Below are 57,671 nucleotides of genomic sequence, written 5' to 3'. Positions count from 1 at the left end.
GCTACCGCGATCTGCGCCCCGCCCGAGTGCATACCGACGCTCCCGCCGATGATCTGCTGCTCGCGCTGACCGTCGACGCCACCGATGACGGCCTGCTGGCCCGATTCGACTATGCGGCAGCGGTCTTCGCCGCCGACGAGGTGAAGACCTTCGCCGAGCACTGGATCCGGGCGCTCGGCGGGCTGGCCGAGCACGGTCTGCGCCCCGACGCGGGTGGGTTCACACCGTCGGATTTCCCGCTGGTCTCGATGCGGCAGGACGATATCGACCGTTTCGCCCGCGACTATCCGCGGCTGTCGGATGCCTGGCCGGTGACGCCGCTGCAATCGGGCATGCTGTTCCACGCATTGCTGGCCGATGCTTCCGTCGACGTCTACACCACCCAGTTCGTCCTCGATCTCGGTGGCACCGTCGATCCCGCGCGGATGCGGGCGGCCGCGCAGGCACTGCTGGACCGGCACGCCAATCTGCGCGTCGCCTTCGCCGATGACGCCGCCGGTGCTCCGGTGCAGATCGTGCAGGACGGGATCGAGGTCCCGTGGCGGATGATCGATCTCTCCCATCTGGATCCCGCCGCCGCCGCGGCCGAGGCCGAACGGATCAAGACCGCCGATCTGGCCGACCATTTCGATATGCGGACGGCGCCGCTGCTGCGTTTCGCGCTGATCCGCACCAGCGCCGCCGGAATCGGCGCCGAGAGCGCCTATCAGCTGCTTGTCACCAGCCATCACATCCTGATCGACGGCTGGTCCATGCCGCTGCTGATGAAGGATCTGCTCACCCTCTACGCCCTCGGCGGCAACTCGCGGCATCTGCCGCAGGTTCCGTCGTACCGGGACTACCTGTCCTGGTTGATCGCCCAGGACGCCGATGCCGCGCGGCAGGCGTGGCGCACCGCGCTGGCCGGGATCACCGAGCCGACACCGCTGGCGCCGGTGGATCCGGGCCGGGAGATCTCGGCCGGGGTCGGCGAGGTCGGATTCGAACTGTCCCAGGCCGATACGACCGCGCTGACCCGGCTGGCCGCCCATCTCGGCGTCACGGTGAACACGGTGGTCCAGGCCGCGTGGGGCGTGCTGATCGGGCGCAGCGTGGACCGCGACGACGTCGTGTTCGGTGCGACAGTGTCCGGTCGCCCGCCGCAACTGGACGGCGTGGAAGCCATGGTCGGCCTGTTCCTCAACGCCATCCCCGTGCGGGTGCGCCTCGGCGCCACCGACACCCTCGGTGGGCTGCTGCGCCAGTTGCAGGCCGAACAGGCCGATCTGCTCGACTACCACTACCTGGGTCTGAGCGATATCCAGGACGCCGTCGGTGTGGAGGGTCTGTTCGACTCGCTTGTGGTGTTCGAGTCCTTCCCGGTGGACCGTGAGGGGCTGGCCGAGGCCGGTGCCATCGACGGGATGAACATCACCGGTGTGGGTGCGGTGAACGGTACGCACTACCCGGTAACGGTCATGGTGGTGCTCGACCATCAGCTGCGGGTATCGGTGAAGTATCTGCGCGATCTGTTCGACGCCGAGGCCGCCGATGCGCTGGCCCGCCGGCTGGAAGCCATCATCGGCCGGTTCGTCACCGAACCGCAGGCCAGGGTGGCCGATATCGATGTGCTGCTGGCCGCCGAGGCCGCCGAACTGGCCGCGCGCAATGCGACCGACGTGCCGCAGCTGCTCGACGACGCCACGTTGATGTCGCTGTTCGACGCGCAGGTGGCCCGCACCCCGGACGCGCCCGCCGTCCGCTACGGCGCGCGGTTGCTCAGCTACCGCGAACTCGATGCCCGCTCCCGTGCGCTGGCCGCCGAACTGGCCAACTTCGGTGTCGTCCCTGGCACCCTGGTCGGCGTCGCCATGCGGCGCGGGATCGACCTGGTCGTCTCGATCTACGCGGTACTGCGCGCGGGCGCGGGTTATGTGCCGATCGACCCGGATCATCCGGCCGAGCGCAGCGAATACGTGCTCGCCGGCGCCGCGCCGATCTGCGTGCTCACCACCACCGCCGACGGATTCGGCACCGATACCGGTGTGCCGGTGGTCGCCGTCGACACGCTGTACCTGGCGCCCGCCAACCGTTTCGACCGCGCCACCACGCGGCCCGACGACATCGCCTACGTCATCTACACCTCCGGCTCCACCGGCCGCCCCAAGGGTGTGATGATCACCCACCGGCAGATGGCCAACCAGTTCCGTTGGGCGCAGCGCACCTACCCGCACGACATCTCGGATGTGGTGCTGCACAAGACGCCGATCACCTTCGACATCTCCACCTGGGAGCTGTTCTGGCCGCTGCACACCGGCGCGACCATCGTGATCGCCGAACCCGACGGTCACCGCGATCCGGCCTATCTGTCCCGCACGATCGGCGAATACGGCGTCACCACCGTGCATTTCGTGCCGTCCATGCTCGACGCGTTCCTCGATCCGGTGGTCAGCGGCGCCGCCGCGGCCTATCACCCGTCCCTGCGCCGGGTGTTCGCCGCCGGTGAGGCGCTGTCCGGGGAAACCGCCGCGACCTTCCGCGCGGCGCTTCCCGGCACCGAACTGATCAACTGGTACGGCCCGGCCGAGGCCACCGTCGTCACCGCCCATCCGGTCACCGATACCGCGGTCACCGCGATCCCGATCGGTACGCCGGTGGCCAACACCAGGGTGCTGGTGCTGGATCGGCAGCTGCGTCCGGTGCCGCCCGGCGCCGCCGGTGAGCTGTATGTCGCGGGCGTGCAAGTGGCGCGCGGCTACCACGACCGTCCCGCGCTGACGGCCGAGCGCTTCGTCGCGGGCGAGGGTGGCAGCAGGCTCTACCGCACCGGCGATGTGGTCCGCTGGAGCGGCGACGGTCCGGCCGCCGCGCTGGAATACCTGGGCCGCAGTGACTTCCAGGTGAAGTTGCGCGGTCAGCGGGTGGAACTCGGCGAGATCGAGACGGTGCTGCTCGGCCATGAATCGGTACGCCACGCCGCGGTCTCGCTGGTGCGCGCGGCCACCGGCGAGCGGCTGGTCGGCTATGTGGTCGCCGCACCGGGCCGCACCGTCGACGAGCGCGAACTGCTCGGCCACGCCCGCTCCGCCTTGCCGTCCTATATGGTGCCCTCGGCGATCGTGGTGCTCGAGCGGATGCCGTTGAATGCCAGCGGCAAACTCGATCGCAGGGCGCTGCCGGTGCCGGAGCTGGCCGGACGCCCGTTCCGCGCGCCGACCACCCCACTGGAACGCACCATCACCGAGGTGTTCGCCGAAGTGCTGGGTGTCGAGCGGGTGGGCCTGGACGACGATTTCTTCGACCTCGGTGGCAACTCGCTCATCGCGACCCGCGCGGTGAGCAGGCTGCGCACCCGCACCGGCGCCGAGATCCGGGTGCAGTGGTTCTTCACCGAGTCCACCCCGGCCGATATCGCCGCCAGGATCCTGGCCGTGCTGGCCGGTGAGCACGATTACGATCTGGACTCCAATGCCGCGCTCGGCGTGGTGCTGCCGATCCGTACCAGGGTGCCGCACGACACCGACGCCGCCGACCCGGTGTTCTGCATCCACCCGATGTACGGATTGTCCTGGTGCTATGCCGGATTCGCCAGATACCTGCCCGCCGAGTACCCGATCTACGGTTTGCAGTCGCCCGCGCTGTCGGAGGACCGCTATCTGCCCGGCTCGCTGACCGAAATGGCGCGCCGGTACGCCACCGAGATCCGCGCCGTCCAACCCGAGGGTCCCTACCGGCTGCTCGGCTGGTCGCTCGGCGGTGTGATCGCGCACGCGATCGCCACCGAATTGCAGACCGCGGGCCACGAGGTGAGCCTGCTGGCGATGCTGGACAGCCATCCGGCCATCGACGTCACCGATTTCCGCGCCGCCATCCGCGACGCGCTCGCCGAACTCGGCATCGGTGACGCCCAGCTGCCCGACGGCGATATCCACGACCTGTCCGAGGAGGCGCTCGCCGCACTGCACGCCACCATCCCGGCGGATATGGCGGTTCTCACTCCCGAGCGGGTGCGCCGCATCTACCGCAGCGCCGTCCGCTCGGCCGAGCTGATCGCCGAACACCGACCCGGCGTGTTCCGCGGCCGGCTGGACTACTTCAGCGCCGCGGGCCACGAAACGGCGGCCGGCAACTGGGGCGCCTACGTCGACGGCACCATCGCCGACCATCCGGTCGCCGCCGATCACGATCAGATGACATCACCGGAGGCGCTCGGCGACATCGGACCGGTACTGGCCGACCGGCTGGATCCGGCCCGAACGGCGGGTCGATCATGATCAGATATGAGCGGTTCCGGCATGATGGTGGCAACGGTGTGGTAACGATGCCCTGTGTCGTCACGACTACATAGACCGTATGGTCGGGCGTGACGCGGCGGCGTCTGTCCGGCTCGACCCGGTAGCCCGCCGACAACAGTCGTCATGGGAATGCCCGATGAAATCTCGAGAAGAAGCGAAGGTGCGAAATTGACACGTCGACTCACCCGGCGCGGCGGCACTCGTGCCGCGGCGATGATCGCGGCAACGGCAGTTCTCGCGGGAGTCATGTCCGGACTCGGCGCATCCCCGGCGGCGGCAGCTGACCCGATCATCGACAACCGGAGTCTGCTCGCCGACCCGACAGCGCCCGACGGGTCCCGCATCGTCAAGGCCGAGTACAAGGACGACCGCAATATCCGGTTGCACGTGTACTCCGCCGCGATGGACGAGAACGTCCAGATCGACGTGCAGCGTCCGGCCGACGCCTCGGTGCCCCGCCCCACCCTGTACCTGCTCAACGGTGCGGGTGGCGGCGAGGACGACGCCTCGTGGCAGGTGAAGACCGACGCCCTCGACTTCCTGTCGGACAAGAACGTCAATGTCGTGCAGCCGGTCGGCGGTAAGTGGAGCTACTACACCGACTGGATCGCCGACGATCCGGTGCTCGGCCGCAACAAGTGGAAGACCTTCTTCACCGAGGAGCTGCCCCCGCTGGTCGACGGTGCGCTCGGCACCAACGGCACCAACGCCATCGCGGGCCTGTCCACCTCCGGCACCACCGTGCTCGCACTGCCCATCGCCAAGCCCGGCCTGTACAAGGCCGCCGCCGCCTATAGCGGCTGCGCCCAGACCAGTGACCCGGTGGGCTCGGAGTTCGTGAAACTGACCGTCGAGACCTGGGGCGGCGGCGACACCATGAACATGTGGGGTCCGGTCGGCTCGGAGGAGTGGGTGAAGAACGACCCGTACGTCAATGCCGAGCAGCTGCGCGGCCTCGACCTCTACATCTCCACCGGCAACGGCCTGCCCGGCCAGTACGACACGCTGAACGGTCCCTACGCGCTGCCCGGCGCCTACGGCCTGGCCAACCAGATCGTCATCGGTGGTGTCATCGAGGCGGGCACCAACTTCTGCACGAACAATCTGAAGGGCAAGCTCGACTCGCTCGGCATCCCGGCCACCTACAACTTCCGTAACTCCGGTACCCACTCGTGGGGTTACTGGCGTGACGAGTTCCAGCGCTCCTGGCCGGTGCTGGCCAAGGGCCTCGGGATCTGATCCCTTCCGGCATACGACGGCCGCCCCGGTAGCTACCGGGGCGGCCGTCGCCGTTTCGCTAGACCCAGTTCTCGATCCAGTACCGCCACAGGACCGGTGCGTAGGCCTCCAGCGGTGGCACCGCGATACCGCTACCGGCCAGCGCGGCGGTGGTGTGGCGGCAGTCGAACCAGCAGCTGAACTCGCTGTGTTCGAGGATGTCGAGCGGAACGCCGACGCGGGGGAGTGCCCGCTGAGCGCCGGGCAGGCGCAGCATCATGTCGAGGGTGCGCTTGGGCATGATCTCCACCAGATGCGGTGCGCCCGCCTCGTCGGCGAACAGATTCAACGCCGTCACCGCATCGCGGCGCCGCGGATCGACCAGATGGAAGGTCTGCCCGGCCGGTCCGGGCAGATGGGCGAGATGAGCCAGCGCCTGGGCGGCGAAATCGACCGGGACCATATTGGTCTCGCCCAGCTTCGGCACCAGCACCGGCAGCAGCCGCGGTAGCTGCGCGGCCATCCGCAACAGCCGGAAGAAGTAGTAGGGGCCATCCACGCGGTCGTTCACCCCGGTCACCGAATGCCCGACCACGATCGACGGCCGGTAGATGCGCCAGTTCAACCCGGATTCGCGCACGGCCTGCTCGGCAGCGAAGGCGGCGCGCTGCGCCGGTGTGACGCGCGACTGACCGACGTCGAACATGTCCTCGGCGAACAGCCCCTCGAAGCGACCGGCGACTTCGACCGTGGACAGATGGTGCAGCGTCGAGGCCCGCAGATCGGCCGCCAGCTCGACGACATTGCCGGTACCACTGGCCGCCTGGCGACCGGTCCGGTCCGGCGGCCGATCGTCCTCGGTCCGGTACCGGTGTTCGTCGTAGCCGACGCCCAGATGGAAGACGTGGTCGATGCGCCCGCGATGCTCGGCCAGCCACATCGGATCGATGCCGAGACACGGTGCGCCGAGATCACCCGGCACCGGCCGCACCCGCTCACCCGCCGACCATTCCCTGGCGCAGTAGTCGAAGCGTGCGACCGAATTCGGCCCCGGTCGCACGACCACATGGATGTCATCGGCCCGTTTGAGTAGTTCGGGGATGAGAAACCGACCGATGAACCCAGTCGCCCCGATAACCAGGTAAGTCATAGCCGGACAACATAGTCGCTGGCCTTCGGGGTGGAGCGACCGGTGCGTGCTAACCGGAGAAAACGGCCTTGCGCTTACCGAGCATGGCGGCCGCACCCTCCCGGAAATCGGCCGAGTCCAGCAGTTCCACCTGACCGGTCTTCTCGGCGGCGAGCACCTCGTCCAACGCGGCGAGGGTGGCGAGATTGAGTGCCTTCTTGGTGAGTTCGAGCGCACGGCGCGGGCCCGCCGCGATCGTGCTCACCGCCGCCTCGACGGCACCGTCGAGTTCGTCGACCGGAAGCGCCGCGGTGAGCAGACCGGCATCTTTCGCCGCCGTGGCGGGCAGTCGCTTGCCGAGCAGCGCCATCTCGTTGGCCAGTGCGCGTCCGGCGGCCGCCGCGACCAGGGCCGCCGCGCCGCCGTCGGGCATCAGGCCGATATTGATGAAGGCGAGCAGCAGATAGGAGTCGTCGGCCGCGTAGACGAGGTCGGCGGCCAGGGCGATACCGACGCCGATACCGGCCGCGGCGCCGCGCAGACGGGCGATGACCGGCACCGGGGCGTCGACGATCGCGCGCACCAGGCGGTTGGCGGCGTCCATCGTCATCTCGGGGGTGATGCCGTCGGTGTCGGCGGCCAGGTCCGCGCCGGTGCAGAAGTCTCCGCCCTCGCCGGTCAGCAGGACCACCCGCACGGTCGGGTCGTCGGCGAGCGCGCGGAAGGTATCACCGAGCGCGACCATCGTCTGATAAGAGATGGCGTTCTTGCGACCGGGGTTGCTGAGGGTGATCCGGAGAATCCGGCTTTCGCGCACCGCGGTGAACCCGGCGGCCGCAGATGATGAATCGTGGCTGACCATTTCCGCTCCCTGTACGGCGATTCGGCGGACACCGGCCGTGAATCGTGGTTAACTTTGCGAATTGTGGTTAACTTAGGATGATTTGTCCGGCGCTGTCAACCGGTGGTGCCGCCGCAGAACGGAGAGCAACATGGTCGCCGATCGCAGCGAGGTCGACCTCGTGCGCACGCGGTCGGCGGGCGGTCGGACCGTGCGCCGCAGGCCCAAGGATCGCAAGGTCCAGATCATCCGGGCGGCGGCTCGCGCATTCAGCGAACGCGGGTACTACCCGGTCGGGGTGGACGAGATCGCCGCCGAGGTCGGCATCTCCGGTCCGGCGCTGTACCGCCATTTCGCCAACAAATACGCACTGCTGGTCGCCGCCGCGGAAGAGGGGGCCCGCCAGCTGCTCGAGGTCGCCACCGCCGCCGATGATCCCGGCCTCGACCCGGCCGAGCGCCTGGACGCGCTGATCCGCGCCGTCGCCGATCACACCATCGATATCCGGCGCGAGGCCGGTCTCTACCGCTGGGAGCGGCGCTACCTGGAAAAGGACGACCGCGCCCGGATCAGAACCCTCTACGACGGGCTCAACGCCACCTTCGCCGCACCGATCACCCAACTGCGCCCGGATGCCCCGCCGGACGACGTGGCCTTGCTGGCCGCCGGTGTGCTCAGCACCATCGGCAGCATCTCCGCCCATCGCACCGCCCTGTCCACTGCCCGGCTGCTGCCGCTGCTCCAGGACATGTCCACCGCGATCGTGCGCGCCGAACTGCCGCCCGCGCCGAGCACCGCCGATCCGGCGCCGCAGCCACGCGGACTGCCGGTCACCTCCAAACGCGAACAGCTGCTCACCGAGGCCATCCGCATCTTCGGCAGACAGGGCTATCACGAGGCGAGCATCGAGGAGATCGGCTCGGCGGTCGGGATCAACGCCTCCAGCGTCTACCGCTATTTCAGCAGCAAATCCGATCTGCTGGCGGCGGCCTTCCACCGCACCGGCGACCGCCTCGCCATCGCCATCAGTGAGGCGCTGGCGGAGGCCACCGGACGCGCCGACGCCGTCGACCGCATCGCCGATCGGTACGCGCGGCTCAGTTTCGCGATGCCGGAGATCATGCCCGTCTACTACGCCGAGTTCAGCAATCTGCCGCAGGCCGAACAGCACAAGCTGCGCGCCATCCAGCGGCAGAACGTGCTGGAGTGGGCCAATCTGCTCGACGGCGATCCCATCGAGGCCCGGTTCCGGGTGCACGCGGCGATCGGTCAGGTCATCGATGTGGGCAGGCTCGTCCGCTTCGACGCACGCACCGAGCACATCGCGCGCGTACACGCGCTGATGATGGCGGTGCTGCTCGGCTCGTCACGCTGACCTCGCTTCGGTATCCGCGCCGCATACGGCGGCGCTGTTCGGTCGGCCCGGTCGGGCGTCGGTTCAGCGCCCGTGCCGCAGCTGGAAAATCGTGCGGGCCAAGCGCAGCTGGCGCGGATTGCGTTCGAAGGTGGTGAGTTTCAGCGGCGCCCGATATTTGGTGCGTGCGATGGCGAGGGTTCGGGTGAACTCGAGCAGGCCGAGTTCACCATGGCTGTGGCCCTGGCCGTATTCGCCGACCCCGCCGAACGGCAGGGCCGGAATCCCGGTACACGCGGTCGCGGAGTTGATCGTCACCACGCCCACCCGCAGACGTTCGGCGAAGGCTTCCACACTGGCGATATCGCGGGTGAACACCGATACCGAGAGCCCGCCGCCCACGGCGTTCACCCGCCGCACCGCCTCGTCCATATCGGCGACCTTGTTCACCACCAGTACCGGGCCGATGGCCTCACCGCTGACGACCGAACTCTCCTCCGGCACATCGGCCAGCACGATCGGTTCGACATACGGTTCGCGGATCGAATCGAGCCCGCCGACCACCGCGCGCCCGCCGCGGGCCAGGGCATCGCGCACCTGCCTGCGGACCACATCGGTCTGCTCCTCGAGGATCATCGGGCCGTAGGAGGCGTGTTTGGCCGCGCCGGGCCGTAACCGCCGCGCATGTTCCACCACCAGCTCGAGGAAATGGTCGTACACCGACTCCGCGACGTAGGCGCGCTGCACACCGGCGGCGTTCTGGCCCGCGTTCGCCATCGCGCCGAACACGGCGGCCTCGGCGGCGTCGTCGAGTTTCGCGTCCACCTGCACCACCATGGCGCCCTTACCGCTGTACTCGACCACGACCGGCGTCAGGGTCTGCGCGCACATCTCGATCACCCTGCGGCCCTCGGCTTCCGGGCCCGCGTAAGCGATCTTGTCCACCCCGGACCGGCACAGCGCGGCCGTGGTGGAACCGTCGCCGGTGATCGCCTGGAGCACCGGCTGATCGGGGGCCAGGTCCAGCCAGGTCTGCGCCAGCCACACCCCGACACCGGTGGTCAGTTCATGCGGTTTGAACACCACGGCGTTCCCGGCGGCCATCGCGTAGGCGATCGAACCCATCGGTGTGAAGACGGGGTTGTGCCAGGCCCCGATCACTCCGATCACTCCGAGCGGCAGATAGCCGACCGAAGCCCGCTGATTGCGAGTCAGCCAGGTGGAGTCGATGACGCGTCTGCCGAGCGTGCGGCCCGCATTGCGGGCGGCCCAGTCGAGGTTCTCGATGGCGAGCATCACCTCGATGGCGGCATCGGCCTCGGGTTTACCGGTTTCCACGCGCACGAGGTCGATCAGTTCCCCCGCGCGCCGGGAGATACTGCGTTTCCAATCCAGCAGCCAACGTTTGCGGGCGCCGAAACTCAGTTGCGCCCACCATTTTTCGGCGGCACGGGCCGCGCGAATGGCGCGTTTCAGTTCACTGGAACCCTGGACGGCATAGCTGCCGACCGTCTCTCCGGTGCGTGGGTCGTAGGACGTAAGCACGCTCGGTCGGCCCGATCCTCCCGAACGCGCCGCCACATCTGGCTGCGCGGACTCGGCCATGGACCCAAGAGTATGGGCGCGGTCACCGGCCGACAAGGTACCTGCGCTGCCATACCACTGCCGAATACCCGCCGTACCTGCGCCTATTCGACGCACTGCGGATAGTGTGAGTAAGCGCACAGCCGCAAGGGTCGGTGTCCGGTGCGGCCGGACCGGTCCGAGGGATATGCCAGGGCCGGTAACATCGCGCCCGGCGGTACGGATCACCAAGCGGGACGTCGCTGCGTGCGCTCCGACAACCTGCCCCTGCCCGGCCGATAGTGGAGAGTTGATGCCGAGTTCGAATCAAGTCGAGTCGCCCGCGAGCGAACCCGCGGTCCAGGTCACGGACGTGCGGAAGTCGTTCGGTGAGGTGCACGCGCTGCAAGGCATCAGCTTCACCGCCGAGCGGGCCAGCGTGCTCGGCGTCCTCGGCCCGAACGGGGCGGGTAAGACCACCACCGTCAAGATCCTGTCGACGCTGTTGCGTCCGGATTCGGGCACCGCGATCGTCGCCGGACACGATGTGCAGAAGGATCCGGCCGGTGTGCGCCGGTCCATCATGATGACCGGCCAGTACGCCGCACTGGACGAGAACCTGTCCGGCCGGGAGAACCTGGAGCTGTTCGGCAGGCTCATGGGCCTGACCAAATCGGCCGCCCGCAACCGCGCCGATACGCTGCTCGAGGAATTCGACCTGGTGAGCGCGGGCCGTCGCGCTGTGCGCAACTACTCCGGCGGTATGCGCAGGCGCGTCGATATCGCCTGCGGTCTGGTGGTGCGGCCCGAGGTGGTGTTCCTCGACGAGCCGACCACCGGTCTGGATCCGCGCAGCCGTCAGGGCGTCTGGGATCTGGTCAACGCGCTCAAGGCCCAGGGCATCACCGTCCTGCTGACCACGCAGTACCTCGAAGAGGCCGATGTGCTCAGCGACAACATCATCGTCATCGACAAGGGCACCGTCATCGCCGAGGGCACCGCCGACGAACTCAAGGAGAAGACCGGCGGCAGCTACTGCGAGGTCGTCCCGCTCGACCCGTCGGATCTGGCCGGGGCCGCCACCGCACTCGGTGATCTGGTGCCCGCGGCGGTATCGGCGGAACTCGACGGCGGCGACCGGTTGTCCATCCCGGCGCCGGAAGGGGCGACGACCCTGGCCGAGGCGCTGCGCAGGCTGGACGCGGCCGGGATCGAACTGGCCGATATCGCCCTGCGCCGGCCCTCGCTCGACGATGTGTTCCTCTCCATCACCGGCCATTCGGGCGGCCACGCGTGACCGCTGCTGCCACCACCGAGGCGGGCGGCACACAACTGTTCGCCGAACTGCCCGTCGCCAAACTGTCCTCCTTCGCCCAATGGCGCGCGCTGACCGGCCGCATCATCTGGACCATGGCCACCAAGGGTGAGCTGATCGTCGCGATCATCACCCCGCTGGTGTTCACCCTCGGCTTCTACCTGCCGCTGCGCTATGTGATGGGGTTCCAGGGCCTCGATTACGCGCAGTTCGTGATGCCGATCATCGTGTTGCAGACGATGGCGTTCACGATGATGTCGAACGCGCAGCTGTCGGCGTTCGAAGCGCTGACCGGGCTCAGCACCCGTTTGCAGACCATGCCGATCGGTGCGGTCGTACCGTTGTCGGCGCGGATCTCGGCCGGGTTGGTCCGTTCGGTGTGTTCGCTCACCGCGGCCTTGATCTACGGCCACATCATCGGGTTCCGATTCGAGGCGGGCTGGGGACAGTCGATTCTGTTCTGTGTGTTCTCGCTGGCCGTCAGCATCGTGTTGTCACTCGGTGCCGATGCGCTCGGCTCGTTGACCAAGAGCCCCGAATCGCTGAGCCAGGCGCTGACCCTGCCGACGCTCATCTTCGGCATGCTGTCGTGCGGGTTCGTGCCCGAATCGGGATTCCCGGAGTGGATCCGGCCGTTCGTGCGCAATCAGCCGATCTCCCAGCTGTCGTTCGCGCTGCGCGATATGGCCGCCGACGGCGTCACCTGGCAGGTGTTGTGGGTGCCGCTGGTGTGGTTGATCGGCGCCGCGGTGGTCTTCGCGCCGCTGGCGGTCTGGGCGAGTGTGAGGCGGTCATGAGTTCGGTCGAGACAACAGCGGCGGTCCAGCCGTCGCAGGCGCCGGAGACGGGCTGGAACACCCCGCTGCCGACCGTGCAGGCGCGATCGGAGAGTTCGTTCGGTAACTGGGCCGCCCACAGCCTGATCCAGTGCAAACGGTTGCTGCTGGTGTGGGCCCGCGATCCGGCCACCACCATCCAGACCATCCTGTACCCGGCGCTGACGCTGCTGATGTTCTGGATCGTGCTCGGTGATTCGATCACCGCGGCCACCGGTAAACCGAGCGTCTACGGCACCGTCCCGATGATCACCCTGGTCGCCGCCATGGCGGGCGCGGTGGTCAGCGCCCTCGGCTTCAAGACCGAGAAGGCCACCGGGCTGCTCGGCCGGTTCTGGACCATGCCCGTGCACCGGGCGGCGGGCCTGACCGGGCGACTGTTCGCCGAGGCCATCCGCGTGCTGGTCACCACCGTGTTCGTGATCGCGGTCGGCTACACCATCGGCTTCCGGTTCGATCAGGGTCCGTTGGCCGCGCTCGCGCTGATCGGCATTCCTGTGCTGTTCGGCGTCGGGTTCGCGGTGTTCGTGACCGCGCTCGCCACGCTCACCGAGGGCGTCATGCTGGTCAATGTCATCGGCATCATCAACACCCTGCTGATGTTCTTCAACTCCGGTTTCGTCCCGGTGTACGCCTATCCGGTCTGGTTGCAGGGCATCGTCGCCAACCAACCGATGAGCTGCGCCATCGACGCCATGCGCGGACTGTCCTACGGCGGCCCGGTGGCCGAACCGATGGTGAAGACCCTGCTGTGGACCGTCGGTATCGTGGCCGTCTTCGGCTATCCGGCGGTGCGCGGTTACCGGCGCGCGGCCGAGTCCGGGGCCTGATCTGCTCGGCTCAGCCGATGCGCCGGGGTTCGCGGGTGGGCGCGGGTTCGTACTCGTAGCCCACCCAGCGGTTGCGGTTGGTCCAGCCGACCAGGTCGTAGCGCCACCGGAACGGCCAGGTATGGGCGACGGTATTGACCAGGACGGCGCCGAGCGCGGCGTAATCGTCATGGGCCGACAGCAGTGCGCGCTGGCCGCGGGGTGAGGCGGTGAAGAACGCCTCGAACATGGCGATCGACTGCTCGGTCGTCAACCGTCCCAGCCCCCACAGCCCGCGCATTCGCATCCAGTAGACGAACCGGGCCCGCGGTGTCCACAGCGCGGCGACCGGATCGCGACCCTGCCGAATCGCGTCGACCGCGGTGTCGACCAGGGCCAGCGAGTCCGCGACGCTGTAGCCGGTGCACGGGTGCATCATGCCGCCGCGGGAACCGAACGGCACGACCCGGCCGATGCCCTTCTTCGGCGGCGGCTGATCCAGCGGATAATGGGCCGCCTCGGTCGGTTCACCGCCGGTGAGCCGGATGCCGTGCGCGGCGAGCCGGTTGAGGGTGCGTTTGCGCAGTTCGTGCTGCGGCATCCCACCGCGAAGGCCGAGGCTGGTCTCCTCGAAGATCACCGTGCCGTCGCCGAGGGGCACCGAGTACAGAAACGACGGCGGTTCCTCATTGCTCGCGCCGTTGTCCGGCCGCCAGTCCAGCAGCAGGCCCTCGCCGTCGGACACCATCGGCGCCGCGGTATCGGCGTCGACGAAGATGCCGTGCGCGCTGGCGGCGCGACGCGTGCCGAGGGAGGGCAGCCCGCGGGTGTCGACCACGACCTCGGCGGCGATGAGCGAACCATCGGCCAGTTCCACCACATGCGGTTCCACCCGCACCGCGCGCCCGGCGCGGACGGTGGCCGGGTCCAGTGGCAGCGCATCACGCAGTCCGGGTTTGGACAGCACACAGTACGGCCGTGGAATGCGGTGTCGGTTCCTGGCCCAGACGGTGGGCGCCTCGATCCGGGTGGCGATGGCCGAGGCGGGCAGCCACTCGGGCAGCTCGTCCACCCAGCAGGAGAACGTCGGCGGCCACAGCCGGTCCGGACGGGGATCTATCGCCGCGACGGTCATGCCAGCGGTGGCGGCGCGATGGGCCAGCGCCCGGCCCGCCGGGCCGAGACCGACGACGCATACGTCGACGTTGTGGACCGCGCTGACTCCCATAGAGGCATTCAAACCGCATCAGACGCGCCGACGCAACCATCCGGCGTACGTGCCGGGATATATCGAAGGGCAAAGTGCCGGTGTTACAGAAAATTTCGCAGTGTTCCGATTCCCGCCGACAGCGCGTTCCGCGGTGCCCCTACTTCTGGTGTCCCCGCAATTCCAGTCGTGAAAGTTGTTGTGCCGCAACATAGCGTTGCTCTCGGAGCATCGAGATGTTCCACTGTGAAGAAGGGACATCATGAGAGGTCGTTACCTCCGGCAGCTGGGCCTGCTGGCCGCTGCCGTCACCGCGGCAGCGATTCTGCCCGTCTCGGCACACGCCGAGCCGGAGGATTCCCCTGCGGCGTCGTCCATTGTTTCGGTGTCCGAGCGTGACGCGCGCAATATCACGATCACCGTGCGTTCGGCCGCCATGGAAGCCGATATTCCGGTCGAGGTGATGCGCGCCGCCGATACCGGCGTGCCGCGGCCGGTGCTGTACCTGCTGCTCGGTGCGGGCGGCGGTGTCGACGGTTCGAATTGGGGGACCAAGACCGATGTCCTCGAGTTCCTCGCGGACAAGAACGTGCACGCGGTCTCGCCGATCGGCGGCATGTTCAGCTACTACGCCGACTGGCGCAATGACGACCCCCGGCTGGGCAAGCAGAAGTGGAAGACCTTCCTGACCAGCGAGTTGCCGCCGCTGATCGACGACTATCTCGGTACGAGCGGCCGCAACGGCATCGCCGGATTCTCCATGTCGGGCACCAGCAGCCTCGCGCTGGCGGCCACCACCGGCGATCTGTTCGCCGCCGCGGCCGCCTACAGCGGATGCGCCCAGATCAGTGATCCGGCGGGCCAGGAGTTCGTCCGGCTCACCATCGAAGAGTGGGGCCTGGCCGAGAAGGACAATATGTACGGCCCGCCCGGTGATCCGGCCTGGGCCGCCAACGACCCCTATGTACAGGCCGAGGGCCTGCGCGGTAAGGCGCTCTATATTTCCAGCGGCAGCGGCCTGCCCGGTATGTACGACCAATACGGCGGCAAATACTCGCTGGAGGGCCCGTGGCTGTTCGCTAATCAAATCGTGCTCGGCGGAATCATCGAAGGTGCGACGAATTACTGCTCGCACAATATGCAGACCCGATTGAATGCTCTCGGTATTCCGGCGACCTACAACTTCCGGCCCGACGGAACCCATTCCTGGGGCTACTGGCAGGACGCGCTGAAGGATTCCTGGCCGACGTTGGCTCCGGCATTGGGAATATGACATGCGTCTCGGAATCCGCACCTTCGGGCAGGCCGTCCGCGGGGTGAATCGCCTCGCCTTCGTGGTGACGACCATCGCATTCGCGGTGATCACGCTCGCACCGTCCGGGACGGCGCAGCCGCTGTTCCCGCCGCTGGCCGGAGCCAACGACACCGCCTGCGTCACCGGGCCCGACCGGGTGCCGGTGGTGCTGGTGCACGGCTCCGGCACCGACGTCACCCGCAGCTTCGGTGTGCTCGCCCCCGCCCTGCACGCCGACGGGCACTGCGTGTTCGCGGCGAATGTGGGGCAGGGGCCCGCACTGGTCGACGCCGTCAGCGGTCATGCCGGATCCTCGATCGGGATCGGCCCGGTGGGCGCGGCGCTGTCCGGTCGTCCGGTCTGGGGTGTGGCCTCGATCGAGAACATGGCGGGCGAACTCGCGGCCGTGGTGCGCACGGTGCGGGAACGCACCGGCGTGGCGCGTATCGCACTGGTCGGTCATTCCACCGGCGGCACCGTGATCCGGCAGTACCTGCGCGAGCACGGCGGTGCCGATATCGCGACCGTGGTCACGCTCGGCACCCCCTATCGCGGCAGCACCTGGGACGGGCTGCGGGAGATGTTTCCCGATCTCGCGGCGCTCGGCCTGACCGACGCCCAGATCGCCACGCAGACCTTCGGCGCCCCCGGCGCGCAGCAGACGGTGGGCTCGCCGCTGTTGAGTCGGCTCGGCGCGGGTGGCGAGACGGTTCCCGGTATCCGCTACACCGCGATCGCCTCCCGCGCCGATGCGGTGATCACCCCGGCGAGCACCGCGTTGCTCGAGCGTCCCGACGCCGACGACCGCAATGTCTGGTTGCAGGACGGCTGCCCGGCCGATATCGCCGATCACAGCGCGATGCTCGCCGACGCCCGTGCGATCACGGTGGTCCGCAACGCCCTCGACGGCGGTGACCGCCCGCTGCCCTGCTGAGCCGCTACTTCGGCGTGACCCAGGTGGTGATGTCGGCGTGGACGACCTCGAGGCCGTGCTTGTCGTAGATCGACACCGGAACCACGATCTCGGTGCCCTCGACGATGGCGCCGAAGTCGGGGAGTTCGGCCAGCTTGGCGATCGCGCGCAGTCCGGTCTCGGCCTTGGCGAGGTACTGCACATTCATCGCCTTGGGAATCCAGCGGTGCGTGGCGGGCACCGTCGCCTCGCTCAGCATGCCCATCGCGACCTCGGCCAGATTGCAGGCGGCGATGGCGTGATAGGTGCCGAGATGATTGTGGATGCCGAACCATTTGGGCGAGGTGACCTCGCACAGTCCGGGTTCCAGCCGCACGACGTTGGGCAGCACGGTGCCGAAGTAGGGCACCCGCGCGACCATGCCGAGCGAGAACAGGGTGTGGCCGAGCCGATTGTCCGGCAGCTTCTTCCAGCCGCGGTAGGTCGCGGTCTCTTTTGTCATGGGCGAATATCTTACTCTTCGGTAAGATAGCTGGGTAGGGCGCGACGACAGTGCACGTCAGCGCCGTATTCGTGGGTGTGCGGACCCCGATTTGATCGGGCCTGACGTGTCGGGCATACTGTTCGGGTTGCCTTGCACCGGCCCGTGCCCGTTTCGTTGAAGCGGTCGGTCGGGTGGGGCAGGCAGTACGAATCGTGTACCTCACCGGATTCCGGTGTGGGTACGTCCGGGACAGTGTTCCGAGCCCGATATGGATGTATTTCCGGGGCCGAGGAATGAGCGGATGGGCGACACGCCCGACCGCGTGGACCGGAGAACCATGACAGATGAACAGCGGCGAAGACTGGGTGTGTCCCGGTCGTGGTCTCACCGGGGATCTCAACGCGTGTTCGGACTGTGCAAATGAAGGTGGTACGGACGTCGGCGCAAACCGGCTTCCGGATCACGGAACGTAAGCGGAGAAAAGGACACTTAGCGTGGCGGGACAGAAGATCCGCATCAGGCTCAAGGCCTATGACCATGAGGCGATCGACGCGTCTGCGCGCAAGATCGTCGAAACGGTGACCCGCACCGGGGCCCGGGTCGTCGGGCCGGTGCCGTTGCCGACCGAGAAGAACGTGTACTGCGTCATCCGTTCGCCGCACAAGTACAAGGACTCGCGCGAGCACTTCGAGATGCGTACGCACAAGCGGCTGATCGACATCCTCGACCCGACGCCGAAGACGGTCGACGCACTCATGCGCATCGACCTCCCGGCCAGTGTCGACGTCAACATTCAGTGACGGGGACTCGAGACATGACTGATAATAAGAACAGGCCAGCGGCGGGCATCCTGGGCACCAAGCTCGGTATGACCCAGGTGTTCGACGAGAAGAACCGCGTCGTCCCCGTGACCGTCATCAAGGCCGGACCGAACGTCGTCACCCAGATCCGCACCGAAGAGCGCGACGGCTACAGCGCCGTGCAGCTCGCCTTCGGCGCGATCGACCCGCGCAAGGTGAACAAGCCGGTCTCCGGCCAGTTCGCCAAGGCGGGCGTGACCCCGCGTCGCCATGTCGCGGAGATCCGCGTCGCCGACGCCTCCACCTTCGAGGTCGGTCAGGAACTGTCCGCCGAGGTGTTCGAAGAGGGCACCTACGTCGACGTCACCGGCACCAGCAAGGGCAAGGGTTTCGCGGGCACCATGAAGCGCCACGGCTTCGCCGGTCAGGGCGCCTCGCACGGTGCGCAGGCCGTGCACCGTCGCCCGGGTTCCATCGGTGGCTGCGCCACCCCCGGTCGCGTGTTCAAAGGCATGCGCATGTCGGGCCGCATGGGTAACGACCGCGTCACCACACAGAACCTGTCGGTTCACAAGGTCGACGCCGAGAACGGCCTGCTGCTGATCAAGGGTGCGATCCCGGGTCGCAAGGGCGGCGTCGTGATCGTCAAGAGCGCCGTGAAGGGTGGTGCGCACGCATGAGCGCTGTGAGCACTGAGAAGAAGACCAACCTGACCCTGCCGGTCAAGGAACTCGGTGGCAAGAGTAACGGCACCGTCGAACTCCCCGCGGAGATCTTCGACACCACCGCCAATATCGCGCTGATGCACCAGGTGGTCATCGCGCAGCTCGCCGCCGCACGTCAGGGCACGCACTCCACCAAGACCCGCGGCGAGGTCCGCGGCGGTGGTAAGAAGCCGTACCGGCAGAAGGGCACCGGCCGCGCCCGTCAGGGCTCGACCCGCGCGCCGCAGTTCGCCGGTGGTGGCACCGTGCACGGCCCGAAGCCGCGCGACTACAGCCAGCGGACCCCGAAGAAGATGATCCGCGCCGCGCTGCGCGGAGCACTGTCGGACCGCGCGCGTAACGAGCGGATCCACGTGATCACCGAACTGGTCGCGGGTCAGACCCCGTCGACCAAGACCGCGAAGACCTTCCTGTCCGAGCTGTCGGACCGGAAGAAGTTCCTGGTCGTGCTCGGTCGCGAGGACCTCGCGGCCTGGAAGAGCGTGCAGAACCTCGAGTTCGTGCACCCCATCGCGCCGGATCAGCTCAACACCTACGACGTGCTGGAAAGCGACGAAGTCGTGTTCAGCGTCGAGGCCCTCAACGCCTTTGTGCACGGGCCTGCTGAGGCGGCACAGGAGGAGAGCAAGTGACCACCATCGCCGACCCCCGCGACATCCTGCTTGCGCCGGTCATCTCGGAGAAGTCCTATGGGCTGATCGAGGAGGGCACCTACACCTTCCTCGTGCACCCGGACTCGAACAAGACGCAGATCAAGATCGCCGTCGAGAAGGTTTTCGGCGTCAAGGTCACCAGCGTCAACACCGCCAACCGTCAGGGCAAGCGCAAGCGGACCCGCTTCGGTTACGGCAAGCGTAAGGACACCAAGCGCGCGCTCGTGACCATCTCGGCCGACAGCAAGCCCATCGAGATCTTCGGAGGCCCGGTCGCGTAAGCGTCTGGGAATCCAGAAAGCAGAGAAGAACTCATGGCAATCCGTAAGTACAAGCCGACTACCCCGGGCCGCCGCGGGTCGTCCGTGTCGGACTTCGCCGAGATCACTCGGTCGACGCCCGAGAAGTCGCTGATCCGCCCGCTCACCAAGAGCGGCGGCCGCAACGCCCACGGCCGGATCACCACCCGGCACCGCGGTGGCGGCCACAAGCGCGCCTACCGTCTGATCGACTTCCGTCGGCTGGACAAGGACGGCATCCCGGCCAAGGTCGCACACATCGAGTACGACCCCAACCGGACCGCGAACATCGCGCTGCTGCACTACCGCGACGGCGAGAAGCGCTACATCATCGCGCCCAAGGGCGTGACGCAGGGCACCCCGATCGAGTCCGGCCCCACCGCCGACATCAAGCCGGGTAACAACCTGCCGCTGCGCAACATCCCGACCGGTACCACCATCCACGCGGTGGAGCTGCGTCCCGGTGGCGGTGCCAAGCTGGCCCGTTCGGCCGGTATGAGCATCCAGCTGCTCGGTAAGGAAGGCCCCTACGCCACGCTGCGTATGCCCTCCGGTGAGATCCGCCGCGTCGACGTGCGCTGCCGCGCCACCGTCGGCGAGGTCGGCAATGCCGAACAGTCGAACATCAACTGGGGCAAGGCCGGCCGTATGCGCTGGAAGGGTCGCCGCCCCACGGTCCGTGGTGTCGTCATGAACCCGGTCGACCACCCGCACGGTGGTGGTGAGGGCAAGACCTCCGGTGGTCGCCACCCGGTCTCGCCGTGGGGTCAGCCGGAAGGCCGCACCCGTAAGCCCAACCGTCCGAGCGACAAGCTCATCGTCCGCCGTCGCAAGACCGGCAAGAAGCGCTGAAGGAGGAGGTAAGAAATGCCACGCAGCCTCAAGAAGGGCCCGTTCGTCGACGACCACCTCCAAGCGAAGGTGGACGTGCAGAACGACAAGGGCACCAAGCAGGTCATCAAGACCTGGTCGCGTCGTTCGACCATCACCCCGGATTTCATCGGTCACACCTTCGCCGTCCACGACGGCCGCAAGCATGTGCCGGTGTTCGTCTCGGAGAACATGGTCGGGCACAAGCTCGGTGAGTTCGCGCCGACCAGGACGTTCAAGAGCCACGTCAAGGACGACCGGAAGAGCAAGCGGCGATGACGACCGAAACTCAGAACCCCACCGCTCGGGCGACGGCCAAGCATGTGCGCGTCACCCCGATGAAGGCTCGTCGTGTCGTGGACCTGGTCCGCGGCAAGCGGGTCGAGGACGCACTGGCGATCCTGAAGTTCGCGCCGCAGGCCGCGAGCGAACCGGTCGCCAAGGTCGTGGCGAGTGCCGCGGCGAACGCCGAGAACAACCTCGGCCTCAACCCCGACACGCTGGTCATCTCGACGGCCTACGTCGACGAGGGCGCCACCATGAAGCGTTTCCAGCCGCGGGCCCAGGGCCGTGCGTTCCGGATCCGCAAGCGCACCAGCCACATCACCATCGAGGTCGAGAGCATCCCCACCGCCGGTGGATCCACTCGTAACCGCCGGAAGGGAGGGGCAAAGTAAATGGGACAGAAGATCAATCCCCATGGCTTCCGCCTCGGTATCACCACCGATTGGAAGTCCCGTTGGTACGCCGACAAGCAGTACGCGGACTACGTGAAGGAAGACGTCGCGATCCGCAAGCTGCTGTCCACCGGCATGGAGCGGGCGGGCATCTCGAAGGTGGAGATCGAGCGCACCCGTGACCGGGTTCGCGTCGACATCCACACCGCGCGTCCCGGCATCGTCATCGGTCGCCGTGGCGCCGAGGCCGACCGCATCCGCGCCGAGCTGGAGAAGCTCACCAAGAAGCAGGTTCAGCTGAACATCCTCGAGGTCAAGAACCCCGAGTCCGATGCCCAGCTGGTCGCTCAGGGTGTGGCCGAGCAGCTGTCCAACCGGGTGGCGTTCCGTCGCGCGATGCGTAAGGCCATCCAGTCGGCCATGCGTTCGCCGAACGTCAAGGGCATCCGCGTGCAGTGCTCGGGCCGCCTCGGTGGCGCCGAGATGTCGCGCTCGGAGTTCTACCGTGAGGGCCGGGTGCCGCTGCACACGCTGCGTGCCGACATCGACTACGGCCTCTACGAGGCCAAGACCACCTTCGGTCGTATCGGTGTGAAGGTCTGGATCTACAAGGGCGACATCGTCGGTGGCAAGCGTGAGCTGGCCGCCCCGAGCGCTCCGGCAGGCGATCGCCCGCGCCGCGAGCGTCCGAGCCGCCCGCGTCGTTCCGGTTCCGCTGGCACCACAGCGACCAGCACCGAGGCCGGTCGCGCCGCCACCGCCGTGGCGGAGGCACCGGCAGAGACACAGGAGGGCTGACGCATGCTGATGCCTCGCAAGGTCAAGCACCGCAAGCAGCATCACCCCGGCCGGTCCGGTATGTCGAAGGGCGGCACCTCGGTGGCGTTCGGTGAGTACGGCATCCAGGCGCTCGAGCCTGCCTACGTCACCAACCGGCAGATCGAGTCGGCGCGTATCGCGATGACCCGCCACATCAAGCGTGGCGGCAAGATCTGGATCAACATCTACCCGGATCGCCCGCTCACCAAGAAGCCCGCCGAGACCCGCATGGGTTCCGGTAAGGGTTCGCCGGAGTGGTGGGTCGCGAACGTCAAGCCCGGTCGCGTGATGTTCGAAATGTCTTACCCGAACGAGGAGATTGCTCGTGAGGCCCTGCGCCGCGCGATGCACAAGCTCCCCATGAAGTGCAGGATCGTGACCAGGGAGGAGCAGTTCTGATGGCTACCGGAACACCGGCCGCAGAGCTCCGTGAGCTCACCGAAGAGGAGCTCGTCGCCCGCCTGCGTGAGTCGAAGGAAGAGCTGTTCAACCTGCGCTTCCAGATGGCGACGGGACAGTTGGACAACAACCGTCGTCTGCGTGTGGTGCGTCACGAGATCGCGCGTATCTACACGGTCATGCGTGAGCGCGAGCTCGGTCTGGCCACCGGACCCGCTGGCAAGGGAGATGCGGCATGAGCGAGAAGGTCGAAGAACAGCGCAACAGCCGCAAGGTTCGCACCGGCTACGTTGTCTCGGACAAGATGAACAAGACGATCGTCGTCGAGCTGGAGGACCGTCACCGGCATCCGCTCTACGGCAAGATCATTCGCACCACCTCCAAGGTGAAGGCGCATGACGAGAACGAGATCGCCGGTATCGGCGACCGCGTTCAGCTGATGGAGACCCGTCCACTGTCGGCCACCAAGCGCTGGCGTCTGGTCGAGGTCCTGGAGAAGGCCAAGTAAGCCTCTCTCTTCGGCTCGAGTCTCGAAGGCCCGCTTCCTTTCCGGAAGCGGGCCTTCGTCTTTTCTTGCCGGTATGCCGGGAGCGCCCCGAATGTGATGAAGCCGAAACACGATATGCCCGTGGTGGGTTTGGCGTGTCGCGGGTATCGGGGGCTAACGTGGACGGGCTATGAGGGATGCTGCGACGACGACATCGGGAGCCTGGCGGATCGACGACGGCACGGGGGTGATGTTCCGGGACGCAACCGTGGCGTGGGCGCTGGCCGCGCATGAGGTGCTCGCCGAAACCGCCACCGGCTATGGGCATTTCGTGACGGTCAAGGAGCTGGCCGAACGGGTGCAGACCATGACGGGCGTGCGTACCGACGCGCCGACCCGCACCTGGATGGACGCGATCCTGCGCAAGGTCGCGCGCCGCTGCCACAAGGCGGGCGAGCCGCCACTGACCGCGCTGTGCGTCAAGCAGAACCACAAGGTGAGCGACAGCTACAAATACGTCCTCGAACTCGCCGCCCTGCCCATCCCCGCCGATATCGAATCGCACGCCGCCTACGCCCGCTGGGCCTGCTACGCCGCCCACGGCGCCGACGTCCCCGCCGACGGCGGCATCCCGCCCCTGGTCCCGCGCGGAGGTGCGGCCCGCCGTGGCACCAGCACCACAACCGCCGCTGCGAAGTCCGACCCGGAAAGTCGTGTGGTGGTGTGCTCCAGCTGCTTCATCCAGCTGCCTGCCACCGGAATCTGCGAGCACTGCTGAGATTCGGTAGCGCCGACGTAGGCATGTTCGCAGGATAGAATGATACTGGTATCAGTCCTGGTATCATTAGGCCATGGCTTGGACGATGCGACTCTCAGAGGAAGAAGAGGCGGCGCTGAGCGCGCAGGCGGACGCGGAGGGCCGCTCGAAGCAGGAAATCACGCGGGATGCCGTTCGTGGATATCTGATGCGGAATCGTCAGTGGAGCAGTCCGCTCGTCCGTGATGACGAAACGTTCGACCTGGGCGGTCCGATCGGCAAGGACGACATTCGTAACGCCATGAACCGATCCGCATGATCGTTGTCGCAGACACCTCTGGGATCCTCGCGCTCTTCAACCGCACCGACCCGGAGCATTTCGCGGTGCGTCGAGCAGCGGATGAGGCAAGTGCGCTGGTGATCAGCCCACTTGCCCTGACCGAGGTGCATCACGTGGCCAGTGTGCGGGCGGGGCGTAAGACTGCCGACTCTATCCTTGGAGTGTTGGCAGAACGTATTGCATCGACCCGGGTGGCCGTCGCGGATGTGACTGCCGCTCAACTCCGGACCGCGGTGCGGGTTCGAGCGCAATACGACCGGTTGAATCTCGATATCGTCGACGCAATGTGTGTCACGGTGGCGGATGAACTCGATACCGATGCGATCCTGACGCTCGATCGCCGTGACTTCCCAGTCATTCGACCGCTGCGCAAGTACCCGGCATTTCGCGTTCTGCCCGACGACTCGAATTACCGATAGTTACCGGAGCGCTCTGGATCGCGGCGGCGAGAAGGTCACCCTCGCCATCGCGGCGAAGTACGCCGACTACACCAACTTTGACGGCACGCCCGCCGGCCTCGCGCACAAGTCCGAGATCCTGCGCAAGCACTGCGCCGAGGCCGGGACCGATTTCGAGGCCATCACCCGCACCGCCGACTACAACATCGCCATCGGCCGCACCGAGGCAGAGGTGCAGCAGCGCCTGGAGAATCTGCGCGACCATCTGGCGCGGTTCGCGACGCCGGAGCAGGTGGATGCGTCGCTGAGTGCCTTCCGCGGCATGCCCGGTGTCGGCACGGTCGATCAAGTGATCGCCAACCTGTCCGAGCTGCGTGAGGCCTGCCGCCGGGCCCGACCGGCTCAGGCGATCGTGGTCTGCCAGACGACGGCGGCGGCCAGCGCACCAGCGCCGTTGACCGACCAGTGCAGTGCGATGGGCGCGAGCAGGCTGCCGCTGCGGTGGCGCAACCAGGTGAACACCACCCCCGCCACCGCGGTGGCCGCCACCGCCAGTGCGATGCCCGCGATCTGCCCCGCGACGCCGCCGCCGACGATCTCCGACAGACCCCGGTTGCCCGCGGTCAGCCCGAGGGAGGAGGCGATATGCCAGAGGCCGAACAGCAGCGAACCGGCCGCGAACACCCCTCTGGCGCTGTAGACGCGCCCGAGGGTGCCGTGCAGGACGCCACGGAACGCCAGCTCCTCCGGGATCACCGTCTGGAGCGGGATGATGATCATCGACGCGATGAGCGCGCCGGAGATGGTGGCGTACCGGTCGGCCATGAAGAACGGCCGGGTGGTCGGCAGCGCCGCGCCGATCGCGACGACGGTGAGCACCACACCGACCGCGGCGAGCGCGTAGAGGGCCCCGCGCTTCCAGTGCCGCCGGGACAGTCCGAGTTCGGTCCAACCGAGACCGCGGCGTCGCATCATCGTCAGCAGGACGAGTGCCGCGACCGGCACGGTGACGATATTGGCCCATGCGGTGGTGAAATGCGCGATCAGATTGGTACCGGCCAGCACCGCGATCACGACGGCTATGTCGAGGTAGGCGTGGATCTTGTGGCGGCGGACCGGTTCCGCGGCGTCGAGGACGGTGGAAGACATCGCCGATAGTGTACGGATCGAACCTGTGTGTTCCCGTGGTGGCGATACCTGCCGCATATGGCTGATCCATACGCGGATCATGGCTCTGAGCTGCTGTTCACCCGGCTCGCGCGCGCACGGCTGCGGCGCGGTGTGTGAGGTATGTCGCTGATGGAGCGGTGCCGGGGCGCTGCTCAGTCGGGTGTCGCGCCGCGCGCCCACCCCTCCGGGTCGGTCCAGGCCTGCAAGGTGCGCCGGGTATCGAAGCGGCACGGCAGCCCGGTGATCGGGTCGGTGAACTCGATGGCCGCGGCCAGCAGTTGGAGTGGCCTGGTGAAATCGCTCACCGGTTTATCGGTGAGGACGGGATAGAAATCGTCGCCGAGGATCGGGATGCCGAGCGAGTTCAGATGCAGCCGGAGCTGATGGGTGCGCCCGGTATGCGGGAAGAGCCGATAGCGGCCGAGCCCGTCGCGGTATTCGGTCAGCTCGACGTAGGTCTCCGCATTGGGCTCACCGGGAACCTCCTGCGCGGCGAGCACCTGCTTCTCCTTGACGATCCGGCTGCGTATGGTCCGCGGCAGCTCCAGCGACGGGTCGTAGGGTGCGATCGCCTCGTACTCCTTGCGGACGGTGCGCTCATGGAACATCGTCTGATAAGCGCCGCGCCGGGCGGGATCGATCACGAACAGCACCAGGCCGGCGGTGGCCCGGTCCAGGCGGTGCGCCGGGATCAGATCCGGCAGATCCAGCTCGCGGCGCAAGCGCACCAGCGCGGTCTGCAAGATGTGCTGACCGCGCGGAATGGTGGCGAGGAAATGCGGTTTGTCGACCACGAGTAGATGATCGTCGCGGTGCACGATCGGTAAGTCGAAGGGCACCTCGGTCTCCTCCGGCAGATCCCGGTGAAACCACACCGCACCGCCGGGGACATACGGCGCGTCCGGGGCGATCGGCCCGGACAGATCGACGATGCCGCCCTCGCGCAGCAGTTCATCGATACGGGCGGCGGGCACTCTCGGCAGACGATGCACCAGATGGTCACGGATCGTCGCCCACTCGCCGTCTTCCGGCAGCCGTAGACGGGCCGGATCCAAGCCGTACCGCTTCGGCAGCGGAGGTTGCTGCCTTCTTCTCATCGGTATCGACAGTAGTGGACGATGCGGTGCGGGCCCGCCGACCGCCGCGGCTCAGAAACCGCGCAGTCGATCCGGGGTGATGCGGATCGGCACCGAGTACTCCTCGAAGAACTGATCCCTCGTCATGGAGATACTGACCAGGCCCTCGGTGTACTTCTCGACGTAGGCGTCGGTCTCCGCCGGTGCGGGATCGGTGTCGTCGATACGTGCGGCGCCGGTGAGGACCACCACATCACCGCCCGATTCGGTGCTGTTCAGATGCAGTGCGACCCGCGGATTGCGGGCGATATTGCGCAGCTTCGGCCGGTCGGGCTGGCTGAAGAGCAGGAATTCGCCGTCGCGCCACAGAAACCACACCGGATTCGGCTGCGGGGTCCCGGTGGGTCCGACGGTGGTCAGCCAGACGACCTGCTCCTGCTCGAGCCGCTTCGCGACTCCGGCACCGAACTCGGTGGAGGTATCGATGAGTTGTGCGGATCCGGTGGTGGTCATCGTGATCTCCTCGGTTGTGGTGGTCTCGTGCAGCGACAACGCGGTGATCTACGGCACCATTCCCCGATCGCCGGGGTGTGCCGCGTTGCTCGATCGTATGTTGTTCGCCGACAAGGAAATCGGATTCCGTTCGAGATGCGCCCCGGCGGCGGATGCGTATGCTCGGTGCGGTGGAGCAGGGTATGAGTGGGGCGCCCGGCGCGGAGTTTCCACCGCTGACGCGGATGTTGCTACAGGCCGATGGATCGACGACGCTGATGCTGGAAGCGCTGTTGGAGGCGCCGCTCTCGCTGGTCCTGCTCGAACAGCGCACATGTTCGGCGGTGGCGCTGCCCGAGCGGGTGCGCCGTGGCCTGGCCAGCGTCGATGGTGATCAGGTGGTGCGCCGCCGGTCCGAATTGCACACGGTGACCGCTCGACCGATATCGCGCAACGAGGTGACGGTCAGCTGCCGCAACGCGGAACTGGCCTCGATCCTCACCGACACCCGGGTGCCGATCGGCCACGGCCTGCTCGCCGCCCGCCGATTCCTCGGCCGCACGGTGCTGGCCACCGGCCTCGGCTACTGGCGCGACGCGGACGGATCGGTGCAGGGCCGGTGCGCCTACAAGGAGTATCTGCTCCGTGACGCCACGACGGTGGTCGCCCATATTCGCGAGCAGTTCGATCCCGAGGTCGTGCCGGTCGCCGCTGTCCTCGTTCCGCAGGGGGCGCCGCGATGAAGGTGCTGGTGGTCGGGGCGGGTATCGCGGGGTTGACCACCGCATTGAGCCTGCATGCCGTGGGGATCGATGTGCGGGTCATCGACGGTGTGCGAGCGTTGCGACCCTTGGGCGTCGGGATCAATCTGCTGCCGCACGCGGTCTCGGAACTGGCCGCGCTCGGCCTCGGTGACGCACTCGCCGCCACGGCGATTCCCACCGCGGCGGCCGTGCACTACGACCGGTTCGGCAACCGGATCTGGAGTGAACCGCGCGGTCTGGGCGCCGGTCATGCCTGGCCGCAGTACTCGATCCATCGGGGCGAATTACACACGATCCTGCTGCGAGCGGTGCGGGATCGGCTCGGCGTCGACGCGGTGCGCGAGGGGATGCGGTTCGAGGCGATGGCCGAGGACGGCGATCTGGTCCGTGCCCAGGTGCGTGACCGGACCACCGACGCCGTCGTCGAGTCGACTGCCGATGTGGTGGTGGGTGCGGACGGCCTGCATTCCGCGGTCCGCGCGCATCTGCACCCGGACGAACCCGGCCCCCGATGGAACGGCATCCGCATGTGGCGCGGGACCGCCGAGACCGAGCCCTTCCTCGACGGCCGGACGATGATCCTGGCCGGTACCAATCAGGCCGCTCGGATCGTCGCCTATCCGATCTCCGCGTCGGCGCAGCGGCGGGGCCGGGCGCTGGTCAACTGGGTCGCCGAGGTGCGCGTCGACGACGGCGCCGCCACCGACCCCGACTGGAACCGCACCGGTCGGCTGGAGGATGTGCTGCCGCACTATGCGGGTTGGCGCATCGCCGGAGTGGATATCGCCGAACTGCTCGCGGCGAGCGGCGAGATCCTCGAATATCCGATGGTGGACCGAGACCCGCTGTCGCACTGGGGCACCGGCCGCGCGACCCTCGTCGGCGACGCCGCGCATCCCATGTATCCGATCGGCTCCAACGGTGGTTCGCAGGCGGTGCTCGGCGCGCGTGTGCTCGCCGCCGAACTGGCCGCGGCCCCGGACCCGGTAACCGGCCTGGCCGGCTACGAAGCCGCCCGACGCGATCAGGCCAACGCCATCGTCCTCGCCAATCGGGATATGCCGATGGACCGCATCCTGCACCTGGTCACCGAGCGCGCCCCCACCGGATTCACCCGCATCGAGGATGTACTCACTCCCGACGAACTCGCCGCCATCGCCGCCGCCTACCGCCGCACCAGCGGTAGCTCGGCAACCACGGGCGGGCCGCAAGGCAGTCGCGCACAGCGGTAAAGCTGGGCGGCACCACTTGCTCCCGCTTGCCGGGACGCTGCGGGGAGTGGGCACCCTCTGGTCGGATAAGGTAAGCCTATGCAAACATGGCCGGGCCGTTCGCGCGGTACGAATGGCGTCGGCATCGCCCCGGCTCGACGAGCGTATCGGTAGCTGGTCGGTGGCTGGATCACCGGCGGTATCCCGTGGTCGTCGGATATCGGCGACAGCGGTCGGCCGAACGGCCGTCGAGAGAGTGGAGAACCAGTGGACAGACTTCTCGTTGTCGGTGCCGGACCGAAGGCGATGGCCGTGGCGGCCAAGGCGCATGTGCTGCATACGCTCGGGCTGCCCGCGCCGTCTGTGACCGTGGTGGAACCGCATGCGGTCGGTGGCAATTGGCTGGCGAGCGGCGGTTGGACCGATGGTCGGCACCGGCTCGGCACCAGTCCCGAGAAGGATCTGGGGTTCCCGTATCACTCGACCTGGGCGCGCGGCCACAACCAGGCGATCAACGAGGCCATGATGGCGTTCAGCTGGACCGCGTTCCTGGTCGAACGCGGTACCTACGCCGAATGGGTCGACCGTGGCAGGCCGAGCCCGCAGCACAATGTCTGGGCCAAGTATCTGCAATGGGTGGCCCGCAAGATCGACCTCGACCTGGTCACCGGCAGTGTGCGCAAGATCTCCGCCGCGGCCGACGGCTGGTTGGTGACCGTCGCCGACGCCGACGGGGTGAGCTGTGAGATCGATGCCGACCGGCTGATGATCACCGGCCCCGGCAACAGCGGCCGCGCGCTCGCCGATCATCCGAAGGTGCTGAGCATCGCCGAGTTCTGGGATCTGGCCGGTAAGCGCAAGCTGCCGGTGTCTTCGCGGGCGGCCGTCATCGGTGGCGGTGAGACCGCGGGCTCGGCCATGGACGAGCTGGTCCGCCACGATGTGCTGACGGTTTCGGTCATCTCACCCGGTGCGACCATCTACACCCGCGGCGAGAGTTATTTCGAGAATTCCCTGTTCAGCGATCCCGCGAAATGGCGTGCGCTGAGCATCGAGGAGCGCAGGGATGTGCTGCGGCGCTGCGATCGCGGCGTGTTCTCGGTGCGGGTGCAGGAGTCGCTGCTGGCCGACAACCGCGTGCACCACCTCCAGGGCCGGGTGGTGCGGGTGGTCGACCAAGGCGAGGGCGTCGCGCTCACATTGCGCAACGAATTGCGTCCGGATCAGCAGCACACCTTCGACCTGGTGGTCGACGCCACCGGTGGACAGGCGCTGTGGTTTCTCGATCTGTTCGACGCCGATGCCGCCGATCTGGTCGAACTCGCCATCGGCGGTCCGATCACCCAGGCCAGGCTCGAGGCCGCGATGGGGCACGATCTGGCCGTCGACGGGCTCGACGCCAAGCTGTATCTGCCGAACCTGGCCGGGTTGGCGCAGGGCCCCGGATTCCCGAATCTCAGCTGCCTCGGCCAGCTTTCGGATCGGGTGCTGGCGACGGCGGCGACCAGCGCGGTCGCGGTGGGCGCCGGGTCCGCGCGGTCGGCTCGCCCCTGAGCGGCCACCCATTTCTTGTAGGCTAGGCTTGCCTTACTTGGCATCGAGAATGAAGGTTTCGGTTTTATGCGCATCGTGTCGTTCGGCTTCCAGACCTGGGGCCGCAAGACCCTACAGGCTCTGATCGATTCGGAGCACGAGGTGGTGCTCGCGGTCACGCATCCGGCCAGTGAGGATTCCTATAAGGGCATCTGGTCGGATTCGGTGGAGGAGCTGGCGCGTGAGCACGGCATCCCGGTGCATCTGACCGAACGCGCCGATGCCGAGACCATCGACCTGGTCAAGCGGGCCGAACCGGACGTCATCGTGGTGAACAGCTGGTACACCTGGATGCCCGCCGAACTCTATGAGATGCCCACCTACGGCACCCTCAACCTGCACGACTCGCTGCTGCCCAAATTCACCGGTTTCTCGCCGGTGCTCTGGGCGCTGATCAGCGGTGAGCGCGAGTTCGGCCTCACCGTGCACCGGATGGACGAGCAGCTCGATACCGGCGACATCCTGGTCCAGCATTCGCTGCCCATCGGCCCCGAGGCCACCGGAACCGAGCTGGTGTTCGCCGGTATGGAGCTGATTCCCGGCGCGGTGCGGGAAGCGCTCGACGCGCTCGCCACCGGCACCGCGGAATGGAAGCCGCAGAACAAGGCCGAACGCACCTACTTCCACAAGCGTTCCGAACGCGATAGCCGTATCGACTGGCAGTGGCCCGCCGCGGATCTGGAGCGTTTCGTGCGCGCGCTGTCGGCGCCGTACCCGCGCGCGTTCAGCCACTACCGCGGCGAGAAGGTGGAGATCCTGGCCGCACGTGTCTCCTCGGCTCGGTACGGCGGCACGCCCGGCCGCGTCATCGTGCAGGAGGACGGCGGCGCGGTGGTCTGCGGACCCGACGCCTTCCGCGGTGGTAACCACGCGCTGGTGATCACCCGGGTGCGCACCGCCGACGGCGCCGAACACGATGGGGCCGAATTCTTCCGTCGCGGTGGGTACCTCACCGATACGCCCGCCTAGCGGGCGACGGGACAGTTAGTCCAGCGGCGACGATTCAGCGCGGGGCCGGAGGAACCATGTCGAGGATTGCCAACGACGTCGCGAGCCCGCGTGCGCGCCGGGCCGATCTGCTGCGCCGGCACGGCGACAGCGGAGTCGTGAGCCGGACGCCGGTGAGCGTGCCCGGCCCACGACGGCCGCTGACGCCGGGGCAGTCGAGAGCCTGGTTCCTGCATACCCGGCAACCCGAGGACGCCTCGCTCAATATCGGTGTGGCCTACCGGCTTTCCGGTGCGCTCGAGGTGGCGCGGCTGCGCGCGGCCGTGGCGGCGGTTACCGCCGAGCACGACATCCTGCGCACCAGTTATGGCAGCGGTATCGATGGCGAGCCCTATCAGGTGGTGCGCCAGGAACTTTCGCCCGCCTGGCTCGAACACGATCTGTCCGAGCGGTCGGCGGCCGGGCTCGCCCGCCGGGTCGAGGTGCTGGTGCGGCGCGAACTCGGCCGCCCGTTCGACCTGTCCGCCGACGCACCGCTGCGGCTGACCCTGATCCGCACCGGCATCGACGAATTCGTGCTCGTCCTGGTCGCGCATACGATCGCCTGGGACGACGAATCGCTGAGCGTGTTCACCTCCCAGCTCGAGGCCGCCTACAACGGTGCCGCGCCGACGCATCGCGCGGTCACCCGGTTCGGTGAGGCCGCGGCCCGCCGCGCCGATGACGGCGCCGGCCTCGAATTCTGGCGGCGCACCCTCGACCCACTGCCCGAACTGCTGGAACTTCCCGGCAGTCCGGTGCCCGGCGGCGCGGATACTGCCGCCGAACGCCTCGGTCGTGAGCTGCCCGCCGAGTTGATGTCGCGGGTGCGCGCCTTCGCCGATGCGCGTGGTTCGACCATCGGTGCGGTCCTGTTCGCCGCGTATGCCGCGCTCATCCACCGCTATACGGCCGCGACCGACTTCCTCGTCGCGATGCCGGTGACGCTGCGGGACTCCGCGGCCGCCGCCCGCATCGGCTATTACGGCAATACGGTGCTGCTGCGCGCCACCCCGCGCGCCGATCGCACCTTCACCGATTTCGCCGCCGCGGTCGCCGAACACGTGGCCCATGCCTCGGCGCACAAGCACATCGGCATCGACCGCGTCGTGCACGCCGTCAACCCGGACCGCACCGCCGCCCGCGACGGGCTCGAGCATCTGGTGCGGCTCGGTTTCGGAGTCCGCACCGGCGGCGCGGGTGTGGCGCTCGACGGTGTCACGGTGACCATGCTCGAACTCGGCGGTCCGCGGTTGCCGGTGCCGCTGCGGTGCACCGTCACCCTCGATCCGGCGGCCACGCGCGTCGATATCGAGTACCGGCCGGAGCAGGTGGACGCCGACACCGCGGCACAACTACTCCGCCATTACCTGCAATTGCTCGACAGCGCGCTCACCGATCCCGGGCAATACCTCGGTGAGCTGGACATGTTCGGCGCCGAGGATCGGGCGCGGCTGCTCGAGATCTCGCGCGGTGAGCAGGTCGAGACCGAACCGCAGACGCTGGTGTCGCTGTTCGAGCGGCGGGTGGCGGCCGCACCGGACACCGTGGCCGTCATCGCGTGTGCCGAACGCCCGGCCGACGATCTCGAGCTGACCGGCGCCGCACTGAATCGACGGGCGAACCGATTGGCGCACTGGCTGATCGGCCATGGCATCGGCACCGAGGACGTCGTGGCGCTGCGGATATCGAATTCCGTCGAATTCGTCGTCGCGGTGCTGGCCGTGCTCAAATCCGGCGCCGCGTATCTGCCGATCGATCCGGCCTACCCGCAGGAGCGCATCGACTTCCTGGTCGCCGATGCCCGGCCCCGACTGGTGCTCGGACGGGTCGAGCTGGCGGCCGCCGAGGAATCGGCCATCGCCCATCCCGAACACGATCCCGCCGATACCGACCGGCTCCGGCCGCTGCACCCGCAAAATCTGGCCTACCTCATCTACACCTCCGGCTCGACCGGTACGCCGAAAGGTGTGCCCGTCGCCCATGCCGCAATCGCCGATCATCTGCTCGGATTCAGCGCGCAATGGGGTATGACGGCGCAGGACCGGCTGTTGCAGTCGTCATCGGTGAGTTTCGACGCCTCGCTGCTCGATATCTTCGTCACCCTCACCCTCGGTGCCCGGCTGGTGATTCCGCGTCCGGACGCTTTCCGCGATATCGGCTATATCGCCGATCTGATCAGCCGCCACGGCGTCACGGTGTTGCATATGGTGCCGTCGATGCTGAGCGCATTGCTGTTGCTGCCCGAGGTGAGCCAATGGCGCGCACTGCGCCATGTCCCGGTGGGTGGTGAGGCGCTGCTCGGTGAGGTCGCCGACCGGTTCGCCGGTGTTTTCGACGCCGAGTTGCGCAACCATTACGGACCCACCGAGGCGGTGGTGTCCGCGACGCATATGCCGGTGCGGGGTCCGCAGGGGACGCGGATCGTCCCGGTGGGCGTGCCCAACCGGAATGTGTGCGTCTATCTGTTCGACGAACGGCTGCACCTGGTGCCCGCCGGTGTCGTCGGCGAGATCTACCTCGGCGGCGATCAGTTGGCCCGCGGCTACCTGGATCGGCGTGGACCGACCGCCGAACGTTTCGTGGCCGACCCCTTCCGTCCGGGCAAACGGTTGTACCGGACCGGTGATCTGGCGCGGCGCAACAGCGCGGGTGAACTCGAATTCGTCGGCCGGGCCGACGAACAGGTGAAGGTGCGCGGCTACCGGGTGGAACTGGGCGAGGTGCAGGCCGCGATCGCGGGGCATCCCGGTGTTGCGCACTGCGTGGTCGTTTCCGCCGCCGACCGTGCGCTCGGCACCACCCTGGCCGCATACCTCGTGCCCGCGGGCGATGAACTCGATCTGGAGGATGTGCGTGAGTTCGCGGCCAGGACCCTGCCGGATTTCATGATCCCTTCGGCCTTCGCGCAGGTGGACCGGATTCCGCTGACCGAGCACGGCAAACTGGACAAGCGCGCGCTGCCCGAACCGCGCCGCATCGGCGCCCGGACCCGGCGGGAACCGGCCACCGTCACCGAGGTTCGGCTGGCCGCGCTGTTCGGTGAGATCTTCGGACACGCCGAGGTATGCGCCGACGATTCGTTCTTCGCGCTCGGCGGGCATTCGCTGCTGGCCAACCAGCTGGTGGTGCGTATCCGGGCCGAATTCGGGGTGGAGATCGATGTGCGGGCGCTGTTCGACACCCCGACCGTCGCCGGACTTGCCGCATTGATCGAGTCCCGGCCGGTGACCGTGGGTACGAACGGTCTACCGCCGCTGACGAAACAGCCCCGCCCCGAACGTATTCCGCTCTCGTACACCCAGCAGGCCGAATGGGCGGCGGGTGCGACGGGTGTGGTGCGGGCTGCGGTCCGGCTGACCGGTCCGCTGGACGAGGCCGCGTTGGCCGCCGCGCTCGGTGATGTGATCGATCGGCATGCGGCGCTGCGCACCGTCTTCCCGAGCGATGCCGGTGAGCCCTGCCAGTCGATCCGTCCCGTCGGCGAGATGCGGATTCCCCTCACGTCGGTGGGGGAGGACGCGGTGGCCGAATCCGCCGTGCACGCCTTCGATCCGGCCTCCGGCCCATTGCTGATCGCACGGATATCCCCGCCGGACAACGGCACTCGCGTGCTGTCCCTGGTCGCGCACCGCCTGATCGCCGATGATCGTTCACTGCGTACCGTGCTGTCGGATCTGGCGATCGCCTACCGCTGCCGGGTCGGTACGGGTCGTTCGCCGGAGTGGGCCGTACCGGCGATCGACCATGCCGACTACACGCTGTGGCAGCGCGCGGCGGCCGAATCCGCGGTGACCGGCGACGCACCGTCCGCGGAGCGCGAACTGCCCGCACCGGTTGCCCTCGCCGCCGATCGACCGGACGCGGCGACGTCGTCGGACGCGCACACAGTGACATTCGGCCTGCCGTCCGGTTTGCGCCAGCGGCTCGCAGCGCGGGCGCAGGCCTGCGGTGCTTCGGAATTCATGCTGTATCAGGCGGCGGTCGCGGCTTTGCTGCATGCGCTCGGCGCCGGCGCCGATATCGCCATCGCGGTACCGGTTGCCGGTCGCACCGATTCCGCGGCGGCCGATCTGGTGGGACCGCTGGCGCAGCTGCGGCTGTTGCGTACCGACCTCTCCGGTGAACCGAGTCTGGCCGAGGCGCTCGATCGCATCCGGACCGCGGCGCTGGCGGCCTATCAGGATGCCGATCGCCGATCGCTCACCGGTGACCGGGCACCGCACGCGGTGGTCCGCTGCGAGGACGCGGCCGGGTTCGGCGAAGCGTGGCTCACCGATGACCTGCACATGTCGTGGCTCGCGCCCGAGCCCGTCGCGCCGCCGACCCTGACCTTCGCCTTCACCACCTCCGGCGACGGTGAGGTCGATGCCGGTGTGATCGCCGATGCCGGACGCTACGATCCGGCCACCATCGCCATGTTGGCGCGCTATCTGCTGCATGTGCTCGAACAGTTCGCCGAGGTGCCCGAGCGCGGCGTCGGCGAGGTGCGGTTGATGACCGCGGCCGAGCGGGAGCGAGTGCTCGGCGAATGGTCCACCGGTGTCGAGCCGTCCGATATACGCGGCCTCGCCACTCTGTTCCGGCACGGCCGGGCCGTCCCCGGTATCCGGGTGGCCCTGCGCCACGGTGCGGAGGTCCTCACCTTCGGTGAGCTGTTCCAGCGGCTGGACGACCATGCGCCCGGTGGACATCGCGCGGAAGACTCAGCGGTGGATCGGTTGATCGACGCGCTGGCCGAACTCATGCCACCGGCGCCCGCGCCGATCAGGGTGGGCGCCGATGTCGAACCGACGATCACCGCCCCGGCGCCGATGGTGACGGTCGGTGCGTCGACACTGCCCGCATCCGCCTGCGCGGCTGCCGTGGCCGACCGACGCTGTGTCGCCGCCGATCGCCGCAACACCGGATCCGATCCGGCGCGGCGGCGTCCGGACGTGCGCCTGTTCGCGCTCGATCCCCGTGACCCGCAACTGACCCTCGACCTGCTCGCCGCGTTGACCGACGGCGCGACCCTGGTGCTCGCCACCGCGGCACAGCGCACGGATGCGGCGGCGCTGGCCGAGGTCGTCGCCGAACATGCCGTCACCCAGGTGATCGCCTCGCCACGTCTGCTCGCCGACCTCGCCGCGAGCGATATCGAGCGGCTGCCGACGGTACTTCGCTGGGATGTCGCCGGAACCGATGTGACCCTTGACATTTCCGTGCGGCTGCGGGAGCTGGCGCCGGAATCGGTCGCCACCTTCGCCTACCGGGTGCCCGGATATCTGGGCGCCGCCGCACGTGGCCCACTGCGGGGCACCGGTCTGGCGCGTCCGGTGCCCGGTGCGACGATCCTGCTGCTCGACGAGCGGCTGCGGCCGGTCCCGCCCGGCGTTCCCGGCGATGTCTACGTCGGCGGGATCGCATTGGCCGTGGAGTTCACCGACGGCCCTGTGGCAGGCCGATTCATCGACGATCCGTTCCAGCCCGGATTCCGCTTGCTCCGTACCGGCGACACCGCGAGATGGACCGCCGATGGCCGTCTCGCGTTTGCGGGAGCTTAGCCTTACCTACAATCATCCGAGGTGGTCGGGTTGAACCGCGAGGAGTACAGAATGAAATTGGCACGAACGACAGCGCGGCGCGGTGTGCTCGCGCGGTTGGGCATGGCCGTGATGGCGACGGCGATGGCCGTCTCGGTGGCGGCCTGCGGCTCCGACTCCGGCGGTGAGGGCGGCGAAGGGGTCACTGTCAAGCACGGTCTCGGCGAGACGACCGTCGAAGGCACACCCGAACGTGTGGTCACCATCGGCAACCAGTGGCTCGACGCCACCCTTTCGCTCGGTGTGACGCCCGTCGGCTACGCCGATAACGTCTCGATCCTCGCGGGCGGCAAGAAGGTGCCGTGGGAGCCGGATTCGCTGTCGGAGGCCAAGGTGCTGAAACAGGGCTCCGATCTCGCCGAGCAGATCGCCGCCCTCGAACCCGATCTGATCCTGGTGCCCGCCTTCCTGGTGGATCAGGCGATGTACGACAAGCTCTCCAAGCTCGCGCCGACCATCGGTCCGGTCACCGAGGGCGCGCAGGTCGACCTGTGGACCGATCAGGTGACCACCCTCGGCAAGGTGCTCGACAAACAGGACGAGGCGGCGGCGGTGATCTCCGGCGTCGACACCAAGGTCGGCGATGTGTCGGCGAAATATCCGAACCTGGCCGGTAAGACCTTCCTGACCTGCATGCTGACCGGTCCGTCGCAGCTCATGGTGCTGGCCGACCCCGAGGACGGTTCGGCGAAGCTGTTCTACGATCTGGGCCTGAGCATTCCGCAGAACATCGTGGCCGAGGCGCCGACCGGCGGACGGCTCGCGCTGTCGCCGGAGCGGCTGAGCGATCTGACCTCCGACATCCTGATGTGCGGCGCGATGCCCGAATTCGAGCAGAAGTTCAAGGAACTCCCCGGCTACAACGATCTGCCGTCGGTGAAGTCGGGCGGGATGACCTTCCTCGACACCATGACCATCAGCGCGATCAACACTCCGACCGCACTGTCGGTGCCGTATGTGCTCGAGCAGCTCGACCCGGTCTTCGCCGCGGTCGGCAAGTAGGACGCAATAAGGCTGGGCGCATCCGACATCGGATGCGCCCAGTCGCGTTTATCCTCCCCGATCTCGAGGAGAGAGTGGGAGTCAGCTCCAGGGCACCTTGGCGAAGATCGACCCCAACGCATCGACATTGCGGGAGCAGGGGTTGTCGGCCGGGGTGACCGGCGCCGGGCCGGGGGCCGGTGCGCGCAGAATGACCGTCACCTCGCGGTTGGCGCTGTAAGGGGCGGTGATACTGCAATATTCGGCGGTTTCGCCCTGATGGGGGAGGAAGACCTGGAACGGTCGGCCGAGCTGCTGCATCAGGCGACGCGCAGTGGGGTCGTCAGGATTCTGCGGGAACTGTTCGACGCGCTGGCGGATCCAGAACATCACGCCGATCCGCTCGGCGTCGCCGGTCATCCAGCTACAGCCGTCGGAATCCTCCAGATACTGGCCGGGGGCGATGCCGGGCTGTCGGATCGGTTGAATTCCCGGCACATTGCTGAGCCGATCGGCCACATCCTGCGGAACCAGGCCACATGGATCGAGGCCCTCGAACGCCGCGGGTGCGGGCACGACGGGGCCGTTGGTATGGCTCGGAATGGCGGAGGCCGGGCCCGCGGCAACGCCGATGGCGATCGCTGCCGCGGAGGAAACTGCGAATCCAGTGAACGCCTTGTGAAGCAACGAAATCCCTTCCTGGGCGGCCGGTGGTCGCCGCCGGACCCGCACAGACTACGCCCAACCCGGTTTCGGCGATACCGAACCGGGATCATTGCGTGAATTCGACGCCCTGGTCGGACGGACTTCCTAGTGTAGGCTAACCAAAGTTTACGGCGGTGATCTCGGGGGATGTCGGCCGCGGTCCCCGCGCTCGGTGTGCACTGACCCCGCTCGAATGCTCCGTCGATGCGGTGCCGAGTCGGCCACGTGCCGACATACCGGATGGAGGACGAGCAACAGATGGCGCGCAGAGGTTTCTCCGCGGTGGTACTGAATGCGTTCGGCATCCAGTACCACAACGCGACGGTGCTGAGCACCGAGCAGACGACGCCGCGGATGCGGCGGGTGTGGCTCAGTGCCCCCTCGCTGTTCGACGAGATCGATATCGAACCCACCGCCTGGCTGCGCATCTGGTTCCCCGACCCCGCGGGCTCGGACACCGAATTCCAACGCGGCTACACCATCGCCGAGGCCGATCTGGAATCCGGGCGCTTCGCCATCGATTTCGTCCTGCACGAACCCGCGGGGCCGGCCTCGGCGTGGGCGCAGGCCGTGGCGGGTGGCGAGACCATCGAGGTCGCCTCGTTCGGATCCAAGGGCTTCTCGGTCGTCGAGGAACAGGCCGGATACCTGCTGATCGGCGATTCCGCGTCGATTCCGGCGATCAACTCCATCCTGGCCACCGTGCCGCCGCAGATGGCGGTCGAGGTGTACCTGGAACAGCACCACGACGACGATCTGCTCATCCCGTTGACCGCACACCCCCGTGCGCGGGTGCACTGGGTGCCGCGTACCACCGAGGAGTCGTTGGCCGCCGCGCTGGAGGCGCGCGACTGGTCGGACTGGTACGCGTGGGCGGGCCCGGAATCCAAGGCGCTCAAACACGTCCGCGCCCGGTTCAAGGAATTCGGTTTCCCGAAGAGCGAGGTCTACACCCAGGCCTATTGGATGCACGGCCGCGCCATGGGAAAGCGACGTGAAGCCGCCGACGTCGAGGCCCTCACCCCGGAGTCGGCCACCGAGATCACGACGGTGGTCCCGATCGCCGCCACCGACACCACCGCACCGCACCCCGCGACGTCGGATGCCGCTGCGGCGGAGACCATCGCCCCGGAGACCATTGCGGCGCCGCCCGCGCCCGCCGCGCCCGGCAGCTGGCGTTCGCAGGCCGCGAGCAGGCTGTTCGCCGAAGTGCGCCCGAAGCTCTACGTCGCCGGTGTACTGCAATTGCTCATCACGCTGGTCCAACTCGCGCCGTATGTGCTGCTGGTGGAACTGGCGCGCAATCTGCTCGACGGCAGCGACGAGTCCACCCTGTGGGCGCTCGGCCTGTGGGCGCTGGCGCTGCTCGGACTCGGCGCGCTGCTCGAACTGGCACTGCAACTGTGGTTGCACACCGTCGACGCGCGGTTCAGCCGCGATCTACGCGGGCGGCTACTGGCCAAACTCGCGCGACTGCCGCTGGGCTGGTTCACCGCGCGCAGCTCCGGGCAGATCAACAAGCTGATCACCAATGACACACTCTCGCTGCACTATCTGGTGACGCACGCTGTCATCGACGCGGTGGCCGCGGTCGTCGCGCCGCTGGCTGTGCTCGGCTATCTGCTGTGGGTGGACTGGCGGCTGGGGCTCGTACTGCTGGTGCCGGTGCTCGCCTACGTGTTCATCATGTTCTCGATGGTGGCGCAGTCGCGGTTGAAGATCGGGCAGGCGCAACGCTGGGCCGAGCGGATGAACGGCGAGGCCACCTCCTACCTGGACGGTCAGCCGGTGATCAGGATCTTCGGCGGCGCGGCGGCCTCGCCGTTCCGGCGCAGCCTCGACGACTACATCGCCTTCCTCGACGGCTGGCAGCGGCCCTTCGTCAACAAGAAGGCCGTGATGGACATCGTCACCCGGCCCGTCACCTTCCTGTGGCTGATCCTGCTGGTCGGCACCGCGCTGGTGGCCACCGACCGGCTCGATCCGGTGAATCTGCTGCCGTTCCTGTTCCTCGGCACCACCTTCGGGTCCCGGCTGCTCAGCATCGGCTATGGGCTGTCCGGGCTGCGGGAAGGCCGCCTCGCCGCGCGCAATATCCAACTCACCCTGGACGAAGCCGAACTCGATGTGCGCCCCGACGGCACGGGCGCGGCGGAACCGGCGGGCCGCGTGGTGCTCGACCGGGTGACGTTCGGGTACCGCCCCGGCGTCCCGGTGATCGACGAGGTCTCGCTCACCCTCGAACCCGGCACCGTCACCGCGCTGGTCGGCTCCTCCGGCGCGGGCAAGTCGACGCTGGCCGCGCTGCTGGCCCGTTTCCACGACCTCGGCGGCGGCAGTATCCGCGTGGGCGGCCGCGATATCGCCACGCTCACCCCTGACGAGCTGTATCAGCACGTCGGATTCGTCTTCCAGGACGCGCAACTGGTGCACGGCACGGTGCGGGAGAACATCGCCCTCGCGGTGCCCGACGCCGCCGACGACGCGGTGGAGCAGGCCGCGCGCGACGCTCAGATCCACGAGCGGATCCTGCGCCTGCCGCAGGGCTACGACACGATGCTCGGCGCTGATACCGCGCTGTCGGGCGGTGAACGCCAGCGCCTCACCATCGCACGGGCATTGCTCGCCGACACCCCGGTGCTGATCCTGGACGAGGCCACCGCCTTCGCCGACCCGGAATCGGAATACCTGGTGCAGCAGGCCATCAACCGCCTGACGGTCGGGCGCACCGTGGTGGTGATCGCCCACCGCCTGCGCACCATCACCGCCGCCGACCGCATCGTGGTGCTCGAGGGCGGTCGGGTCGCCGAATCCGGGACGCACCCCGAACTGCTCGCAGCCGACGGCCGCTACCGGCAACTGTGGGAAGCCGGTGCGGTGGCCGCCGATCTGAAGGAGAACGCCCGATGATGCGCACGCTGCTGAGCCTGCTGCCGCCCGAGCGCCGCGGGCGCTTCGGCGGCTACCTCGCGCTGATCATCGTCTCGACCGTGCTGCGCGCGGTCGGCGTGGTGCTGATCGTGCCGCTCGTCGCGGCGCTGTTCGGTGACGATCCCGCCGAGGCCTGGCCGCTGGTCGGTGCGCTGACCGTCGCCGTCGCCGCCGGGTGGATCGTCGACGCCATCGCCTCGCGGGTCGGTTTCGATCTCGGCTTCACCATCCTCGACCACGCTCAGCGCGATGTGTCCGCGCAGGTCGCGCGCATCCCGTTGCGCTGGTTCGACGAGAACAACTCCGCAGCCACCCGTCGCGCCATCGCCAGCACCGGCCCGGATCTGGTGGGCCTGCTCGGCTACCAGGTGACGCCGCTGGTGCAGTCGATTCTGCTGCCGTTCGCGATCGGCATCGGGCTGGTGCCCATCGCCTGGCAGCTCGGCGTCGCCGCGCTGCTGGCCGTTCCGCTGCTGCTCGGCGCGCTGTGGGCGAGTGGTCGGATCAGTCGTCACGCCGACGAGGTGGCCAAGGATTCGAACAGTGCGCTCACCGCGCGCATCCTCGAATTCGCCCGCACCCAGGCCGCTTTGCGCGCCGCCCCCCGGGTCGAGCCCGCGCGCAGCCAGGCCGGTGCGGCACTCGCCGCCCAGCACGGCGCCACCACCCGGCTGCTGCTGTTGAACATTCCAGGCCAGATCCTGTTCAGCGTGGCCAGCCAGATCGCGCTGCTGCTGCTCGCGGGCACCACCGCCTGGCTCGCGGTCAACGACACCATCGGCGTGCCGGAGGCGATCGCGCTCATCGTGGTGGTGGTCCGGTTCCTCGAACCGTTCGGCGCGATGGCCGATCTGGCGCCCGCGCTGGAGACCAGCCGCAGCATTCTGCGCGATATCCGCGCGGTCATCGACGCACCCGAACCCGCCGCGGCGACCGTCGACGAGCCGACGGCCGCCGCGGCGGGAACCTCGGAGGTCGTCCTGCGTGGGGTGTCCTTCGACTATGGGCACGACACCCCACCGGTCCTCGACGGTTTCGATGTCGAGTTCCGTGCCGGTGAGGTCACCGCCGTGGTCGGGCCCTCGGGCTCCGGCAAGAGCACCCTGCTCGCGCTGGTGGCGGGACTGGAGAAGCCGACGGCGGGGCAGGTCCTGGTGGGCGGCGTCGATCGCGGTGCGCTCGATCCAGCCCAGCGCCCGGTGGTGACCAGCATGGTGTTCCAGCAGCCGTACCTGTTCGCCGGCACCATCCGGGAGAACGTGCTCGCGGGCAATCCCGCGGCGAGCGAGGCGGAAGTGGCCTCGGCCCTGCGGTTGTCGCGGGTCGAGGAGTTCGCGAACCGGTTGCCCGAGGGGCTCGACACGCTGGTCGGCGATGCGGGTACCGCGCTGTCCGGTGGTGAACGGCAGCGGGTGTCGATCGCGCGTGCGCTGCTCAAACCGTCGTCGGTGCTGCTCGTCGACGAGGGCACCAGCGCGTTGGACACGGAGAACGAGGCGGCCGTGGTCACCGCGATCACCGATGATCCGCAGCGGCGTACCCGGGTGGTGGTGACCCACCGGCTGTCCACCATCGCGGGCGCCGATCGGGTGCTCTTCCTCGAAGGCGGGCGCATCGTGGAGGACGGCACGGTCGAGCAGTTGCGGGCCGCGCAGGGCAGATTCGCCGAGTTCTGGGCGCATCAGCACGAGGCCGCCGATTGGCGGATCACCTCGGATCCCGCAGCGGTGAACGCCGATTGAGCCGCGGGGACCTGCGCCGCAGGCGGCGGACGGTCCCCTGGACGCGTTTCGGATTTCTCCCGCGGAGCCGCCCCTAGCGATCGGCTGGTTAGTGTAGCCTAAGCTTGCCTGGGGTCCAATTCGAGAGCGGCGGTTGTTTGTCACAGTCGCAGCATGCTTGTCGTGCGGTCGCAATTGGCTATGCTCTGTTGGCGAGTTAGTGCACCCTAATTTTTTAGGGTGCACTAACAGGGCAGTTCTTGATCTGCGAGAGGCGTTCTGATGGTGGTTGCTCGTCCAGAGCTGGGTACGGAGATCGATCTCCGCGCGGAGATCGGATCGGTACTCGGAATCTCGGCCGCCGACGTCGATCCCGGCGCCAACCTCATCGAGCAGGGTCTCGACTCGGTCCGCATGATGCGTCTGGTCGGCCGGTGGCGCAGTCTCGGTTACGACGCCGACCTGGCCCGTTTGGCGGCCGAGCCGACCATCGATGCCTGGGCCGCATTGCTCGGTGACTGCCGGATCGACGACAGCGATGCCACCACCTTCGATTTCGACGACGCGGATCTGGCCGCCGCCTTCCCGCTGGCGACCACCCAGCACGCGTACTGGACCGGACGCTCACGCGATGACGCGCTCGGCGGTGGCGCCGCGCATCTGTACGTCGAATTCGACGGCCCCGCCCTTGACCCGCAGCGCTTCCGTGCGGCGGTGGCGGCGTTGCTGGAGCGTCACCCGATGCTTCGGGTCCGCCCCCTGGACGACGGCACCCAGGTCATCGCGGCCGCCCCGGCCGACTTGGTGGCGGTACACGACCTCAGGGAGAACTCGCCGACCTCGGTGGCCGAGACCCTGGAACAGCGGCGACAGCAGGGCGCTCAGCGCAGTCTGCCGACCGATGACGCCGCCGTACTGCACGCGGAGCTGACCCTGCTGCCCGAAGGGCGCGGGCGGGTCCACCTGGCTGTCGACATGATCGCGGCCGACGCCATGAGCTATCGCGTACTCGTGGACGATCTGGCGCGGCTCTACCTGGGCGAAGACCTGCCGGAGCTCGGCGCCACCTTCCCGGCGCTGTCGGCGCGACGCCGCGCCCGCGAAGCCGATGTGGCCTGGTGGAAGGCGCGGATCGCCGATCTACCCGGCCCGCCCGAACTTCCGGTGAATGCGACCGGCGCCGATGCGGCCCCCGCGACGCTTCGCCTGCATCATCTGATCGACGCCGCCGACCGGCAGCGGCTCGAAGACGGCGCCCGCAAGCGCGGCGTGACACCCGCGGCCGCGATGGCCGCCGCGTTCGCCGAGGCCGTCGGTGCCTTCTCCGCCAGTAGGCGATTCCATCTGACCGTGCCGCTGCACGACCGGGACGCGGTGCACTCCGGCGTCGACGAGGTGGTCGGCGCGTTCACCTCGACCATCGTCGTTGACGTCGACCTCGCCGAGGAGCAAGCCCTGGCCGAGCGGGCCAGCGGTATGCGCATCGCGATGCACGAGGCGGCGGGCCGCGGTATCGCCGGTGGCCTCGATGTGCTGCGCGAACTCGGCGAACCGGTGGTGTCACCGGTGGTGTTCACCAGCGCGCTCGGGCTCGGTGAACTGTTCTCGCCGGTGGTGGCCGAGGTGCTCGGCGAACCGTCCTGGATCGTCTCGCAGGGCCCGCAGATGCTGCTCGACGCGAAGGTCGTCGAGGTATCGGGCGGATTGCTGGTGAACTGGGGCGTACGCACCCCCGATCTAGCGCCGAAGACCGCGCGGTCGATGTTCGACTACTACGTCCGCCTGCTCGATCTGCTGATCGCCGGCGAATGGGACAGCCCGGCACCCGGCCCGCAGAACGTGGCAGCGCCGGTGTACCACTTCGAATCCCGGCCGATGGATATCGAGCGTGACGCCGTGGTCGCCCACGGTTGGCTCAACCATCCGAAGTCGGCGTACTGGGGCATGCTCGACAGCAGTGTCGACGATGTGAAGGAACTGATCCGGGAGGCGGGCACCGATCCCGATCCGCGCTTCGGCATGCGCATCGGCTATTTCGAGGGCCAACCGCAGTTCCTGTTCGAGCTGTACAACCCCGCGACGAGCGATCTGGCCGAACCCGGCACCGGGTACGAGCACCAGCCGGGCGATATCGGCATGCATCTGCTGGTCGCGAGCGCCGATCGCAGGCTGCCCGCATTCACCGGGAACGTGATGCTGCACATCATGCGGACCGCGTTCTTCGAACTCGGTGCCGAGCGTGTGGTGGTCGAACCGGATGTGCGCAATCTGGATGTGCAGGCGCTCAACGCCGCGGTCGGATTCGTGGTCGCCGGTGATTATCCGGTGGCGGACAAGGTGGCTCGGCTCAGCTACTGCACGCGGGCGAGTTTCATCCGCGTGACGGACAACGGGCGGTCGCTGGCAGCCGTCGATCAGCGTTCCAATCTCTGAGAAGGCAGCGTTTTGAGTAGTACCGAGGCTTCGGCCCACCAGCGTTCGTTCTGGCAGACCTACAACGCCAGAATCGCGAAGAAGATCCTGTCCGAGTTCTGCCATGAGCGTTTCGTCCACCCGGTCGAACTGTCGCCCGGTCTGTACGTGGTCTATTCCGATGACGGCCGCACCGAGTACCGGTTCCGCGCCGAGGTCCTATCGCTGGACAGTTGGAGTATCGACGAATCCTCGCTGCGCCGAGTACGCGATGGCGCGGAACTGCGGCTGGACTCGATCGACCTGATCATCGATCTCAGTGACTCCCTCGGCATTTCCCCGGAAGTGCTGCCGGAATACCTGGAGGAGTTCACCAATACGCTGGCCATCAGCACGAATCGTCCCGATGGGCAGCGCATTGCCGCGGCGGAGCTGGCCGAAGCCGATTTCCAGACGATCGAGCGGACGATGACCGAGGGGCACCCCTGCATCGTCGCCAATGCCGGACGGCTCGGCTTCAGCGCCGACGATGTGGAGCGCTACGCACCCGAATCGGGTGGACGATTCCCGCTGACCTGGGTGGCGGTGCTGCGGGAGAACACCGATGTCGCCGCGGTGTCCGGCCTCGACTACGACGGTCTGGTGCGCGCGGAACTCGGCGCGGAGACGCTCACGCGTTTCGACGCCGTGCTCATCGCCCGCGGCCTCGACCCGGCGTCCTACTTCTATATGCCGGTGCATCCGTGGCAGTGGGTGTACAAGATCGCCCGCATCTACGCGGTCGACATCGCCGAGCACAAGATCGTGAAGGTCGGCGACGCACCGGATCTGTATCAGCCGCAGCAGTCCATCCGCACCCTGTTCAATGTGTCGAATCCGGCCCGCCACTACGTGAAGATGGCGCTGTCGATCGTCAATATGGGCTTCACCCGCGGTATGTCCGCCGATTACATGCGCACCACCCCGCTGATCAACGACTGGGTGCGCGCCCAGGTGAACGGCGATCCGTACCTGAAATCGCTCGGCTTCGAGATGCTGTACGAGGTGGCGGCGATCGGCTACCGCAGCACCACCTACAACGCGCTCACCGAGCCGGGTTCGGAGTACCGCAAACTGCTGTCGGCGCTGTGGCGGGAAAGCCCGGTTCCGCTGGTGCACGATGACGAGCAGCTCACCACCATGGCCGCGCTGCTGCATATCGACCACAACGGTGATCCGCTGGTCGAGGCGATCATTCGCCGTTCGGGTCTGTCCGCCGAGGAATGGCTGTCCAGGTACCTGCGCTGCTATCTCCAGCCGATCATGTATCTGCTGTACAAGTACGAGTTCAAGTTCTCCCCGCACGGTGAGAATCTGATTCTGGTGCTCGACGGCGGTGTGCCGGTGCGCGGCATCCTCAAGGACATCGGCGAAGAGGTCTCCATTTTCGCGGCGCCGGACGGTATTCCGGACACCTGCCGTCGGGCGGTGACCGAGGAGCCCGACGAGATCCGCAATATGGGCGTGCTCTCGGACGTATTCGATGATTACCTGCGCCATCTCGCGCTGATCCTGCATGCGCGCGGACTGGTCGCGGACCAGGATTTCTGGGCGATCGTTGCGCGCGGGGTGATCGAATTCCAGCAGCAGCATCCCGATATGGCGGAGAAATTCCGCAGGTGGGATCTGTTCGCACCGACCTTCAAAGCGATCCATATGAATCGTCTTCAGCTGTCGAACAACCGGCGCATGGTGAATCTCGGCGATTCGTATTCGACCCTGGTCGACGCCGACCACGAATTGGTGAACCCGATCGCGAGCCATCGGCCCTCGGCCGATGCGGTGCGCGCCGAGGAGGTGGCGGTCTCGTGACGACCGGCAACGCCGTGACGGCAGACCTGGAGATCATCCGCGATGCGCAGGGCATCCCGCATATCGTCGCCGATTCCGCCGAGGGCGCGCTCTTCGGCCAGGGGTACGCATGCGGCATCGACCGCGCCTGGCAGCTCGAGTTCATCCGTCTGCGGGCCGAGGGCCGCAGCGCGGAGGTCTTCGGCGCCGATGGCATCGGCTGGGACGAATTCGCTCGTCGCGCCCAGCTCGATCGGGCCGCCCGCCGGATCTACGAGGCGTCCTCGCCGCGTTCGCAGCGGCTGATCCGCGCTTATGTCGCGGGCGTCAACGCCACGGTCGACACCGCCGACGCCATCGAGTTGACCGAACTCGACCATCGGCCCACCCCGTGGCAGCCGTGGACCCCGATCTCGGCGTTCCTGTTGCACCACATCCTGTTCGGGCGCTTCACCACGAAGCTGTGGCGTCTGCACGCCGTCCGCGCGCTCGGCGCCGACGCGCTGACGCTGTTCGACTGCGAGGGCGTCGACGCCACCTCCGAGACCGTGCCCGACTATCCCGACGAGGCCTTCCTCACCGACCTGCTCGCGCAGTTCGCCGGGGATGCGCCGGGGACCGAGGCGCCGCGCGAATCGTTCGGTGAGCCGCTGTCCGGGAGCAACGCGTGGGGTGTCGCCGCGACCCGCACCGCGACCGGTGCACCACTGATCGCGGGCGATCCGCATCGCTTCCTGGAACTGCCCGGCATCTACCAGCAGTTCCACCTGGCCTGCCCGGACTTCGACGTTGTCGGATTCTCCTTCGCCGGTGTTCCCGGCGTTCCGCACTTCTGCCATTCCGGCACGGTGGCGTGGGGCATCACCAATGCCATGGCCGACTATCAGGATCTCTATCTGGAGCGGCTCGACCGATCGGGCGCCGAGGTGCTCGTCGAATCGGTCGACGGTGTCCGCGCGGCCGATATCCGGCACGAACAGATCCTGGTGCGCGACGGCGATCCGGTCGACCTCGAGATCATCGGCACCGGTAACGGTCCGGTGCTGTTCGGCGGGCCGGAGGAATCCTTCGCGCTGAGTCTGCGCAGCCCCATGCTCAACGATCCCGAGGTCACCTTCGACGCCGCGCTGGACGTGCTGTTCGCCAAGAACGTCGGCGATGTCGAGCAGGCCATGCGGGAATGGGTGGAGCCGGTCAACCGGATCGTCATCGCCGATACCAGCGGGCGGGTGAGCAACCATGTGGTCGGCAAGATTCCGGTGCGCGCGCACGAGAACTACTGGCTGCCGGTACCGGGCTGGGACGCGCGGTATCAATGGCGCGGCTACGTCACGCCCTCGGTGACCGACGACGGCTTCGACGCGGGCGTTGCCGACTATTCGGTGATCGCCAATCAGCGCATCGCGGATTCGCTTCCGCTGCAACCGGTCACCACCGAATGCGCGGCCGCGGCGCGCGGGGCGCGGATCGGTGAACTGCTCGCCGCCGACTCGGCGGTGTCCGTCGACGGCTGCGAACGCATCCATGGCGATGTCGCCAACGAACAAGCCGACGTCATCCGCGGTCTGCTCCCGGCGCTGACCGGTGTGACCGCGGCCGGTGACGAGGTGCGCCGCAGACTGCTCGCCTGGGACGGCGCCATGCGCGCCGACAGCACCGACGCCTACGTGTTCGCCGAAGTGCGTACCCGCCTGGTCCGCGCCATCGCCCGCCACGAGGCCCTCGCCGGATTGGCCGCGCCACACCTGTTCTCGCCGGTGCTCAACCCGTGGTTCGTGGTGGAGACGCGGCTCGCGGCGGCGCTGGATTCGGTGCTGCACCGGGCGCCCGGCGTCGGCGTGGATATCGACCGGCTGCTCACCGAATCCGTCGAGGCGGTCGCCGCTCATCTCGCCGAGCTGGCGACCGTGCCGACCTGGGGCAGCGTGCACGTACTGCATCCGCTGCACGGTATGGATCTGGCCGGGATCTCACCGAAGCATCCCGAGATGTCCGCGCGGGTGCGGCCGAGCCGGTTGCCGCTGGGCGGTGATTCCGAATGCGTTTTCGCCAATGCGAGCGCGGTCGGGTTCTCCCATGCGTGCAGCCTGGGCTCGGCGGCGCGATACGTCTGGGATCTGGCCGACCGTGATGCGAGCCGCTGGATCGTGCCGCTGGGCGTCAGCGGTGATCCGCGCTCGCCGAACTTCGAGGATCAGGCGCCGCAGTGGGCGCGCGGGGAACTGATTCCCGTCCTCGGTGATTGGGCGAGCCTGCGCGCGTGCGCCCACCGCCGCGAGGTCTTCGACCGGGCCGCGGCCTCCGCCGATACCGATGCCGCGGCCTACCGGCTCGCGCGGACGGATCCACCGCGATCGGCCGCCGACCCGACGCTAGGAGGAGCATGACCGTCTCGACCTACGCCCGGCCGGAACATGCGCGTCAGCGGGTGCGCTCGGGTGCGCGGGCGGCGGTGGTGCCGCTACGGCCGGGGTAGCCACGGCGAGGTGATCGTGCGGGTCGCCGCGAGCATGCTCGCGCGCGCAGACCATCTCGGCCGACAACAAGTTCGTTCTCGAAGTCATTCAACGTAGTGGGGCTTTCCGTGTCACATGAATCCACTTCCCCTTGGGGAAGGTCATCCAAGTTCGCCGATCCGGGCGACGGTTGGACCGCCGCGGGTGGCGGACTCGCGCAGCTGGCCGCGGCGGTCGAGGACAGCCGCCACCACCGGTCGCCGCTGCCCTCCGGTGAACCCGCCGAAGTGCTCGATATCGTCGCCCGAGCGCTCGGCCCCGAGCGCATCCCGGCTACCGGAGTGGGCGAAGCGGCCGCCTTGGCGCAGCTGGCCGATCTGATCGCCGCCCACGGCCTCGACCTGACCCACAAATTGTGCGCGGCGCATCTCCAGCCGCCGCCGCTGACCGTCGCTGTGGTCGCCGACGCGCTGGCCAGCGCCACCAATGCCTCACTGGACACCTACGACTCCGGCCCGGCCACCCTCGCCATCGAGAAGTGGACCGTGAGCGCGCTGGCCCGGTTGGCCGGTCTGCCCGAGACCGCCGGTGGCGTCTTCGGTCCCGGCGGGTCCTACTCGAACCTGTTGGCACTGCTCATCGCCCGCGACTACAGCGCGGCGCAGCTCGGCATCGATATCCGGCAGAACGGCGTGAGCGCGCTACCGCGTCCGGTGGTGCTGTGCTCGCGGGTGGCGCATTTTTCGATCCACCGCGCCTGCGCCACACTGGGGCTCGGTGAGGCGGCGACGATTCCGGTGCCGGTCGACTCCGAGCACCGGATGATCCCGGAAGCCCTCGATCAGCTGCTGACCGAACTCGCCGAGAGCCACACCCCGGTCGCGGTCGTCGCCACCGCGGGCACCACCGACTTCGGTTCGATCGACCCGCTGCCCGAGATCGCCGAGATCACCACCCGGCACAAGGTGTGGTTCCACGTCGACGCGGCTTACGGCTTCGGTTCGCTGTTCTCCGACCAGCTGTCCGATCTGCTGACCGGCATCGAACGCGCCGACTCGGTGACGCTGGATCTGCACAAGGTCGGTTGGCAACCGGCCGCCGCCAGCGTGCTGCTGCTGGCCGATCAGGAGCGTTTCGCCTCGCTGAATCGTTCGGTCGCCTACCTCAACCCCGATGACGATGTGGAAGCCGGTTTCGGCGGTCTGCTCGGCCAGACCCTCCAGACCACCCGTCGCCCTGATGTGCTCAAGGTGGCCGCGACCTTCCTCGCCTACGGCCGCGAGGGCCTCGGCGATATGCTCGATACCTGCCATGAGCTGGCCCGCTTCGCCGAGCGCCGGATCGGCACCGAACTCCAGCTCGAGCTGGTGGCGCCGGTGACCCTCACCACCGTGGTGTTCCGCTACCGCTGCGAGGATCTGGATCTGGACCAGGTGAACGGTGAACTGCGGCGCCGCCTGATCAGCTCGGGCAAGGCGCTGATCGGGCGCACCCAGGTACGAGTGCATGGCGAGGGAGAACCGCGCACCTGCCTGAAACTCACACTGCTCAACCCCGAATCGACCGAGCAGGACATCGATTCGCTGTTCGACGAACTGCTGCGCATGGGCCTGGAAGTGGAGTCGGAAGGTCTGCGCAGTGAACGCGATGAGATGGTGAATGTTCATGAGTGACATCCAGAAGGTCGACATCCTGGCGATCGGCTGCGGTCCGTTCAATATCGGCCTCGCGGCGCTGGCCTCGACCGTCGATGACGTCGAGGTGCTGGTGGTCGACTCCGTCGAGGAGTTCCGCTGGCATCCCGGCCTCATGTTCGAGGAGGCCAAACTTCAGGTCAGCTTCCTGTCCGATCTGGTGACCCTGGTCGATCCGACGCATCCGATGTCGTTTCTGGCCTATCTGGCCGATGTCGACCGGCTGTACCCGTTCCTGGTGCGTGAGGATTTCTTCCCGACCCGGCGCGAGTACGAGGCGTACCTGCTGTGGGCGGTCGGCAAGCTCTCGTCGCTGCGGTTCTCCACGACCGTCGAAGCGGTTCGCTGGGACGAGCAGGCACAGCATTTCGATGTGTCGGTGACCAGTCACGGCAAGGCCTCGGTGATCCACGCCGGTCACGTCGTGGTCGGGGTCGGCACCGAACCGGCCATCCCGCGCGAACTCTCGACCACCTCGTCCGCGCTGGTGCACAGCTCGCAGTACCTGTTCCATCAGGATGCCGCGCACAAGGCCGATTCGGTCACCGTGATCGGCTCCGGCCAGTCCGGCGCCGAGATCGTGATCGATCTGCTCGAGGCGAACCTGCGCGGCGGTCCTTCGGTGCAGTGGTGGACCCGCACCCCGTGGTTCGCGCCGCTCGACTTCACCAAGCTGTCGCTGGAAATGACCACCCCGGCCTATATGGATTATTTCCACAGCCTGCCGGAGGAGACCCGCGACCAGGTGCGCGCCGGTCACTGGCAGTTCCACAAGGGCATCTCCAGCGAGACCCTTGCCCGGCTGCACGATCTGCTCTACCGGCGCAGGCTGCTGGAGAAGTTGCCGCCGGTGCAGCTGCGCAACGGTGTCGCGGTCGAGGGCCTCGATACGCTCGACGGCGGCCGGTTGCGTATCCGCGGACGGCATCTGGACACCGGATCAGCGCTGGCGCACACCGCCGATCTCGTCATCGCGGCCACCGGGTACCGGGAGCGCAAGACCGATTTCCTCGCCCCGGTCGCCGACCGGTTGCGCCGCGATTCGCGCGACCGTCTCGTCATCGAGTCGAATCACGCGGTCGCCGCCGATGAGGCGCTGTCCGGCCGGATCTTCGTGGCCAATGCCGAGGCGCATGCCGTCGGTGTCTCCGCGCCGAACCTGGATATCGGCGCGGTCCGCAACGCGAAGATCCTCAACTCCGTGCTCGGTCGCGAGGTGTATCGCCTGCAACGCGATACCGCGTTCACCAGCTTCGGCGTGACCGACGAGGAGGTGTTCGAATAGGACACCCACCGGCGCCCGCGTCCACCGGACCACGCGCCCGCACCCGCTGACCACGCACCCGAGCGGTGCGCTCGCCGAGGCCATGCCCGGCACAAGTAATCGTTTCGTCTCCGAGGAGTACCCGATGTCCGATCACATCCGCGACACCCTGAACAGCATTCTGGAAGAAGATCTCGACCTGCCACTCGCCGACGTCAGCCGGTCGTCGCTGCTGGTCGAGGATCTCGGCATCGACTCGGTGGCCTTCGCCATCGGCGTCGTCGCCATCGAGGAGCGGCTCGGCGTGCAGCTGACCGAGCGGGAGATGTCGGAGGCCGCCTCGGTGGGCGATCTGGAAGACCTCATCCGCTCGAAGGCCGACGCTGTCGCTCGGTAGTCGCTGCCATCGATCCCACGTTTCTGTTCCACACTGCTCACTGAAGGTTCCCATGACAAAACTCATCAAGGTCGCTGTCGTCTCGGTGCTGGCTGCTCTGCTCGGTCTCGGCCTGGCCCATCCAGCTGCCGCCGATATCTCGATCCGCGACGCCTCCGCCGCCGACCTCTACATTCGCGACGAGGTCCCCTCGCTGGAGCAGCTGGAGCGGCTGTACGCGGCGTTCTACAACCCCAACGTCTCCATCGATCAGAAGGTCGAGGTCAGCTACGGCGGCGACAAGGTGCGCCCGGTCGTCGAGCAGGCCATGTCGTTCAGCCAGGCCTACGACTTCTTCACCATCCAGGGCCGTGCGGTCGGTCCGGTGCAGATCGACGGCGACCGGCTCACCGTCCGTGGTGAGGGCCTCATCGCCGGATTCCCGGCCACCTCGGCGACCTACTACCTGGTGCGCGATGGCGGGCTGTGGAAGTTCGACTGGAAGGCGTTCTGCCAGAACGTCGACTGCGCGGGCGATCCGCAGTTCGATTACTGATTCCGCCCTGCGGGCTCATGTCGGCCGGGTGGTTCCCGGTGCCGGCGACCGGTGCGACCGGCCCCGCCCTCCACGGCTAGGAGAAGCATGAACGTACTGACCGACGCGCAAATGGAACTCATGCGACGGCGACTCGCCGACGCGGGCATCGCGGGCGATCAGAGCGCGACCGCCGCCGAGCCCGCGCGGTCGGAGCCGTCGGACGGCGGCCTCGGCATCGCCGAGCGGCGGATGTGGAAGATCTACGAGCTGGACCCGGATTCCATTTCGCACAACTACGGGGTCCTGCTGGAATTCGACGCCTCCTACACCCTGGAGGAGGTCGTCGCCTCCTATCAACGGCTGGTCGACGCCTCCGAGGTGCTCAGTTCGGTCATCACCGTCGGCGACGACGGCGTGGCACGGCGCGAGTCCAAGCAGTGGGACGGCCGCTGGATCGTTCCCGGTCAGGTCTGGGAATGGGGCTCGATGCCCGCATCCGAGGAATCCACCGAGGGACGCTCGCCTGAGCAGATCGTGCGCGCCGCCGCCACCGCGCTGTCGACCGCGTCGTTCCGGCTGCGGCAGGACCCGCCGATTCGCGCGCGCGCCTACGCGCGCGCCAGTGGCGGCGTCGACATGGTGCTGGTACTGCATCACCTGGCCGGCGATGAGACCGCACTGCCCCCGATCCTCAGCGAGCTGGTGGCGCGGGCGGATTCGGCCGCGACGGCGCCATCCACGCCCCAGGCTCCCGCGCGTCCGGTCGCCGCACTGGACCGGGCGGTCCGGCACGCGGTGCAGACCTGGGCGGCCGAGGGGATTCGCTATCCGCTCTCCGGTGAGTTGCCGCAGACCACGCCGGAACAGAGCTGGTTGTCGGTGATGGGGGAGGGGCCAGGCGCCTACCTCACCCGCCCCATCGACGAGTCCGATGTGACCGCGCTCGCCGGCGTCGCCCGCGAGGTCGGTGCGACGCCCAATGCCGTGTTCATCGTGGTGTCCGCCCTGAGCATCGCCGCGCTGACCGGCGCCGACGACTATGTGCTGCTGGTGCCCGCCGACAACCGGCAGCCGGGCGAGGCGGCCGACAAGGTCGGCTACTGCGGCAACGTGGTGCCGATGCGGTTCACCTTCGATCCGGCCGCGAGCACGAAAGACGCACTGCGCGCGGCGGTCTCGACGGTGTACGGGTCGATGGAATTCTCCTCCGTCGACTACGGCCCGATCCTCACCGCGCTGCGCGGCGACGGCAGGCGCTTCCCGGTGGCCGAGGTGATGGCGCTGGTGAAGAACACGCCGCTGCGCGGTGTTCCGATTCCGGGTGGCGCGCACGTCACCTGCGAGACCGTTTTCAAGGGCGTCGTGCACTATCCGCTGGCGCTGGCCTTCGAGATCGGCGAGGACGAGCGGGTGCGTCTCGAGGTCGAGTACCGCACCGACATTCTCGATCAGCCATATGCGGAGCGCGCCGCGAAGGTGGTCGCCGAACTCGTCGCGCGCGTACCGGAGGCGCTGGATTCGCCGCTATCGGACCTGTTCGGTGCGCTGCGTGCCGCGGCGGACGCATAGGAGCGGGCGCCCATATGGGCAGGCCCGGGTCGCGCAGGGCGCGAGATTTCATCGTGTTAGGCTAGGCAAGCCTAGCCTAACTAATAGGTTTTGATCTGAGGAGTCACGTGATTTCGAAAGACCAGCTACGCGCTGATGTCGCGGCCTTGCTGGGTGTTCCCGGTGAGTCCATTGGCGACAGTGACGATCTGGTCCGCCTGGGCCTGCACTCCATGCTGCTGATGAAACTGTCCGGCACGTGGCGTCGCCAGGGCTACCGGGTGCAGAGTTCGCAACTGGCGCTGGAACCGACGATCGAGGCATGGGCCGGGTTGCTGTCCGGCGGTGCACCCGCCGCGGAGCCCGCCACCCCGGCCGACACCGCACCGGCTCCGGCCGAAGTCACACCGGCGGCCGAGCCCGCCGAGACCGACGAATTCGCCTTGGCCACCATGCAGCACGCCTATTGGGTCGGACGTCAGTCCGGGCAGGCCCTCGGCGGTGTCGCGGCGCATCTGTACGTCGAGTTCGATGGTGCGGGCGCCGATTCCGACCGCTTGGCACGCGCTGTCGCGCAGGTCGTCTCGCGGCACGACCAGCTGCGGTCGGCCTTCGGTGAAGCCGGTGGGCAGCGCATCCTGGCGCAGCCGCCGCAGTCGGTGTACCGCGTGGTGGATCTGCGCGAGGCCGCCGATGCCGACGCCGAACTCGAGCGTATGCGCGACCGGATGAGCCACCAACTGCTCGACGTGGCCTCGGGCCGGGTGGTCGAGTTCGTGCTCACCCTGCTGCCCGGCGACAAGCACCGCCTGCACCTGGACGTCGATATGCTCGCCGCCGATGCCATGAGCTACCGGCGCATCCTCGACGATCTCGCCGCCGCCTACGAATCCGATGGCGCCCTGCCGCCGGTCGGCTACAGCTTCCGGCAGTACCTGGCCGAGCGCGGCGACCGCATTCCGGCCGATGAGCACGAGGCCGCTCGCCGGTGGTGGACCGAGAAGCTGCCGAGCCTGCCGGAAACCGCCGAACTGCCGACGATCCCGGAGGCCAGGCGCACCGACCCGTCACGCAGTGTGCGCTTCCACCACCGGCTCGAGCCGGAGGGCAAGACCCGGCTGTACGCCCTCGCCCACGGCCACGGCCTCACCCCCGCGGTGACGCTGGCTTCGGTGTTCTCCGAGGTGATCGCGCGCTGGTCGGCGCGCCAGCGGTTCCTGCTGAATCTGCCGCTGTTCAACCGTGAACCGGTGCACGACGAGATCGACCAGGTGGTCGGCGATTTCACCAACTCGGTGCTGGTCGATGTCGATGCCCGCGCGAGCGAATCGCTGGTGGAACGCGCCCGTCGTTTGCAGCACGAACTGCACAGCTGTGCCGCGAACGCGACCTACGAAGGCCTCGACGTACTGCGCGATCTGGGCAAACTGCGCGGTTCGGCGGTCACCCCGTCGGTGGTGTTCACCTCCGGCCTCGGCCTCGGTGAGCTGTTCTCCGAGCGTGTGACCCGCCTGTTCGGCAGCCCGGTGTGGATCCTGTCGCAGGGCCCGCAGGTCGATCTGGACGCCCAGGTGGCCGAGGTCGACGGCGGACTGCTGGTGAACTGGGACACCCGCCGCGACGCCCTGCCCGAGGGCGTCATGGAGTCGATGTTCGCCGAGTTCCGCGCCTTGCTCGACAGTCTGCTCGCCCCCGGCGCCGACTGGAACGCCCCGCTGTCCATCGCGCTGCCCGCCGCGCAGCTCGCCGCCCGCGCAGCCGCTGAGACCACCTCGGCGTCGATCGCGCCACGCAGCCTGCACGCCGAGTTCTTCGAGCAGGCGGCCCAGCGCCCCGAGCGCATCGCCATCGTGACCGCGCAGGGCGAGGAACTGAG

48 protein-coding genes and 1 pseudogene (2 of these 49 cut by a window edge) are annotated in these 57,671 nt (G+C 67.9%); 40 read left to right on the top strand and 9 right to left on the bottom strand.

Going from position 1 to position 57,671, the window contains the following annotated elements; all coding sequences use genetic code 11:
• Nucleotides 1-4,253, top strand: part of the annotated coding region (locus QH168_RS09325) for a non-ribosomal peptide synthetase (protein ID WP_280234118.1) (this coding region is incomplete at its 5' end). The annotated region extends 8,240 nt beyond the left edge of the window; 4,253 of its 12,493 annotated nt are in view.
• 234 nt (nt 4,254-4,487) lie between these two features.
• On the top strand, nt 4,488-5,513 hold the full coding sequence (locus tag QH168_RS09320) for an alpha/beta hydrolase (RefSeq protein ID WP_280234125.1): 1,026 nt from the start codon (nt 4,488-4,490) through the stop codon (nt 5,511-5,513).
• 58 nt (nt 5,514-5,571) lie between these two features.
• Here the strand turns inward: QH168_RS09320 and QH168_RS09315 are convergent, their stop codons facing one another.
• A complete protein-coding gene (locus QH168_RS09315; RefSeq protein WP_280234117.1) occupies nt 5,572-6,642 on the bottom strand; it encodes an SDR family oxidoreductase in 1,071 nt (356 codons plus the stop codon).
• 49 nt (nt 6,643-6,691) lie between these two features.
• Entirely contained in the window at nt 6,692-7,483 is a 792-nt protein-coding gene (locus tag QH168_RS09310; protein ID WP_280234116.1) for an enoyl-CoA hydratase-related protein, read from the bottom strand.
• 130 nt (nt 7,484-7,613) lie between these two features.
• On the opposite strand from QH168_RS09310, the gene QH168_RS09305 reads away from it, so the two are divergent.
• Complete coding sequence (locus QH168_RS09305; protein ID WP_280234115.1) at nt 7,614-8,837, top strand: TetR/AcrR family transcriptional regulator; 1,224 nt, start codon at nt 7,614-7,616, stop codon at nt 8,835-8,837.
• A 63-nt stretch (nt 8,838-8,900) separates the two neighbouring features.
• Here the strand turns inward: QH168_RS09305 and QH168_RS09300 are convergent, their stop codons facing one another.
• The gene (locus QH168_RS09300) at nt 8,901-10,421 is read right to left on the bottom strand and encodes an aldehyde dehydrogenase family protein (protein ID WP_280234114.1); all 1,521 of its coding nucleotides are present in this window, start codon (nt 10,419-10,421) and stop codon (nt 8,901-8,903) included.
• Between the two features lie 271 nt (nt 10,422-10,692).
• Here QH168_RS09300 and QH168_RS09295 point away from each other — a divergent pair, with 271 nt between their 5' ends.
• Genes QH168_RS09295 through QH168_RS09285 form a run of 3 tightly spaced genes read left to right on the top strand, consistent with a single transcriptional unit; the run spans nt 10,693 to nt 13,360 of the window.
• On the top strand, nt 10,693-11,676 hold the full coding sequence (locus QH168_RS09295) for an ATP-binding cassette domain-containing protein (RefSeq protein ID WP_280234113.1): 984 nt from the start codon (nt 10,693-10,695) through the stop codon (nt 11,674-11,676).
• Nucleotides 11,677-11,711: 35 nt separating this feature from the next.
• A complete protein-coding gene (locus QH168_RS09290; protein ID WP_280234124.1) occupies nt 11,712-12,491 on the top strand; it encodes an ABC transporter permease in 780 nt (259 codons plus the stop codon).
• On the top strand, nt 12,488-13,360 hold the full coding sequence (locus QH168_RS09285; RefSeq protein ID WP_280234112.1) for an ABC transporter permease: 873 nt from the start codon (nt 12,488-12,490) through the stop codon (nt 13,358-13,360). Before QH168_RS09290 ends, QH168_RS09285 begins: the two co-directional genes overlap by 4 nt.
• 10 nt (nt 13,361-13,370) lie before the next feature.
• Here QH168_RS09285 and QH168_RS09280 read toward each other — a convergent pair whose 3' ends face one another.
• Nucleotides 13,371-14,567, bottom strand: a complete 1,197-nt coding sequence (locus QH168_RS09280; RefSeq protein ID WP_280234111.1) for a lycopene cyclase family protein — start codon at nt 14,565-14,567, stop codon at nt 13,371-13,373.
• A 241-nt stretch (nt 14,568-14,808) separates the two neighbouring features.
• On the opposite strand from QH168_RS09280, the gene QH168_RS09275 reads away from it, so the two are divergent.
• Complete coding sequence (locus QH168_RS09275) at nt 14,809-15,819, top strand: alpha/beta hydrolase (RefSeq protein WP_280234110.1); 1,011 nt, start codon at nt 14,809-14,811, stop codon at nt 15,817-15,819.
• Nucleotide 15,820: 1 nt separating this feature from the next.
• The gene (locus QH168_RS09270; protein ID WP_280234109.1) at nt 15,821-16,774 is read left to right on the top strand and encodes an esterase/lipase family protein; all 954 of its coding nucleotides are present in this window, start codon (nt 15,821-15,823) and stop codon (nt 16,772-16,774) included.
• Between the two features lie 4 nt (nt 16,775-16,778).
• Here the strand turns inward: QH168_RS09270 and QH168_RS09265 are convergent, their stop codons facing one another.
• Nucleotides 16,779-17,255 (bottom strand): hotdog fold domain-containing protein, encoded by a 477-nt coding sequence (locus QH168_RS09265; protein ID WP_280234108.1) that lies wholly within the window; start codon nt 17,253-17,255, stop codon nt 16,779-16,781.
• Nucleotides 17,256-17,731: 476 nt separating this feature from the next.
• Here QH168_RS09265 and rpsJ point away from each other — a divergent pair, with 476 nt between their 5' ends.
• The 15 genes and pseudogenes from rpsJ to QH168_RS09190 form a co-directional block, all read left to right on the top strand.
• Nucleotides 17,732-18,037, top strand: coding sequence for a 30S ribosomal protein S10 (gene rpsJ, locus QH168_RS09260; RefSeq protein WP_003938093.1), 306 nt, complete (start codon nt 17,732-17,734; stop codon nt 18,035-18,037).
• A gap of 14 nt (nt 18,038-18,051) precedes the next feature.
• Entirely contained in the window at nt 18,052-18,717 is a 666-nt protein-coding gene (rplC, locus tag QH168_RS09255) for a 50S ribosomal protein L3 (protein WP_163837668.1), read from the top strand.
• Nucleotides 18,714-19,394 carry a 50S ribosomal protein L4 gene (rplD, locus tag QH168_RS09250; RefSeq protein WP_280234107.1) on the top strand — a complete coding sequence of 227 codons (681 nt, stop codon included), beginning with the start codon at nt 18,714-18,716 and terminating at the stop codon, nt 19,392-19,394. Before rplC ends, rplD begins: the two co-directional genes overlap by 4 nt.
• Nucleotides 19,391-19,696 carry a 50S ribosomal protein L23 gene (gene rplW, locus QH168_RS09245; RefSeq protein ID WP_014981657.1) on the top strand — a complete coding sequence of 102 codons (306 nt, stop codon included), beginning with the start codon at nt 19,391-19,393 and terminating at the stop codon, nt 19,694-19,696. The genes rplD and rplW overlap by 4 nt, the downstream gene beginning before the upstream one ends.
• 33 nt (nt 19,697-19,729) lie before the next feature.
• A complete protein-coding gene (rplB, locus tag QH168_RS09240) occupies nt 19,730-20,566 on the top strand; it encodes a 50S ribosomal protein L2 (protein ID WP_036533184.1) in 837 nt (278 codons plus the stop codon).
• Between the two features lie 15 nt (nt 20,567-20,581).
• Nucleotides 20,582-20,863 carry a 30S ribosomal protein S19 gene (rpsS, locus tag QH168_RS09235; protein WP_067861069.1) on the top strand — a complete coding sequence of 94 codons (282 nt, stop codon included), beginning with the start codon at nt 20,582-20,584 and terminating at the stop codon, nt 20,861-20,863.
• Complete coding sequence (rplV, locus tag QH168_RS09230; RefSeq protein ID WP_280234106.1) at nt 20,860-21,261, top strand: 50S ribosomal protein L22; 402 nt, start codon at nt 20,860-20,862, stop codon at nt 21,259-21,261. The genes rpsS and rplV overlap by 4 nt, the downstream gene beginning before the upstream one ends.
• Nucleotides 21,262-22,059 carry a 30S ribosomal protein S3 gene (gene rpsC, locus QH168_RS09225; RefSeq protein WP_163823677.1) on the top strand — a complete coding sequence of 266 codons (798 nt, stop codon included), beginning with the start codon at nt 21,262-21,264 and terminating at the stop codon, nt 22,057-22,059.
• Nucleotides 22,060-22,062: 3 nt separating this feature from the next.
• Complete coding sequence (rplP, locus tag QH168_RS09220; protein WP_280234105.1) at nt 22,063-22,479, top strand: 50S ribosomal protein L16; 417 nt, start codon at nt 22,063-22,065, stop codon at nt 22,477-22,479.
• Nucleotides 22,479-22,718, top strand: a complete 240-nt coding sequence (gene rpmC, locus QH168_RS09215; protein ID WP_036533190.1) for a 50S ribosomal protein L29 — start codon at nt 22,479-22,481, stop codon at nt 22,716-22,718. Before rplP ends, rpmC begins: the two co-directional genes overlap by 1 nt.
• Nucleotides 22,715-22,987, top strand: coding sequence for a 30S ribosomal protein S17 (gene rpsQ, locus QH168_RS09210; protein ID WP_163823675.1), 273 nt, complete (start codon nt 22,715-22,717; stop codon nt 22,985-22,987). Before rpmC ends, rpsQ begins: the two co-directional genes overlap by 4 nt.
• 169 nt (nt 22,988-23,156) lie before the next feature.
• Nucleotides 23,157-23,744 (top strand): hypothetical protein, encoded by a 588-nt coding sequence (locus QH168_RS09205; protein WP_280234104.1) that lies wholly within the window; start codon nt 23,157-23,159, stop codon nt 23,742-23,744.
• 73 nt (nt 23,745-23,817) lie between these two features.
• Entirely contained in the window at nt 23,818-24,042 is a 225-nt protein-coding gene (locus QH168_RS09200; RefSeq protein WP_280234103.1) for a hypothetical protein, read from the top strand.
• A complete protein-coding gene (locus QH168_RS09195; protein WP_280234102.1) occupies nt 24,039-24,482 on the top strand; it encodes a type II toxin-antitoxin system VapC family toxin in 444 nt (147 codons plus the stop codon). Before QH168_RS09200 ends, QH168_RS09195 begins: the two co-directional genes overlap by 4 nt.
• Before the next feature lie 22 nt (nt 24,483-24,504).
• Nucleotides 24,505-24,840: pseudogene (locus QH168_RS09190) on the top strand (LLM class F420-dependent oxidoreductase); the annotation flags it as partial.
• 23 nt (nt 24,841-24,863) lie between these two features.
• Here QH168_RS09190 and QH168_RS09185 read toward each other — a convergent pair.
• From QH168_RS09185 to QH168_RS09175, 3 genes are all read right to left on the bottom strand, one after another.
• Nucleotides 24,864-25,610 (bottom strand): CPBP family intramembrane glutamic endopeptidase, encoded by a 747-nt coding sequence (locus QH168_RS09185; RefSeq protein WP_280234101.1) that lies wholly within the window; start codon nt 25,608-25,610, stop codon nt 24,864-24,866.
• A 173-nt stretch (nt 25,611-25,783) separates the two neighbouring features.
• Entirely contained in the window at nt 25,784-26,728 is a 945-nt protein-coding gene (locus tag QH168_RS09180) for an RluA family pseudouridine synthase (RefSeq protein ID WP_280234100.1), read from the bottom strand.
• A gap of 51 nt (nt 26,729-26,779) precedes the next feature.
• Nucleotides 26,780-27,220, bottom strand: coding sequence for a TIGR03667 family PPOX class F420-dependent oxidoreductase (locus QH168_RS09175; protein ID WP_280234099.1), 441 nt, complete (start codon nt 27,218-27,220; stop codon nt 26,780-26,782).
• A gap of 182 nt (nt 27,221-27,402) precedes the next feature.
• On the opposite strand from QH168_RS09175, the gene QH168_RS09170 reads away from it, so the two are divergent.
• From QH168_RS09170 to QH168_RS09145, 6 genes are all read left to right on the top strand, one after another.
• On the top strand, nt 27,403-27,942 hold the full coding sequence (locus QH168_RS09170; protein WP_280234098.1) for a hypothetical protein: 540 nt from the start codon (nt 27,403-27,405) through the stop codon (nt 27,940-27,942).
• Nucleotides 27,939-29,195 (top strand): flavin-dependent oxidoreductase, encoded by a 1,257-nt coding sequence (locus tag QH168_RS09165; RefSeq protein ID WP_280234097.1) that lies wholly within the window; start codon nt 27,939-27,941, stop codon nt 29,193-29,195. Before QH168_RS09170 ends, QH168_RS09165 begins: the two co-directional genes overlap by 4 nt.
• Nucleotides 29,196-29,441: 246 nt before the next feature.
• Nucleotides 29,442-30,728, top strand: coding sequence for a SidA/IucD/PvdA family monooxygenase (locus QH168_RS09160; protein WP_280234096.1), 1,287 nt, complete (start codon nt 29,442-29,444; stop codon nt 30,726-30,728).
• Between the two features lie 66 nt (nt 30,729-30,794).
• Entirely contained in the window at nt 30,795-31,736 is a 942-nt protein-coding gene (locus QH168_RS09155; RefSeq protein ID WP_280234095.1) for a methionyl-tRNA formyltransferase, read from the top strand.
• A 56-nt stretch (nt 31,737-31,792) separates the two neighbouring features.
• Complete coding sequence (locus QH168_RS09150) at nt 31,793-37,300, top strand: non-ribosomal peptide synthetase (RefSeq protein ID WP_280234094.1); 5,508 nt, start codon at nt 31,793-31,795, stop codon at nt 37,298-37,300.
• A gap of 51 nt (nt 37,301-37,351) precedes the next feature.
• Nucleotides 37,352-38,341: an ABC transporter substrate-binding protein gene (locus tag QH168_RS09145; RefSeq protein WP_280234093.1), complete on the top strand. Its 990-nt coding sequence runs from the start codon at nt 37,352-37,354 to the stop codon at nt 38,339-38,341.
• Between the two features lie 81 nt (nt 38,342-38,422).
• On the opposite strand, the gene QH168_RS09140 is transcribed toward QH168_RS09145, so the two are convergent.
• A complete protein-coding gene (locus tag QH168_RS09140) occupies nt 38,423-38,896 on the bottom strand; it encodes a hypothetical protein (protein WP_280234092.1) in 474 nt (157 codons plus the stop codon).
• Nucleotides 38,897-39,283: 387 nt separating this feature from the next.
• Here QH168_RS09140 and QH168_RS09135 point away from each other — a divergent pair, with 387 nt between their 5' ends.
• From QH168_RS09135 to QH168_RS09085, 11 genes are all read left to right on the top strand, one after another.
• Nucleotides 39,284-41,935: an ABC transporter ATP-binding protein/permease gene (locus QH168_RS09135; protein WP_280234091.1), complete on the top strand. Its 2,652-nt coding sequence runs from the start codon at nt 39,284-39,286 to the stop codon at nt 41,933-41,935.
• Nucleotides 41,932-43,698: an ABC transporter ATP-binding protein gene (locus QH168_RS09130; protein ID WP_280234090.1), complete on the top strand. Its 1,767-nt coding sequence runs from the start codon at nt 41,932-41,934 to the stop codon at nt 43,696-43,698. Before QH168_RS09135 ends, QH168_RS09130 begins: the two co-directional genes overlap by 4 nt.
• 261 nt (nt 43,699-43,959) lie before the next feature.
• On the top strand, nt 43,960-46,110 hold the full coding sequence (locus QH168_RS09125; RefSeq protein ID WP_280234089.1) for a GNAT family N-acetyltransferase: 2,151 nt from the start codon (nt 43,960-43,962) through the stop codon (nt 46,108-46,110).
• 12 nt (nt 46,111-46,122) lie between these two features.
• Complete coding sequence (locus tag QH168_RS09120; protein ID WP_280234088.1) at nt 46,123-47,940, top strand: IucA/IucC family protein; 1,818 nt, start codon at nt 46,123-46,125, stop codon at nt 47,938-47,940.
• Nucleotides 47,937-50,306, top strand: a complete 2,370-nt coding sequence (locus QH168_RS09115) for a penicillin acylase family protein (RefSeq protein WP_280234087.1) — start codon at nt 47,937-47,939, stop codon at nt 50,304-50,306. The genes QH168_RS09120 and QH168_RS09115 overlap by 4 nt, the downstream gene beginning before the upstream one ends.
• 197 nt (nt 50,307-50,503) lie before the next feature.
• Entirely contained in the window at nt 50,504-52,048 is a 1,545-nt protein-coding gene (locus QH168_RS09110; protein ID WP_280234086.1) for a pyridoxal phosphate-dependent decarboxylase family protein, read from the top strand.
• On the top strand, nt 52,041-53,354 hold the full coding sequence (locus QH168_RS09105; protein ID WP_280234085.1) for a lysine N(6)-hydroxylase/L-ornithine N(5)-oxygenase family protein: 1,314 nt from the start codon (nt 52,041-52,043) through the stop codon (nt 53,352-53,354). The genes QH168_RS09110 and QH168_RS09105 overlap by 8 nt, the downstream gene beginning before the upstream one ends.
• 82 nt (nt 53,355-53,436) lie before the next feature.
• Nucleotides 53,437-53,730, top strand: a complete 294-nt coding sequence (locus QH168_RS09100) for an acyl carrier protein (protein ID WP_280234084.1) — start codon at nt 53,437-53,439, stop codon at nt 53,728-53,730.
• Nucleotides 53,731-53,782: 52 nt separating this feature from the next.
• Nucleotides 53,783-54,265 (top strand): hypothetical protein, encoded by a 483-nt coding sequence (locus tag QH168_RS09095; RefSeq protein ID WP_280234083.1) that lies wholly within the window; start codon nt 53,783-53,785, stop codon nt 54,263-54,265.
• A gap of 87 nt (nt 54,266-54,352) precedes the next feature.
• Nucleotides 54,353-55,816, top strand: coding sequence for a condensation domain-containing protein (locus QH168_RS09090; protein ID WP_280234082.1), 1,464 nt, complete (start codon nt 54,353-54,355; stop codon nt 55,814-55,816).
• A 107-nt stretch (nt 55,817-55,923) separates the two neighbouring features.
• On the top strand, nt 55,924-57,671 hold the 5' portion of the coding sequence (locus QH168_RS09085) for an amino acid adenylation domain-containing protein (protein WP_280234081.1). It continues 1,741 nt past the right edge of the window; 1,748 of the gene's 3,489 nt are visible here — the first part of the coding sequence; the start codon lies at nt 55,924-55,926; the stop codon falls past the right edge of the window.

Origin of the sequence: Nocardia cyriacigeorgica (assembly GCF_029868385.1) — a bacterium.
Classification (GTDB): Bacteria; Actinomycetota; Actinomycetes; order Mycobacteriales; family Mycobacteriaceae; genus Nocardia; species Nocardia cyriacigeorgica_F.
Note: the sequence above shows the minus strand (reverse complement) of the source record. Positions and strands in the feature narration are given on the sequence as shown.

Bases quoted from the DNA above. Each gene is read 5' to 3' on its own strand.
- QH168_RS09320 (WP_280234125.1), top strand. From the start codon at position 4,488: ATGATCGCGGCAACGGCAGTTCTCGCGGGAGTCATGTCCGGACTCGGC.
- QH168_RS09305 (WP_280234115.1), top strand. From the start codon at position 7,614: ATGGTCGCCGATCGCAGCGAGGTCGACCTCGTGCGCACGCGGTCGGCG.
- QH168_RS09270 (WP_280234109.1), top strand. From the start codon at position 15,821: ATGCGTCTCGGAATCCGCACCTTCGGGCAGGCCGTCCGCGGGGTGAAT.
- QH168_RS09090 (WP_280234082.1), top strand. From the start codon at position 54,353: ATGAACGTACTGACCGACGCGCAAATGGAACTCATGCGACGGCGACTC.
- QH168_RS09165 (WP_280234097.1), top strand. From the start codon at position 27,939: ATGAAGGTGCTGGTGGTCGGGGCGGGTATCGCGGGGTTGACCACCGCA.
- QH168_RS09175 (WP_280234099.1), bottom strand. From the start codon at position 27,220: ATGACCACCACCGGATCCGCACAACTCATCGATACCTCCACCGAGTTC.
- QH168_RS09300 (WP_280234114.1), bottom strand. From the start codon at position 10,421: ATGGCCGAGTCCGCGCAGCCAGATGTGGCGGCGCGTTCGGGAGGATCG.
- QH168_RS09265 (WP_280234108.1), bottom strand. From the start codon at position 17,255: ATGACAAAAGAGACCGCGACCTACCGCGGCTGGAAGAAGCTGCCGGAC.
- QH168_RS09295 (WP_280234113.1), top strand. From the start codon at position 10,693: ATGCCGAGTTCGAATCAAGTCGAGTCGCCCGCGAGCGAACCCGCGGTC.
- QH168_RS09105 (WP_280234085.1), top strand. From the start codon at position 52,041: ATGAGTGACATCCAGAAGGTCGACATCCTGGCGATCGGCTGCGGTCCG.
- QH168_RS09100 (WP_280234084.1), top strand. From the start codon at position 53,437: ATGCCCGGCACAAGTAATCGTTTCGTCTCCGAGGAGTACCCGATGTCC.
- QH168_RS09285 (WP_280234112.1), top strand. From the start codon at position 12,488: ATGAGTTCGGTCGAGACAACAGCGGCGGTCCAGCCGTCGCAGGCGCCG.
- rplP (WP_280234105.1), top strand. From the start codon at position 22,063: ATGCTGATGCCTCGCAAGGTCAAGCACCGCAAGCAGCATCACCCCGGC.
- rplD (WP_280234107.1), top strand. From the start codon at position 18,714: ATGAGCGCTGTGAGCACTGAGAAGAAGACCAACCTGACCCTGCCGGTC.
- QH168_RS09155 (WP_280234095.1), top strand. From the start codon at position 30,795: ATGCGCATCGTGTCGTTCGGCTTCCAGACCTGGGGCCGCAAGACCCTA.
- QH168_RS09150 (WP_280234094.1), top strand. From the start codon at position 31,793: ATGTCGAGGATTGCCAACGACGTCGCGAGCCCGCGTGCGCGCCGGGCC.
- QH168_RS09125 (WP_280234089.1), top strand. From the start codon at position 43,960: ATGGTGGTTGCTCGTCCAGAGCTGGGTACGGAGATCGATCTCCGCGCG.
- rpmC (WP_036533190.1), top strand. From the start codon at position 22,479: ATGGCTACCGGAACACCGGCCGCAGAGCTCCGTGAGCTCACCGAAGAG.
- QH168_RS09280 (WP_280234111.1), bottom strand. From the start codon at position 14,567: ATGGGAGTCAGCGCGGTCCACAACGTCGACGTATGCGTCGTCGGTCTC.
- QH168_RS09315 (WP_280234117.1), bottom strand. From the start codon at position 6,642: ATGACTTACCTGGTTATCGGGGCGACTGGGTTCATCGGTCGGTTTCTC.
- QH168_RS09275 (WP_280234110.1), top strand. From the start codon at position 14,809: ATGAGAGGTCGTTACCTCCGGCAGCTGGGCCTGCTGGCCGCTGCCGTC.
- rpsS (WP_067861069.1), top strand. From the start codon at position 20,582: ATGCCACGCAGCCTCAAGAAGGGCCCGTTCGTCGACGACCACCTCCAA.
- rpsC (WP_163823677.1), top strand. From the start codon at position 21,262: ATGGGACAGAAGATCAATCCCCATGGCTTCCGCCTCGGTATCACCACC.
- rpsQ (WP_163823675.1), top strand. From the start codon at position 22,715: ATGAGCGAGAAGGTCGAAGAACAGCGCAACAGCCGCAAGGTTCGCACC.
- QH168_RS09170 (WP_280234098.1), top strand. From the start codon at position 27,403: ATGAGTGGGGCGCCCGGCGCGGAGTTTCCACCGCTGACGCGGATGTTG.
- QH168_RS09185 (WP_280234101.1), bottom strand. From the start codon at position 25,610: ATGTCTTCCACCGTCCTCGACGCCGCGGAACCGGTCCGCCGCCACAAG.
- QH168_RS09195 (WP_280234102.1), top strand. From the start codon at position 24,039: ATGATCGTTGTCGCAGACACCTCTGGGATCCTCGCGCTCTTCAACCGC.
- QH168_RS09095 (WP_280234083.1), top strand. From the start codon at position 53,783: ATGACAAAACTCATCAAGGTCGCTGTCGTCTCGGTGCTGGCTGCTCTG.
- rplB (WP_036533184.1), top strand. From the start codon at position 19,730: ATGGCAATCCGTAAGTACAAGCCGACTACCCCGGGCCGCCGCGGGTCG.
- QH168_RS09310 (WP_280234116.1), bottom strand. From the start codon at position 7,483: ATGGTCAGCCACGATTCATCATCTGCGGCCGCCGGGTTCACCGCGGTG.
- QH168_RS09130 (WP_280234090.1), top strand. From the start codon at position 41,932: ATGATGCGCACGCTGCTGAGCCTGCTGCCGCCCGAGCGCCGCGGGCGC.
- QH168_RS09135 (WP_280234091.1), top strand. From the start codon at position 39,284: ATGGCGCGCAGAGGTTTCTCCGCGGTGGTACTGAATGCGTTCGGCATC.
- rplV (WP_280234106.1), top strand. From the start codon at position 20,860: ATGACGACCGAAACTCAGAACCCCACCGCTCGGGCGACGGCCAAGCAT.
- QH168_RS09180 (WP_280234100.1), bottom strand. From the start codon at position 26,728: ATGAGAAGAAGGCAGCAACCTCCGCTGCCGAAGCGGTACGGCTTGGAT.
- rplC (WP_163837668.1), top strand. From the start codon at position 18,052: ATGACTGATAATAAGAACAGGCCAGCGGCGGGCATCCTGGGCACCAAG.
- QH168_RS09205 (WP_280234104.1), top strand. From the start codon at position 23,157: ATGAGGGATGCTGCGACGACGACATCGGGAGCCTGGCGGATCGACGAC.
- QH168_RS09145 (WP_280234093.1), top strand. From the start codon at position 37,352: ATGAAATTGGCACGAACGACAGCGCGGCGCGGTGTGCTCGCGCGGTTG.
- QH168_RS09200 (WP_280234103.1), top strand. From the start codon at position 23,818: ATGGCTTGGACGATGCGACTCTCAGAGGAAGAAGAGGCGGCGCTGAGC.